General features: G+C 43.3%; 56 protein-coding genes and 2 pseudogenes (1 of these 58 running past the window's edge). 29 read left to right on the top strand and 29 right to left on the bottom strand.

What is annotated here, in order from left to right; genetic code table 11:
* Positions 1 to 411 precede the first annotated feature (411 nt).
* Positions 412 to 1353 carry an N-acetylmuramoyl-L-alanine amidase gene (locus PUQ00_RS10420; protein WP_300415834.1) on the bottom strand — a complete coding sequence of 314 codons (942 nt, stop codon included), beginning with the start codon at positions 1351 to 1353 and terminating at the stop codon, positions 412 to 414.
* 622 nt (positions 1354 to 1975) lie between these two features.
* Here PUQ00_RS10420 and bchH point away from each other — a divergent pair.
* The 4 genes from bchH (at position 1976) to PUQ00_RS10440 (ending at position 7014) form a co-directional block, all read left to right on the top strand.
* A complete protein-coding gene (bchH, locus tag PUQ00_RS10425; protein WP_300415836.1) occupies positions 1976 to 5731 on the top strand; it encodes a magnesium chelatase subunit H in 3756 nt (1251 codons plus the stop codon).
* 134 nt (positions 5732 to 5865) lie between these two features.
* The gene (locus PUQ00_RS10430; protein ID WP_300415838.1) at positions 5866 to 6633 is read left to right on the top strand and encodes a hypothetical protein; all 768 of its coding nucleotides are present in this window, start codon (positions 5866 to 5868) and stop codon (positions 6631 to 6633) included.
* 28 nt (positions 6634 to 6661) lie between these two features.
* Complete coding sequence (locus tag PUQ00_RS10435) at positions 6662 to 6883, top strand: type II toxin-antitoxin system HicB family antitoxin (RefSeq protein ID WP_300415840.1); 222 nt, start codon at positions 6662 to 6664, stop codon at positions 6881 to 6883.
* Positions 6883 to 7014 (top strand): hypothetical protein, encoded by a 132-nt coding sequence (locus tag PUQ00_RS10440; RefSeq protein ID WP_300415842.1) that lies wholly within the window; start codon positions 6883 to 6885, stop codon positions 7012 to 7014. Before PUQ00_RS10435 ends, PUQ00_RS10440 begins: the two co-directional genes overlap by 1 nt.
* Positions 7015 to 7210: 196 nt before the next feature.
* Here the strand turns inward: PUQ00_RS10440 and PUQ00_RS10445 are convergent, their stop codons facing one another.
* From PUQ00_RS10445 to PUQ00_RS10465, 5 genes are all read right to left on the bottom strand, one after another.
* Positions 7211 to 7927, bottom strand: coding sequence for a molybdopterin-dependent oxidoreductase (locus PUQ00_RS10445; protein WP_300415844.1), 717 nt, complete (start codon positions 7925 to 7927; stop codon positions 7211 to 7213).
* A gap of 8 nt (positions 7928 to 7935) precedes the next feature.
* The gene (locus PUQ00_RS10450; protein WP_300415846.1) at positions 7936 to 8532 is read right to left on the bottom strand and encodes a cytochrome b/b6 domain-containing protein; all 597 of its coding nucleotides are present in this window, start codon (positions 8530 to 8532) and stop codon (positions 7936 to 7938) included.
* Between the two features lie 101 nt (positions 8533 to 8633).
* Positions 8634 to 9353: a cytochrome c biogenesis CcdA family protein gene (locus PUQ00_RS10455; protein ID WP_300415848.1), complete on the bottom strand. Its 720-nt coding sequence runs from the start codon at positions 9351 to 9353 to the stop codon at positions 8634 to 8636.
* A 356-nt stretch (positions 9354 to 9709) separates the two neighbouring features.
* Complete coding sequence (locus PUQ00_RS10460; RefSeq protein ID WP_300415850.1) at positions 9710 to 10321, bottom strand: thioredoxin family protein; 612 nt, start codon at positions 10319 to 10321, stop codon at positions 9710 to 9712.
* Between the two features lie 116 nt (positions 10322 to 10437).
* Positions 10438 to 10731, bottom strand: coding sequence for a hypothetical protein (locus tag PUQ00_RS10465; RefSeq protein ID WP_300415852.1), 294 nt, complete (start codon positions 10729 to 10731; stop codon positions 10438 to 10440).
* A 1022-nt stretch (positions 10732 to 11753) separates the two neighbouring features.
* Between PUQ00_RS10465 and PUQ00_RS10470 the strand changes: the two genes are divergently transcribed.
* Positions 11754 to 12854, top strand: a complete 1101-nt coding sequence (locus PUQ00_RS10470; protein ID WP_300415854.1) for a tetratricopeptide repeat protein — start codon at positions 11754 to 11756, stop codon at positions 12852 to 12854.
* Between the two features lie 884 nt (positions 12855 to 13738).
* Here PUQ00_RS10470 and PUQ00_RS10475 read toward each other — a convergent pair.
* Positions 13739 to 14437 carry a phosphoribosyltransferase family protein gene (locus PUQ00_RS10475; protein ID WP_300415856.1) on the bottom strand — a complete coding sequence of 233 codons (699 nt, stop codon included), beginning with the start codon at positions 14435 to 14437 and terminating at the stop codon, positions 13739 to 13741.
* 194 nt (positions 14438 to 14631) lie between these two features.
* On the opposite strand from PUQ00_RS10475, the gene PUQ00_RS10480 reads away from it, so the two are divergent.
* The 9 genes and pseudogenes from PUQ00_RS10480 to PUQ00_RS10510 all read left to right on the top strand — a co-directional run bounded on the left by PUQ00_RS10480 (position 14632) and on the right by PUQ00_RS10510 (position 19575).
* Positions 14632 to 15312, top strand: a complete 681-nt coding sequence (locus tag PUQ00_RS10480; protein WP_300415858.1) for a uracil-DNA glycosylase — start codon at positions 14632 to 14634, stop codon at positions 15310 to 15312.
* A gap of 79 nt (positions 15313 to 15391) precedes the next feature.
* Positions 15392 to 15910, top strand: a complete 519-nt coding sequence (locus tag PUQ00_RS10485; RefSeq protein ID WP_300415860.1) for a GNAT family N-acetyltransferase — start codon at positions 15392 to 15394, stop codon at positions 15908 to 15910.
* An 82-nt stretch (positions 15911 to 15992) separates the two neighbouring features.
* A pseudogene (locus PUQ00_RS32770) lies at positions 15993 to 16607 on the top strand (ATP-binding cassette domain-containing protein); the annotation flags it as partial.
* A gap of 70 nt (positions 16608 to 16677) precedes the next feature.
* Complete coding sequence (locus tag PUQ00_RS32775; RefSeq protein WP_366145952.1) at positions 16678 to 17064, top strand: ABC-2 family transporter protein; 387 nt, start codon at positions 16678 to 16680, stop codon at positions 17062 to 17064.
* A 1-nt stretch (position 17065) separates the two neighbouring features.
* Positions 17066 to 17863 (top strand): ABC-2 family transporter protein, encoded by a 798-nt coding sequence (locus PUQ00_RS10495; protein ID WP_300415864.1) that lies wholly within the window; start codon positions 17066 to 17068, stop codon positions 17861 to 17863.
* Between the two features lie 201 nt (positions 17864 to 18064).
* Entirely contained in the window at positions 18065 to 18679 is a 615-nt protein-coding gene (locus tag PUQ00_RS10500; RefSeq protein ID WP_300415866.1) for a phospholipase D-like domain-containing protein, read from the top strand.
* The gene (locus tag PUQ00_RS32780; RefSeq protein ID WP_366145953.1) at positions 18660 to 18854 is read left to right on the top strand and encodes a helicase-related protein; all 195 of its coding nucleotides are present in this window, start codon (positions 18660 to 18662) and stop codon (positions 18852 to 18854) included. The genes PUQ00_RS10500 and PUQ00_RS32780 overlap by 20 nt, the downstream gene beginning before the upstream one ends.
* A gap of 36 nt (positions 18855 to 18890) precedes the next feature.
* Positions 18891 to 19220 carry a DUF433 domain-containing protein gene (locus PUQ00_RS10505; protein ID WP_300415868.1) on the top strand — a complete coding sequence of 110 codons (330 nt, stop codon included), beginning with the start codon at positions 18891 to 18893 and terminating at the stop codon, positions 19218 to 19220.
* 4 nt (positions 19221 to 19224) lie between these two features.
* A complete protein-coding gene (locus tag PUQ00_RS10510; protein ID WP_300415870.1) occupies positions 19225 to 19575 on the top strand; it encodes a DUF5615 family PIN-like protein in 351 nt (116 codons plus the stop codon).
* 22 nt (positions 19576 to 19597) lie between these two features.
* Here the strand turns inward: PUQ00_RS10510 and PUQ00_RS10515 are convergent, their stop codons facing one another.
* The 3 genes from PUQ00_RS10515 to hetZ all read right to left on the bottom strand — a co-directional run bounded on the left by PUQ00_RS10515 (position 19598) and on the right by hetZ (position 24416).
* Positions 19598 to 21901 (bottom strand): DUF3488 and DUF4129 domain-containing transglutaminase family protein, encoded by a 2304-nt coding sequence (locus PUQ00_RS10515; protein ID WP_300415941.1) that lies wholly within the window; start codon positions 21899 to 21901, stop codon positions 19598 to 19600.
* A gap of 339 nt (positions 21902 to 22240) precedes the next feature.
* Positions 22241 to 23218, bottom strand: a complete 978-nt coding sequence (locus PUQ00_RS10520) for a PatU (protein ID WP_300415872.1) — start codon at positions 23216 to 23218, stop codon at positions 22241 to 22243.
* Positions 23211 to 24416 carry a heterocyst differentiation protein HetZ gene (gene hetZ / locus PUQ00_RS10525; protein ID WP_300415874.1) on the bottom strand — a complete coding sequence of 402 codons (1206 nt, stop codon included), beginning with the start codon at positions 24414 to 24416 and terminating at the stop codon, positions 23211 to 23213. The genes PUQ00_RS10520 and hetZ overlap by 8 nt, the downstream gene beginning before the upstream one ends.
* A 204-nt stretch (positions 24417 to 24620) precedes the next feature.
* On the opposite strand from hetZ, the gene PUQ00_RS10530 reads away from it, so the two are divergent.
* Positions 24621 to 25094: a hypothetical protein gene (locus tag PUQ00_RS10530; protein WP_300415876.1), complete on the top strand. Its 474-nt coding sequence runs from the start codon at positions 24621 to 24623 to the stop codon at positions 25092 to 25094.
* Between the two features lie 278 nt (positions 25095 to 25372).
* On the opposite strand, the gene sds is transcribed toward PUQ00_RS10530, so the two are convergent.
* The 4 genes from sds to PUQ00_RS10555 form a co-directional block, all read right to left on the bottom strand.
* On the bottom strand, positions 25373 to 26344 hold the full coding sequence (gene sds, locus PUQ00_RS10535; RefSeq protein ID WP_300415878.1) for a solanesyl diphosphate synthase: 972 nt from the start codon (positions 26342 to 26344) through the stop codon (positions 25373 to 25375).
* A 1365-nt stretch (positions 26345 to 27709) separates the two neighbouring features.
* Positions 27710 to 28576 (bottom strand): glutamate racemase, encoded by an 867-nt coding sequence (murI, locus tag PUQ00_RS10545; RefSeq protein WP_300415882.1) that lies wholly within the window; start codon positions 28574 to 28576, stop codon positions 27710 to 27712.
* A gap of 129 nt (positions 28577 to 28705) precedes the next feature.
* Positions 28706 to 30610, bottom strand: a complete 1905-nt coding sequence (locus PUQ00_RS10550; RefSeq protein WP_300415884.1) for an N-acetylmuramoyl-L-alanine amidase — start codon at positions 30608 to 30610, stop codon at positions 28706 to 28708.
* A 457-nt stretch (positions 30611 to 31067) separates the two neighbouring features.
* Positions 31068 to 32960 carry an N-acetylmuramoyl-L-alanine amidase gene (locus PUQ00_RS10555; RefSeq protein WP_300415886.1) on the bottom strand — a complete coding sequence of 631 codons (1893 nt, stop codon included), beginning with the start codon at positions 32958 to 32960 and terminating at the stop codon, positions 31068 to 31070.
* 920 nt (positions 32961 to 33880) lie between these two features.
* On the opposite strand from PUQ00_RS10555, the gene PUQ00_RS10560 reads away from it, so the two are divergent.
* On the top strand, positions 33881 to 34012 hold the full coding sequence (locus PUQ00_RS10560) for a histidine kinase (protein ID WP_300415888.1): 132 nt from the start codon (positions 33881 to 33883) through the stop codon (positions 34010 to 34012).
* On the opposite strand, the gene PUQ00_RS10565 is transcribed toward PUQ00_RS10560, so the two are convergent.
* From PUQ00_RS10565 to PUQ00_RS10575, 3 genes are all read right to left on the bottom strand, one after another.
* The gene (locus tag PUQ00_RS10565) at positions 34013 to 35491 is read right to left on the bottom strand and encodes a cation:proton antiporter (RefSeq protein ID WP_300415890.1); all 1479 of its coding nucleotides are present in this window, start codon (positions 35489 to 35491) and stop codon (positions 34013 to 34015) included.
* 83 nt (positions 35492 to 35574) lie between these two features.
* Positions 35575 to 35988: an EVE domain-containing protein gene (locus tag PUQ00_RS10570; protein ID WP_300415892.1), complete on the bottom strand. Its 414-nt coding sequence runs from the start codon at positions 35986 to 35988 to the stop codon at positions 35575 to 35577.
* A gap of 219 nt (positions 35989 to 36207) precedes the next feature.
* Positions 36208 to 36348, bottom strand: coding sequence for a hypothetical protein (locus tag PUQ00_RS10575; RefSeq protein WP_300415894.1), 141 nt, complete (start codon positions 36346 to 36348; stop codon positions 36208 to 36210).
* A 29-nt stretch (positions 36349 to 36377) separates the two neighbouring features.
* Here PUQ00_RS10575 and PUQ00_RS10580 point away from each other — a divergent pair, with 29 nt between their 5' ends.
* A complete protein-coding gene (locus PUQ00_RS10580; protein WP_300415896.1) occupies positions 36378 to 37118 on the top strand; it encodes an SIMPL domain-containing protein in 741 nt (246 codons plus the stop codon).
* Positions 37119 to 37281: 163 nt separating this feature from the next.
* On the opposite strand, the gene PUQ00_RS10585 is transcribed toward PUQ00_RS10580, so the two are convergent.
* Positions 37282 to 37644, bottom strand: a complete 363-nt coding sequence (locus PUQ00_RS10585; protein WP_300415898.1) for a single-stranded DNA-binding protein — start codon at positions 37642 to 37644, stop codon at positions 37282 to 37284.
* A gap of 373 nt (positions 37645 to 38017) precedes the next feature.
* On the opposite strand from PUQ00_RS10585, the gene PUQ00_RS10590 reads away from it, so the two are divergent.
* The 3 genes from PUQ00_RS10590 (at position 38018) to mreD (ending at position 40587) form a co-directional block, all read left to right on the top strand.
* The gene (locus PUQ00_RS10590; protein WP_300415943.1) at positions 38018 to 39025 is read left to right on the top strand and encodes a rod shape-determining protein; all 1008 of its coding nucleotides are present in this window, start codon (positions 38018 to 38020) and stop codon (positions 39023 to 39025) included.
* 102 nt (positions 39026 to 39127) lie between these two features.
* Positions 39128 to 39922, top strand: a complete 795-nt coding sequence (mreC, locus tag PUQ00_RS10595; protein WP_300415900.1) for a rod shape-determining protein MreC — start codon at positions 39128 to 39130, stop codon at positions 39920 to 39922.
* A gap of 26 nt (positions 39923 to 39948) precedes the next feature.
* Positions 39949 to 40587, top strand: coding sequence for a rod shape-determining protein MreD (gene mreD, locus PUQ00_RS10600; protein ID WP_300415902.1), 639 nt, complete (start codon positions 39949 to 39951; stop codon positions 40585 to 40587).
* Between the two features lie 433 nt (positions 40588 to 41020).
* On the opposite strand, the gene msrB is transcribed toward mreD, so the two are convergent.
* Positions 41021 to 41515, bottom strand: coding sequence for a peptide-methionine (R)-S-oxide reductase MsrB (gene msrB / locus PUQ00_RS10605; protein WP_300415903.1), 495 nt, complete (start codon positions 41513 to 41515; stop codon positions 41021 to 41023).
* Positions 41516 to 41970: 455 nt separating this feature from the next.
* Here msrB and PUQ00_RS10610 point away from each other — a divergent pair, with 455 nt between their 5' ends.
* From PUQ00_RS10610 to ssuE, 4 genes are all read left to right on the top strand, one after another.
* Entirely contained in the window at positions 41971 to 42219 is a 249-nt protein-coding gene (locus PUQ00_RS10610) for a hypothetical protein (RefSeq protein WP_300415904.1), read from the top strand.
* A gap of 81 nt (positions 42220 to 42300) precedes the next feature.
* Positions 42301 to 43461, top strand: a complete 1161-nt coding sequence (gene ssuD, locus PUQ00_RS10615; RefSeq protein WP_300415906.1) for an FMNH2-dependent alkanesulfonate monooxygenase — start codon at positions 42301 to 42303, stop codon at positions 43459 to 43461.
* Between the two features lie 27 nt (positions 43462 to 43488).
* Complete coding sequence (locus tag PUQ00_RS10620) at positions 43489 to 44127, top strand: carbonic anhydrase (RefSeq protein WP_300415907.1); 639 nt, start codon at positions 43489 to 43491, stop codon at positions 44125 to 44127.
* The gene (ssuE, locus tag PUQ00_RS10625; protein ID WP_292793726.1) at positions 44124 to 44690 is read left to right on the top strand and encodes an NADPH-dependent FMN reductase; all 567 of its coding nucleotides are present in this window, start codon (positions 44124 to 44126) and stop codon (positions 44688 to 44690) included. Before PUQ00_RS10620 ends, ssuE begins: the two co-directional genes overlap by 4 nt.
* A 432-nt stretch (positions 44691 to 45122) precedes the next feature.
* Here ssuE and PUQ00_RS10630 read toward each other — a convergent pair whose 3' ends face one another.
* From PUQ00_RS10630 to PUQ00_RS10655, 6 genes are all read right to left on the bottom strand, one after another.
* Positions 45123 to 46346: an LL-diaminopimelate aminotransferase gene (locus PUQ00_RS10630; protein WP_300415911.1), complete on the bottom strand. Its 1224-nt coding sequence runs from the start codon at positions 46344 to 46346 to the stop codon at positions 45123 to 45125.
* A 104-nt stretch (positions 46347 to 46450) separates the two neighbouring features.
* Entirely contained in the window at positions 46451 to 46786 is a 336-nt protein-coding gene (locus PUQ00_RS10635; RefSeq protein WP_300415913.1) for a thioredoxin family protein, read from the bottom strand.
* A 281-nt stretch (positions 46787 to 47067) separates the two neighbouring features.
* On the bottom strand, positions 47068 to 47844 hold the full coding sequence (locus tag PUQ00_RS10640; protein WP_300415914.1) for a PspA/IM30 family protein: 777 nt from the start codon (positions 47842 to 47844) through the stop codon (positions 47068 to 47070).
* A 162-nt stretch (positions 47845 to 48006) separates the two neighbouring features.
* On the bottom strand, positions 48007 to 48762 hold the full coding sequence (locus PUQ00_RS10645; protein WP_300415916.1) for a PspA/IM30 family protein: 756 nt from the start codon (positions 48760 to 48762) through the stop codon (positions 48007 to 48009).
* A 276-nt stretch (positions 48763 to 49038) separates the two neighbouring features.
* Positions 49039 to 50373 carry a hypothetical protein gene (locus tag PUQ00_RS10650; RefSeq protein WP_300415918.1) on the bottom strand — a complete coding sequence of 445 codons (1335 nt, stop codon included), beginning with the start codon at positions 50371 to 50373 and terminating at the stop codon, positions 49039 to 49041.
* The gene (locus tag PUQ00_RS10655) at positions 50330 to 50584 is read right to left on the bottom strand and encodes a hypothetical protein (protein ID WP_300415919.1); all 255 of its coding nucleotides are present in this window, start codon (positions 50582 to 50584) and stop codon (positions 50330 to 50332) included. The genes PUQ00_RS10650 and PUQ00_RS10655 overlap by 44 nt, the downstream gene beginning before the upstream one ends.
* Before the next feature lie 22 nt (positions 50585 to 50606).
* Here PUQ00_RS10655 and PUQ00_RS10660 point away from each other — a divergent pair, with 22 nt between their 5' ends.
* The gene (locus tag PUQ00_RS10660) at positions 50607 to 51146 is read left to right on the top strand and encodes a DciA family protein (RefSeq protein WP_300415921.1); all 540 of its coding nucleotides are present in this window, start codon (positions 50607 to 50609) and stop codon (positions 51144 to 51146) included.
* A gap of 470 nt (positions 51147 to 51616) precedes the next feature.
* Entirely contained in the window at positions 51617 to 51931 is a 315-nt protein-coding gene (locus PUQ00_RS10665) for a hypothetical protein (protein WP_300415923.1), read from the top strand.
* A 127-nt stretch (positions 51932 to 52058) separates the two neighbouring features.
* On the opposite strand, the gene menB is transcribed toward PUQ00_RS10665, so the two are convergent.
* Positions 52059 to 52892, bottom strand: coding sequence for a 1,4-dihydroxy-2-naphthoyl-CoA synthase (gene menB / locus PUQ00_RS10670; RefSeq protein WP_300415925.1), 834 nt, complete (start codon positions 52890 to 52892; stop codon positions 52059 to 52061).
* Between the two features lie 115 nt (positions 52893 to 53007).
* On the opposite strand from menB, the pseudogene PUQ00_RS10675 reads away from it, so the two are divergent.
* The 3 genes and pseudogenes from PUQ00_RS10675 to PUQ00_RS10680 all read left to right on the top strand — a co-directional run bounded on the left by PUQ00_RS10675 (position 53008) and on the right by PUQ00_RS10680 (position 55235).
* Positions 53008 to 53923: pseudogene (locus tag PUQ00_RS10675) on the top strand (DUF2887 domain-containing protein).
* A gap of 271 nt (positions 53924 to 54194) precedes the next feature.
* The gene (locus PUQ00_RS32785) at positions 54195 to 54269 is read left to right on the top strand and encodes a hypothetical protein (RefSeq protein ID WP_366145954.1); all 75 of its coding nucleotides are present in this window, start codon (positions 54195 to 54197) and stop codon (positions 54267 to 54269) included.
* 18 nt (positions 54270 to 54287) lie between these two features.
* Positions 54288 to 55235, top strand: coding sequence for a hypothetical protein (locus PUQ00_RS10680; protein WP_300415927.1), 948 nt, complete (start codon positions 54288 to 54290; stop codon positions 55233 to 55235).
* On the opposite strand, the gene PUQ00_RS10685 is transcribed toward PUQ00_RS10680, so the two are convergent.
* The 3 genes from PUQ00_RS10685 to menD form a co-directional block, all read right to left on the bottom strand.
* Positions 55210 to 56523 carry a site-specific DNA-methyltransferase gene (locus tag PUQ00_RS10685; protein WP_300415929.1) on the bottom strand — a complete coding sequence of 438 codons (1314 nt, stop codon included), beginning with the start codon at positions 56521 to 56523 and terminating at the stop codon, positions 55210 to 55212. The genes PUQ00_RS10680 and PUQ00_RS10685 overlap by 26 nt on opposite strands.
* A 5-nt stretch (positions 56524 to 56528) precedes the next feature.
* Positions 56529 to 56765 (bottom strand): helix-turn-helix domain-containing protein, encoded by a 237-nt coding sequence (locus PUQ00_RS10690; RefSeq protein ID WP_300415931.1) that lies wholly within the window; start codon positions 56763 to 56765, stop codon positions 56529 to 56531.
* Between the two features lie 162 nt (positions 56766 to 56927).
* On the bottom strand, positions 56928 to 57671 hold the final stretch of the coding sequence (gene menD, locus PUQ00_RS10695) for a 2-succinyl-5-enolpyruvyl-6-hydroxy-3-cyclohexene-1-carboxylic-acid synthase (RefSeq protein ID WP_300415933.1). The gene runs 999 nt beyond the window's last position; the window shows 744 of its 1743 coding nt (coding positions 1000-1743); the start codon falls outside the window, past its right edge — the gene reads right to left on this strand; its stop codon occupies positions 56928 to 56930.

Raw genomic sequence — 57671 nt, forward strand, 5'->3', positions numbered from 1 at the left:
TTAAATACACTGGTATTGTAACACAAAGTCATGCTCAATATGGAGCGCCTAACTCGTGACTTATAGTCATGAGTGTGCGGCTTGTAGAAATCAAAAGTGACTGTTTTTAGTCAAGCCTTCAAATACAACAAATTCGTTAAATAATTGAGAATTATTCGCCCAAAATCAACACAACTTAATCAAAATGTTAATTTTTATTAGATAAGAAATTTATCTAACCAGAATTCAGCATGAATTCTGTGGGAGTGGTGAATAGTGTAGCGTCTCGTAGAGAGCGTCTGAATAAACGGTATTGTATTTAAGATGCCCACCAAATCGTAGATTTGGTGGGCATCTTAAACCAGAGGATGCAGAAATTTACATCTGCGATCGCTATAGTTTTATAATCCAGATGAGCAATTCTCTATCAGTCTAAGCAATTAATTTTTGCCAACTAGCAGGCCCGAAAATGCCATCAGCATTTAAACCATTTTGCTTTTGAAAGTTCTTAATTGCAACCTCTGTTTGCGGCCCGTAGACACCATCAGGCTCAATACCTACACGGTATTGCAAGTATCTGACAACTGCACCACCAGCATGGTTTGGTCTGATAATTCGTTTTGCCAAAATTAGATTTATGGCATTCCATGTAGCATCATCAGTAATTCCAGTCGGCTGAACCCCAACAATAGTCTGAAATTTTCCTACGGCAGATTTTGTGTTAGCCCCAGTGAAGCCATCTTCTACCAGCGCCGTACCATTTTTATCAGTTATTTTGAGTCGATTTAATGCCTTTTGCAGTCTAAGAATAGTTGTATCTACATTCTCCTCTTCATCTGGCACGGGTTTAACAGGAACACTTGACACTTTACCAGTTAAGCCTTTGACGATCGCATTAGCCATTGCTTCTGGATTATAAAGATTCATATCTTTGACCGAATCGATAAAGCAACCTTCAACCAGAATCGCTGGCATATCTGTATGTTTCAGAACATATAAGTGGGAACCACTCTTAACGCCGCGATTAAAAAATCCTAACTTGACGATTTCATCTAGTACAGGTTTAGCGATTTTTGTCCCCGTATCGCTAGTCGAATATACTTCTGTGCCATTAGCTTGTCCGTTAAAGCAGTTAAAATGAATCGAGACGTAAACATCTACTTTACTTGAATTAGCTGTAGAACATCTTTTTGAAAGCGATTCAGTTACTGTACGAGCACTACTTGGTCTACATACTACGACTTCATTTCCCAAAGCTCTTAACTTGGCTATAACTCTATTACCGACATCTAGAGTTAAATTATCCTCAAATTTAATCCCGCTTGCTCCTGTATCTGGTGGACAATTGTGCCCGCTATCAATTCCAAATTTCATGATTTCATCCTCAATTTACTTATTTTTATACTAGTTCAAATCTCTTCTAATGATAGATACAAAGTTTTGTTAATAAAACTTTTGAAGTACTTGTTAGCAATGTCCGCATTCTTTTAAGCATTACTACGCTTGTAGACCAAATAAGTTTTTGTGCAAACCTGAACAGCAAATTTTGTCTGGTAAAATCCACTAATTCAAAGGTATATTGTCACTAAAAACACAACTATTATAATTTATCAAAATCGGGAATAACCCATTAATTTTTGCAATAAATTGAAATGCAGCAATTGCCTCCATTATTTAGATAATAACGCTGATAAATGTACTTAGTGCACTGTAACGAAAGTTTACCAATCTTAAACAAGAGGCTTAAGCTCCAAGTCTTATTAACAAAGTTTGGGCGTTTAATTCCCCAGCCTCTACAGGCAGCAACTTCTGTGGCGGGGTCTGAATCACCGTTGCAAAACTTAATTACGAATTACGAATTATTTAATTGAGATGGTAGCTGAATTTACGCCCTACCTCAACGAACTACTGACTGGAATCTGTGGGTAGATATTTAACAATCAACCTGTGAGCCAGTTTAAAATTTAAGTAAAGAAATATTTCGTAGCTTACAGGCATGAAACGCATCGTCTTGGTTGCTGGGTTTGAATCGTTCAACGCTGACTTGTATAGAAAAGCAGCTTTTTTGGCTAACTCTCGCTGTCCACAGTTGGATATTCGGGTATTTAGCGATCGCGATATTACCAGCATTCGCACCGAGGTAGAAGCAGCACTTGATGACGCGGATGTATTTTTCGGTAGCCTGCTATTTGATTATGACCAGGTTGTGTGGTTGCGCGGTCGCATTGCCCAAATTCCCATCCGCCTGGTGTTTGAGTCAGCCTTGGAATTGATGAGTTTAACCAAGTTGGGTGACTTTGCCATTGGCGACAATCCCAAAGGAATGCCCAAACCAGTTAAATTCATCCTTGACAAATTTAGCAACGGACGAGAAGAAGACAAACTCGCTGGTTACATCAGCTTCTTAAAAATTGGCCCCAAATTACTGAAATACGTGCCAGTGCAAAAAGTCCAAGACTTACGCAACTGGTTAATTATCTATGGTTACTGGAATGCTGGCGGTTCAGAAAACGTCGCTTCATTATTCTGGACACTGGCAGAAAAATACTTGGGTTTAAAAGTCGGCGACATTCCCCCGCTAATCGAAACCCCCAACATCGGATTACTCCACCCCGACTATCAAGGGTTTTTTGAATCGCCCCGCGAGTATCTGGAATGGTATAAAACCTATTGTGGAGACGCGATGAATCGCGTCTCCACAAAACCGATTATCGGAATTTTACTCTACCGAAAACACGTTATCACCAAACAACCCTACATTCCCCAACTAATTCGCAGTTTTGAATCTGCCGGGTTAACTCCTTTGCCCATTTTCATCAACGGCGTGGAAGGACATGTGGCGGTACGAGATTGGATGACAACCGACTATGAAATTCAACAACGACAACTAGATAATATTGAGACTCCCTCACTATCTAGTGAAGCAGTAAAAGTGAATGCGATCGTTTCTACAATTGGCTTTCCTCTGGTGGGTGGCCCGGCTGGTTCAATGGAAGCTGGGCGTCAGGTGGAAGTTGCAAAGCGCATCCTTACTGCCAAGAACGTACCTTATATTGTTGCTGCACCACTATTAATTCAAGATATTTCTTCGTGGACGCGCCAAGGTATCGGTGGATTGCAAAGTGTCGTGTTGTACGCGTTACCAGAATTAGATGGTGCTATTGATACCGTTCCCCTCGGTGGTTTGGTGGGGGAAAATATTTATCTAGTTCCCGAACGGGTACAAAGATTAATTGGTAGGGTGAAAAGTTGGGTAGCTTTGCGACAAAAACCGGCATCGGAACGCAAGATTGCGATCATTTTATATGGGTTTCCTCCCGGTTATGGGGCTGTGGGCACAGCTGCATTATTAAATGTGCCGCGTAGTCTTTTGAAGTTTCTCCACGCACTTAAAGAACAAGGTTACACCGTCGGAGATTTGCCGGAAGATGGGGAAGAATTGATTCGCTGGGTAAAAGAAGCGGATGAAACTTTTGATGATACAAAAAATATCCCCGCGTCCGTTAACGTCCGTACTCTAGAAAAATGGTTGGGATATCTGCAAACCTCCCGTATCCAAAAACAATGGAAATCTCTCACCAAGACTGGAATTAAAACCTATGGCGACGAATTCCAGATTGGTGGTGTGCAATTAGGAAATGTCTGGATAGGTGTACAACCACCTTTAGGTATACAAGGCGACCCGATGCGCTTAATGTTTGAACGAGATTTAACGCCCCATCCGCAATATGTTGCTTATTATAAATGGCTGCAAAATGAGTTTCAAGCTGATGCTTTAGTTCATTTTGGGATGCATGGAACGGTGGAATGGTTGCCTGGTTCTCCTTTGGGTAATACGGGTTATTCTTGGTCAGATATTTTGTTAGGAAATTTGCCTAATCTATATATATATGCGGCGAATAATCCTTCGGAATCGATGTTGGCAAAACGTCGCGGTTATGGTGTGTTAATTTCTCATAATGTACCGCCTTATGGTCGTGCAGGTTTATATAAGGAATTGGTAGCATTGCGAGATTTGATTTCGGAGTATCGTGAAGATCCACAAAAGAATTATGTCTTGAAGGAAGCGATTTGTAAAAAAATTGTGGACTCTGGGTTGGATGCAGATTGTCCGTTTGAGGATGCTAAAAGGTTGGGGATTGCGTTTACTCCCGAAAATATTCGGATGTTTAGCACTCATGCTTTTGATGATTATTTGGTGGAGTTGTATGGATATTTGCAAGTTGTAGAAAATCGGTTGTTTTCTTCTGGGTTGCATACTTTGGGGGAAGCACCGAATGAGGAGGAGTTGGGGTCGTATTTGGAGGCTTATTTTGGGGACGAACCGCAGAGGCAAGGCAGTGCGTTGGGGAGCCAGTCCGTTGCGGGGGTTCCCCCCGTTGAAGGAACTGGCATCGGGTTCCCCGACTTGAAGCAACTGCCGCGTGGAGAACACAGAGAGGAGGAAAGGTTAATAAGGGATTTGTTGATGCAATCTACGGATGAGTTAACAAATTTGTTAAGGGGGTTGAATGGGGAATATATTCCGCCTGCGCCTGGTGGGGATTTGTTGCGGGATGGTGCTGGTGTTTTGCCGACTGGGAGGAATATTCATGCATTAGACCCTTATCGGATGCCTTCACCTGCGGCTTATGAACGGGGACGAGAAATTGCTCAAAAAATTATCGCCCAGCATTTGGATGAATATGGGAAATATCCTGAAACTGTGGCGGTGATGCTTTGGGGATTGGATGCGATTAAAACTAAGGGCGAATCTCTGGGGATTCTGTTGGAATTGGTGGGGGCTGAACCTGTTAAGGAAGGTACTGGTAGAGTTGTTCGTTATGAATTGAAGCCATTGGCGGAAGTTGGACATCCCCGCATTGATGTGTTGGGTAATTTGTCTGGGATTTTCCGGGATAGTTTTGTAAATATTATCGAATTGTTGGATGATTTATTTCAACGGGCGGCTGATGCTGATGAACCGGAAGATCAGAATTTTATTAGAAGACACGCTTTAGCTTTAAAAGCCGAAGGTGTAGAAAATGTATCGGCGAGATTGTTTTCTAATCCGGCGGGTGATTTTGGTTCTTTGGTGAATGATACAGTGGTTGATGGTAACTGGGAATCTGGCGAGGAGTTAGGCAATACTTGGCAAAGTCGCAATGTATTCAGCTACGGGAGAGAAGATAAAGGTCAAGCTAGACCGGAAGTGTTGAACACGTTGTTAAAAACTAGCGATCGCATTGTTCAAGAAATCGATTCGGTAGAATATGGTTTAACCGATATTCAAGAATATTACGCTAATACCGGCGGTTTGAAAAGGGCAGCAGAAAAACAACGCGGTAAGAAGGTTTCAACCAGCTTTGTGGAAAGCTTCTCGAAAGATACTACACCCCGCAATTTAGATGATTTGCTGCGAATGGAGTATCGCACTAAGTTGGTAAATCCCAAATGGGCGCAAGCGATGGCGAATCAAGGTTCTGGTGGTGCGTTTGAAATTTCCCAACGGATGACGGCGTTAATTGGTTGGGGTGGCACTGCCGATTTTACTGATGATTGGGTTTATGACCAAGCGGCTGATACTTATGCCTTAGACGCAGAGATGGCGGAGAAATTACGTAAGGCAAATCCTGAAGCTTTTCGCAATATTTTAGGGAGAATGTTGGAGGCGCATGGACGCGGTTTCTGGCAAGCTGATGATGATAAGTTAGATAAGTTACGCCAGTTGTATGAGTTGACAGATGAAGAATTAGAAGGGGTCGTTGTTTAATCCAGTATAAATACTGAATGAATATGGAAACTGTCTAACTAAGATAAGTAAACACATTTACATGCAGAATACCTCCCTTAAAAATCTGCTGTTTTTGTGTATTTTTGTATGACAACCAAATATTATTCATAATTATGGTTATTGAAAATCCTCTGAACATATCGACACATCTTGAAGATGTCTGGCGAGAACTATGGTACTTTTTGGGTTCCCATGAATCTTGGATAAATGATCCAGCCAAGTGCAAGGATATACAGCGGAGGCTTTCCTACTTCAACCAGACTCATTCAGACAACTCAGACCATATTTGTGATATTATCCAAGCTTTATCAAAAGGATTTTATCTGATTAAATCTGGCTTAGAATGGGAGGAGCCTGCTATTGGTCATAACTGCGAAGACAAACCCAATGATACACATAAAGCACGTGGTATTCAGTGGCAACTTGTAATGACTTGGGGTGGATTTGAAACTATTATAAAAACATTGTTGCTGACAAAAGGTAATGGAGGTTTGAATACAAAAAGTATTAAAGATTTCACTGTTCAATGCGACTTAGCAAATAACTATAATCCATTAAATCCACCGAAGTCAACAAGGGTGAATCTTGAAAGATGGCTTAATAAAGATCCATCGATTGAAGGAACGAGCGCACTTACAGATTTTCTCAGTCTTGGAAAGGGAGATCAAGAAATCATCGAACATTGGATAGTTAAATCTCAACCTGTTTCTAACTGGGTTGAGGCTGTAAGACTTGCTAAAGCACTGCGGAATGCAACTGCTCATGGCGCTTTTTCAGCAACTAAAGTTAAGGAATGGGGACTCCAAAAGCCACTCCTAACTTTATCAGATAACCTAGCAGAAATTGTTGTAGCTGGAATGCAAAAGCTAATACAGTTATAGATTTGAAGTGAGGCATTTGGGTTTGGGTATGGAAAACTCTTTTACTGCTGTATTTGAAAAGACAGATGATTGGTATATCGGTTACGTCCAACAGTTACCAGGTGCTAATGTCCAAGAGAGAACGCTGGAAGAAGCGAGAAAAAGTCTACGGGAAGCGATAGAGTTAATTCTAATATCAAATCGGGAACTCGCAGAGCAACAACTCTCCGGTAAAGATGTCGTCCGTGAACAGATTACTGTCAATTTATAGTGAAAAGACGTGAATTGATTCGCCATTTGGAAGAGAACATCTATTTGTTTCTTCGGGAGGGTGGAAGGTATACGATTTATTACACAATGTCATTGCGATCGCAGCAAAGCGAAATGAAGCGATCGCAATAACTGTAAATATTTTTGTTTATCTACTTACAGCAGTTTTCATGTATTTGAACCACATCTGTCGTAGGGGTACAGCAATGCTGTGCCCCTACCCGCGTGGTCTATTTACCTGATAAATAGCTGTAATGAGTCTTTGATACTCTTATTGGAAGTCTCTTAGCAAATTCGGGGTTCAAAGAATAAGTCACACATCGCGGGACTATAGCCCTGCAAACCACTCATAGCCTTGATCCTCCCAATAGCCTTTAATCGGTAACAAATTACTAACGAATGTAATTTGAGTTACCCACTTGCTTTGCTTGTATCCCAGTTTAACTGGAGATGCTAGGCGCATGGGCGCACCATTATCAACTGATAATGGTTGTCCATTCTTTTGATAAGCCATGAGAGTTTGGGGATGTACAGCAGAGGCAAGATCCCAGCTTTCATAGTAGCCATCAGCAGATTTAAAGTAGACATAGCGGACGTTTGACTTCGGCTGTACCAGCGCTACTAAGTCTCGCAATCGCACGCCTCCCCATTGAACGATCGCCGCCCAGCCTTCAACACAGACATGGCGAATTACTATTGAAGTCAAAGGAAGTTTTTGAATATCTGCCATGCTCAATTGCATCGCGTTACTAACCTCACCATCAATCGTCAGGCGAAACTGCGCCGGATCAATTTGCGGGGTGAAATCAAAGGTATTAATCAACAATTTGTCTGCTTCTATGGCACTGACAGGAAATTCCGGTACAGGTTTCTGAGATAGCAGGAGTGCTTCAAGACGTTGGTTTAGTGGCTCAGATATTTGCCGCACGTTATCTGAGAACAAATTTGTCCCACAGCCACCTAAAAGAAAGCCTACTCCTGAAAGTCCAGATACTTGCAGTAACTGGCGACGGGATAGGGTGCGTTTGGGAAGAATCAGACTCATAAGTACCTCTACACGAACATAGACTTAATTAGACGGATGCTTCCTACCTTCAGGGCAAGTAAGGAATGAGCAATTGTAAACAGTATGACAGTGGGAACAGTAATAAAGTGAACAGTGCGTAGAGTTTGCCAATTACCAAACAGCCCCGAAAGCCAATGCAGTTGAGCAGGTTTGTACATCGCCAGACCACTGAAGATTGCTAGCAACAGCACTGGTATGATCGCAGTATAAACTAGCCGATGCCATGCGTAGTTCTTGCGCTTGGGGTTCTGGCTGACTTGCAATGCTTTTAAGTCACTGCGATCAGCAAATCGACGCTGCCAACGACGAGTTACAAAGATATAAATTCCATACCAAAGTAAGTTCAGGGAAAACAGCCACATTGCAGCAAAATGCCAGTTTCTACCACCCCCTAGCCAACCTCCCAGCAACATAAAGTCAGGAAAATGCCAACCTGCACGCCCTCCAAATACCGGATTAGCATTATAGATTTGCAGTCCGCTACCGATCATCAAGATGAGACTGATGATATTAATCCAATGAAAGGTTTTTGATAGAAAAGTCTGACTTGGTGTTGAGCGGACTTTGCGTTTTGATGAAGTCATACCAATTTTGGATTTTGGATTTTGGATTTTAGATTTTTATATTTTTCCCAGTTAGAGTTTCGGATTTGGTCTTATAATCCAAAATCTAAAATTGGCACGTCTCACAGAGATCGAGTGGGAAAGAACGGAGCCAGCCAAAGTTGTATCTGGACATCCCAACCGAGAAGAATAGCAATTGCTGTGGATATGATCGCTACGCCACCAATTCGCTGCAACGCTGCACTATGAGAGCGGAGATTGAGAATTCGTTGGCTGAGTAATCGTCCACCGTAGGCGATCGCTAACAAAGGCAAACCTGCTCCGATTCCATAAGCAACCAGTAGCCAAAATGCACCTACGACTTGATGATTAACTGCTGCTAGGACTAAAATTCCCCCCAAAACTGGCCCAGCACAGGGAGTCCACAAAAGCCCCAACTGAGTACCTAGCCAAAACTCTCCCATGAGTCCGATTCGTGGACTATTTTTAGCCCACTTCCCAACTGGAATATAAGTAAATATTCGGTAACTCCAGGTGGGGAAAATTGCCAGTAATCCCAAAAATAAAAGCAGTGCGATCGCACCATTCCGTAATAAATTAGCCAAGCCTGTAAACCAGCTTGCTGTTACACCTAGTAAACTACCTGCCAGTGCAAAACCAGCGATTAATCCCCCTAACAGTGCTACTGGCCCGTAAGTATGCGATTGGAGCGTAGACGCGGAGCGGCTTGTCGTCAGACATCGGCCCAATAGCACAGGCAAAATCGGTAAAACACACGGGGAAAGCACATTCAGAACTCCCCCCAATAACGCCAGACTGATTGATAAAGTAGAAGTCGTCACACAATGCAAGGATTTTAGTAGGACTTACGCAAAATATCTCTCAAACTCTGATTTCCACCGTTCGCGCAGCGTCTCCCCTTGGGAGAAGTTCAGAGACGCTCGCGGACTCGCTTTGCGTGACGCTAACGGCGGAAGCCGCCGCTCCGACTTCTCTCTGTGCCCTCAGTGCCTCTGCGGTTCGTTATTCCGTAACTTCCTATTTAGATTGACCCCATGCCTTAAAACATTGGCTCTGGTTAAAGATTTGGGATTTTTCCATAGTTAAAACACAGAGGGCTGCTGAAACCTTTTTAGATTTGAGAGTTTTGAATCTTTTAATCCAAAATCCAAAATCTAAAATTCGGTCATAATTCTTTCTACCTCAATAGCTGGCGGATAGTTTGCTCTATTTTTTCATATGACCCTTCACCAATATGGTCATATTGCAACAAGCCCTGACGGTCAGCCAAAAACATATGAGGCCAATACTGATTGTCGTAAGCGTTCCAAGTTTTATATTCGTTATCAACCGGAACCGGATAAGTAATTTTGTGTTGTCTTAATGCTTTTTTTATGTTGTTTGCATCTCGCTCAAAGGCAAATTCTGGTGTGTGGATGCCAATCACCTTGAGTCCCTGTGACTCATACTGCCGATGCCATCTAGTGATGTAGGGCAGAGTACGCTGGCAGTTAATACAAGCAAAAGTCCAAAACTGGATCAGAACAACATTGCCTTTGAGGTCAGCGATCGACAAAGGTGTAGAATTAAGCCACTGACTAATACCCTGAAACTCTGGCAAACTGTTGCCTACTGGAGGTTTCACTGCAATAGTTTCCGAGCCTTGCGTATTGTTACGATTTGCAGTAGAGATAGAAGGGGCATTCACTTTTCTGAACTTGGGAAAAGCTGTTGTGGCTGCACCGATTCCGACAACCCCTAACCCAAGGTAAAAAAGTAACTGACGTCGGCGGAGTAGGTTGTAATTCATCAGAATTTCTCCTGTTGAGGTCAAAGCGCCAAAGTATAGGGATTGGAATCAAGATTTTCGTGGAACCAGTCCCTAGTACTCAGTACTAGAAAAGTGAGATGCAAAGCTAGTTGTGGCTAGGGCTTGCTGGAAGCGGGCGATTTCATAGCATCGCCAGCTTTATCTTTACCCATAGCATCTTTGCCCATAGCACCGCCGGCTTTGTCTTTACCTATAGCACCACCCGCTTTGTCTTTACCCATAGCATCGCCGGCTTTGTCTTTACCCATAGCATCGCCGGCTTTGTCTTTATTCATAGCAGGAGAGGCTTCAGGAGCAATTTGATTGTTGGTTTCAGGAGTGCTAGAGCAAGCAGTGAGACTGGTAGTTAAAATCAGACCAGCAATTAAAGAAAGTGTTTTCCAGTTCATAGTCTTCTTTCGTTCTTAGGAGAGTTCTTTTTGTATTGATTGATCAGAGGAAACTAAACTACAGGCAGATTCATCAAGGCTATTGGCGTAAAGAAGATGCCTTCTTCTAGAAGACTTCATCAAACTTTTACTACTGCGTAGCTTGCCGCCGTAGGCATCGCACTGAAGCGATCGCATCTACGTTGCAATGAAATAACGCCTTTGGTTCTAATACAACTTTGAATAATATTAGTAAAGGCGATTGTATTACTCCTGATCTTTGAGTTATCCCGAATATCCAAACTATCTCTGTTAGGACTGAAGCCTTTCTGAAACTAAGCCATGATTTTCATAAATTTATCCCTTGAGAAATTTTAGTTGATTCTCAGCATTTTCTCAGGCAATTATGGGAGTTTAGAGCTACCACCTAATTTAGGTATTCTCTCAGCGAAACCTGATTCTGAAGTGAATGAACGCAACTTAACATAATCAGGAATGCGTTTCTAACCCTGCCAATTAATAGGCCACTAACCCTCATTCGCGACAAGTTAAGGCAAAGTTAGTTTTGTCAACAGTAATTAAGCGATAAATAAACTCGGATATTATTAAATAAGATTCTTGCTCTCTCTACGAACCCACAGAGAGGTATAGGGTGAGGTTTTACAAGGCTTTTTACACTCATTGAGATGCTCCCAATGACTAGAAATAAAAACGTACAGAGCACCTCTGTTACAAAGTTCTGATGCCTGCGGCGGGCTGTGCCAACGGATAGCGCCACGGAGAGCGAGTCCGCGAGCGTCGGAAACCTCCGCTCAGACTTGGCGCTAAATTTATTTATGGTTACTGAGCTTGTCGAAGTATGGGGTTCTTACTTTTAACTTTTGAATGAGTGACTTTTGACTTCCCCGAACGCGAGTGCGTCTCCAAGAGTTGGGGCTGACTAACCCCTGCTAAATCTACGCTGTGGTAAACCAGCCTGATGAGAGATACATTCTGGTTTTGGGAACACTAGATTTACCACTAGACTTAACGGGAAGGAGTTGATGTCTAAAGGCGGTTGCTATAACATCTCGAAAAATACAGTTCCCCTGCAATTACCCATAACATTTTTAAAACCAGTGAAGCGTAATACAATTACCCATGAATTTGACTCTGGTTCCCAAGCAGAAATACTATCTCCACAGGAAAGTGACGAGCATTTATCAGAAGCGTCCAAGCTACTACAGCAAGGAATTCAACAGCAGCAAGCTGGTGAATTAATCGTGGCTATCAAGTCTTTACAACAATCCTTGGGGCTGTTTCAGGCAGTTGGGGATTTGCAAAAACAAGCACAAGTACTTTCTTTTTTAGGATTGGTAACTTACAGCGCTGGAGATTACAAAGGTACTATCTCCTACTGCCAACAGTGTATGTCTTTGAGCGAAGAAACCTCAAATTTAGCATTGCAGATGCAAGCACTTTCCCATTTAGGCAATGCATACCGTCACCTAAATAACCATCAAAAAGCAATTGAGTTTCTGGAAAAATGTTTGAAAATAACGCAGCAACTGCAAGACAAACGCAGTCAAGTAGCAGCACTGAATAATTTGGGATTGGTGTATAAAGCTTCGGGCAACTTTACACAGGCAATTGAGTACCAGCATCAAAGCCTAGAAATTGTGCGGAAACTCAAAGATAATTGGGGCGAGGAACAGGTACTCAAGAATTTGGGTAATGCTTGGTATGCTTTGAACAATTACCCAAAAGCGATCGCCTATTATGAGCAGTGTGTAGTAATATCACGCTCCTTAAAAAATGTTCGTAGTACTTCTCAGGTGCTAAAAAATCTCGGAAATGCTTGTTATGCTTTAGGTGATTATGCTAAAGCCATTAAGTATTATGAAGATCGATTGCAATTAGCCAAAGAAACTCAAGACAAGCGTAGCGAGGAACAATCTTTAGGTAGTTTAGGAGTTGCTTGTGAAGCTTTGGGTGACTATAACAAAGCAATTACATATTATGAAGAACGTTTGCAGTTAGCTAGGAATATCAAAGACCATCGCAGTGAAGAACAAGCTCTTGCCAGTCTGAAAGTCGCTTGCTACGCCTTGGGTGATTATGCCAAAGCTATGCAATACCAGCAGGAAACATCTCCAAATAGTTAAAAAGCAAGACAGGGAAACAATTCCAGAACTAGCCCTTTCAAGGTGACTCATGAAGAGTGCTGAGTTCCGTTAGCGGATAACTCAGGTTTAGCGCGTGCTGGGTGCTGAGTTAAAAGACCGCCTACAAGAGGCATTGCTTTTACCCTATTCCCTAGTCAGATTTTCTTTATCGAAACAGAATAAAGGTGTCAGTGGTCAGAATACAGGAAAGGTATTTTGACCGAAAAAGCGGATGAATAGACTCTTTTTAGACCCCACCAAATCTACGATTTGGTGGTCAACTTTCGTAGTGGCGGGTCGAAATCCCCAACTGATAGCGAGTCTTCTCCAGGACTTACGCACCGTCGCTTGTGCCAGTTGCGTAAGTCCTGAGAGAAACTTAATCCATGCACTTATCGAATTTTTCAAAATGATATAGCTACAATAGCTGTAGTGGTTGATTCGCCAAAAAAAAGTAAGTATCTTTTAAAAGCATTGACAAATGCTCAAGATTATGCTATAATTAAAAGCACGATAGGAAAAAGGCTCGATTAAGGATTATATCAAGCCTTTTTCCTATGGTTGAAACAGATATTAATAATACAAAAGTTTTTACTAGATTGAATAAGAAAACCTAATCAATAAAACCAGCGTATACATACGGTGGAATAAACGCTTTGGCGTTGTAACTCTCAAACTGAAGATCCGAAAAGAAAAATTTAGGTATCTGTTAAACTAAGTCGTCTTAGCGACGTGAACAGGCTCTGATGAGTTTGGCGATCACAGTTATTCTGAAAAAGAAAAAGCGGACGGATTTAACAATTGACAACTATTTGTAATAACTAGGCTGTGGCTAATCTGTGTAGAGAAGTTTATCGGGACGATTAACAATTCAAAATTCAAAATTACTCGCACAGGTCAATTCCCTCCATTGTCTTTTGTTGCTGAAGATATACGAGAACTTCTAATGTATCTACTTGGGGAAATTGGGCGTAAAAATTACTCACACTCCAAAAGGGTTCTGGTGTTTCCAAGACAATTGTGCGATCGCCCCACTGTTCTAACCAGGGTAGCAATTTTGGTGGCGCTACTGGAGTACATAGCCAAACTGCTGCTGGAGAAAGCATTTTGAGAGCAGTTGCCGCTACCGCTATTGTCATACCTGTAGCAATGCCATCATCAACTAAGATCAGTGTGGCATCCTTTGGATTCACCTGCGGACAAGCAGAAATTAATTGAGCCTCAAGAGACTTAGCTTGATTAATCGCTTTATTTAAAGCTACTTCCCGCCTCTGGGCATCATGTTTAGAGCGAAAGAGCTTTTGATCAGTCCAAAGAACATTCCCGGAAGTCGTGACTGCACCAATTGCTAACTCTGGGTTTTCTGGATGGCTAATCTTTTTCGCCACAACAATTGTCAACGGACAATCCAAAAGACGTGCTATTGGTGCTGCTACTGGTACACCCCCTCTTGGCAAAGCATAAACAATTGGTACAGGCTTTACCCCAGAATCAACAGCTTGCTGAGTCAAAACATCATGAATCACTCGCGCCAATTCCTCACCCGCATGGGTGCGATCGGCGAAAAATGGGGTATGTGACATGGTTTCCCCCAGCATCTTAGGACGGCACTGCTTTTATGATGACTGAATTTTGTCTCAAATTAACTGATACAATAAGATTTGTATAAATAATAAGTATTCAGCAAAAGTCTATTTATTCTGATAAATCTCCAACCAGAGCAGTATTTAACTCAGATAAGACAGCTGGTGCTGATGATGCCAAAATCTTGATTTTCATGAGCAGCGAAACCCAACTCAGCCTCTTCGACGACTCAACCTTTAACCAACGAGAACTGATTCCTACAGACGCGAAAATTGCGATCGCTCCGGGAACTTATTCCAGCATAACGGAGTTGGCACAGGATTGCGATCACTGTCACCGTTGTCCATTGGGAGACACTCGGACTCATGCTGTTGTCGGACGCGGAAATCTCAAAGCCCCAATTATGGTTATAGGGGAAGCGCCTGGTCAAAATGAAGATGAAACTGGTTTACCATTTGTCGGCAGATCAGGGCAATTGCTAGAGAAAATTTTGGCATCTGTGAATCTGACTACTGAGCATGATGTATACATTGCCAATATCAACAAATGCCGCCCACCAGATAATAGAGTTCCTACTCCTGTGGAAGTGGCGGCTTGTCTACCCTACTTACTAGAACAAATTCGCCTTGTTGACCCGAAAATCATTCTGTTAACAGGTGCAACTGCTGTTAAAAGTATCACTGGCGATAAGCGGGGGATTACGAAAATTCGCGGACAGTGGTTGGAGTGGGAAGAGCGTTTATGTATGCCAATTTTTCATCCTTCCTACTTGCTGCGTAACCCTTCTAAGGAAAGAGGTGCGCCGAAATGGTTGATGTGGCAGGATATTCAGGCAGTGCGTGCCAAGTTAGACGAAATCCAAAATAACAGCTAATTTGGTCAACTTGCTTAAAATATCTAGCCAGGCATTGAGGTCGTCGAAAGAATAGTATGTCACCTCCATTGATATGTATGTGGAAGTTTTATCAGCTTCAATAGACGACAAACCACTCATCCAGCAGATGATGGAGCTTTACCAATATGACTTTTCAGAGTTTGAAAACAAGCATCTTAATGAGCATGGTTACTTTGGCTATCCATACCTAGATTACTACTGGGTTGAAAGCGAGAGTGCTTCGCACACGCTTCGCGATCGCTACCCCTTCATTGTGCGCGTTGGGGGAAAGCTTGCCGGATTCGTTTTGGTGAATCAGTACACTTACATTCCAGGCAGTCAGTATTCAATCGCAGAATTCTTTATCTTACGAAGGTACAGACAACAAGGGATTGGTAAAAATGTCGCCTTTCAAATCTTTGATAGATTTTGCGGGAAATGGGAGATCCATGAGATAACCACAAATGTAGTTGCTCGAAAATTCTGGAGTCGTGTGATTGCAGAGTACACAGCCGGAAAATTTACAGAAACGGTAATGGAGGTTGACGATTGGCGAGGAACGATACACTGTTTTGACAATACTGATAGGGTGCAATAGTGATGTGAGCAATTTATTTATTATGCTGTCGATTATTGTATTATAATTGTAGTACAAAATCACCTGAAGGGGTTCATCGGTGATGTCAGCCGTAGAACTGGAAAATTTATCCAAGAGGTTCACTCTGAGTAGGGGTTGGGGACGCAACCGCACTCACAAAGAGATTGTCGCCGTAGATGGCATTAGTCTGAGCGTTCGAGATGGTCAAGCAATCGCCTTTATCGGCCCCAATGGGGCGGGGAAGTCCACTACAATCAAGATGTTGACAGGCATACTACAGCCCACATCTGGCACAGCACAGTTACTAGGATTAAACCCTTGGCGAAATCGGCGCGAACTGGCTTATCAGATTGGGGTAGTGTTTGGACAGCGATCGCAGTTATGGTATCACCTACCTCCCCGCGATACCTTAGAGTTACTGGCGCGAATCTATAATCTTAATCGGCAAGAATACATCAAACGTCGTGACCAACTCGTTGAGCGTTTTGACCTTAGCCCGTTCTGGAATACTCCAGTACGTAAATTGTCTTTAGGTCAGCGAATGCGAGCAGAAGTAGCAGCCAGCTTACTCCATGCACCTAAAGTACTATTCCTCGACGAACCCACAATTGGACTGGATGTAATTGCTCGTCAGAAATTACGCGACCTCATCCGCGAGTGGAACCGCAATGAGGGGGTAACGGTGTTTCTCACCAGCCACGATGCCGGCGACATTGAACAAGTAGCGCAACGAGTAGTGGTAATTAATCACGGGCATGTGGTACTTGATGACAAAGTTTCGGCAATGCGCCGCCAATACCTTGGCTCTACCACTGGCATTTGTACTAGATTTTTTGGCAACCTTCTTAGTGGGCTTAGGAGCTTTTTGGCTGGAAAACACCACCGGGCTAATGCTCATTTACTCACGGTTGATGATGATTTTGGGTGGGATGCTGATTCCCTTGGAACTGCTACCAGAAGCCTGGCAGCCAATACTACAAGCTCTACCCTTTGCCAGTATTTTGTATGGCCCGGCGCGTTTATTTGTGCATCCCGACCTAGCTTTTGCCAGTCAATTGTTAGTGCGGCAGGGAGTTGCCATCGCTGTGCTGGCTCTGTTGGTGGCCCTTGTGTACCGCACGGCAGTTAAACGTATCCACGCGCATGGAGGTTGATATGTTCTGGCGTTTACTTTCCTACCTACAATTAGCTGGCGCTTGTATTCGCCTGAATCTGAACGCTCACTTAGAATATCGCGGCGCGTTCCTGACGCAAGTCGTGGCAATGGTACTTAATAACCTTGTGTGGGTGACATTTTGGGGACTGTTTTTCACACGCTTTCCAGTGCTACGCGGGTGGACGGTGCAGGATGTAGTTACTCTCTGGGCGATCGCCGCAACAGGGTTTGGTTTAGCTCATACTATTTGCGGTAACGCTTTGCAACTGACAAGTTTAATTGTCCAAGGACAGTTGGATGTGTGGATGTTGTACCCTCGTGCGCTTTTACCGCACCTACTGCTAGGGCGGATGAATGCGACATCTTGGGGAGATATGCTATTTGGGTATGGGGTTTATTTGTTTTTTGTCAAGCCTGATGCAGTGCATTTGGCGTTGTTCACTGGGTTGACAGTTTCAGTGGCGACGTTGTTCGTAGGCTTTAATATTTTGACAGGTAGCCTCAGCTTTTATTTGGGCAATTCCGAAGGACTGACACAACAGTGGCGAAATGCCATGCTTACCTTCAGTACCTATCCAGCGAGTTTGTTTGAGGGAACGGTGAAGCTACTGCTATACACGTTGATTCCGGCTGGATTTGTGACTTATTTGCCGATTGAGGCATTGCGATCGCTATCTTTGACTCATGCTGTTTTAGCTGTGGCTGGATCAACTACCGTGCTGTTGATTGGTGCAGGTGTGTTTTACTACGGTTTGCGTCTCTACTCCTCAGGAAATTTGATGCAGATGCGAGGTTGAGTTTATGTTGGCGACTTTTATACCAAATGCGTTATTCCAGTGCTAGACCGCGAAAATACGGTTGGATAAATAGTTAGCCTGCTGGATGTTAGTCCAGGTTGAGGTAAGTTTGAGTTGCACGCGCAATCGCTAAATTATAGTACACATGTATCAATAAAATAGATAATAGAAAGGTATTGCTGAAATTAGTAACATTCCCTCATGCCTCGCAAGTCAAAATCAAAGTTAGCTTTTGTTTTACAGTCTAATCCTGATGGTCAACCTATTGCAGGTGTCGGCTCTGGTGTAGGATTAGAGTTTATCAAAGCCTATTTTCCAGAAGCTCAAAATATAATTCGTATTGCTAGTGCTTACTTTAGCCTGGTTGGATACAAGTTGGGTCGTAAATATGTGGCATCAAAGGTGCAATTTCAAATCCTAGTGGGTTGGGAAGAAGGAAAGCATGTCAAAGCCACTGTCATTGATGAGATTACGGCAGATTTGGGGCAGTGTGATACAGATCTCTGGAGAACAGTTTTTGAATTAGTTGAACGCATGAAGTCCGGACGCTTCATTATTCGAGATGCCCGCAAAATGCAAGTGCCTTTTCACTGTAAATTTTACATCTGTGATTCAAAGCTAATATGGCATGGTTCATCAAACTACAGTCGTAGAGGACTTTGCCAATCAGCAGAGCAAGTGAGCGTTAGCCACGATTCTGAGCGGATCTGTTTGTTCACAAATTGGTATGATGATGTTGCTCAAAATGCCCAAGATTTACTGGCTGAACTGATCAAAAAGTTAGAGGATTGGCTTAATTTCGCCACGCTCTCATAATTACAAGGCCAACCGAGAGTATGATGTACTAATTTGTACTGATGCAGATGGTTTGGGTGTTAATTTACAAGATGCTGATACAGTTGTTAATTATGATCCACCTGAAGGAGCCGATGAGCTATTTCAAAGGGCAGGTAGAGTGTTGAGAATGACCGCAATCATAATCATTAGTTAAGTTACCATTACGTCAAGCAGTCAGGGAAATTAGCCCATGAGCCTCGTCTTAGAACGTGAGAGACCCCCTCTTCGAGAAGATGAAACCGGAGCAATTCGAGTTGGCAATTCAAGGGTTTTGCTAGAGTTCGTAATCCGAGCTTTTCAGGATGGCGCATCCCCTGAGTCTATTGTCCAGAGGTACTCGACGCTATCATTGTCCGATGTTTACAGCACTATTGGTTACTATCTTCGACATCAAAACACTGTAGAAACATACCTTAATCACAGAGAACAGTTAGCTGAATCTGTAGAGCAACGTTTGTCTCGTGTTCAACCTGATTTGAGTCTCATTCGTTCTCGCTTGTTGGCTCAACAACAATCTTAAAGTTATGTTGAGCTTGTTAAGCGATGAAAACTTTAATGGCGATATAGTTCGAGGGTTATTTCTGCGTCAACCCAATCTTGATTTACTTCGGGTGCAAGACGTTGATTTACGGGAAGTAGACGATCCAGCGATTCTAGATTGGGCAGCAACCAATGAGCGCATTATTTTAACCCATGACCGTGCAACAATGCCAGACTTTGTTTACGAGCGATTGGTAATGGGAAAGCCGATGTCAGGATTATTTGTAGTTAATGACCGGATGCCCATTAGACAGGCAATTGATGAATTACTACTCCTTGTTGATTGTAGTGAGCAAGCAGAATGGAAGGGAGTTGTACTCTATCTACCTTTGTGAGTAATTTATAGGAAGTCTTAAGTTACTTAGGAGCTTTTTTCAAACCTTGCCATCTTTCTCGCAGTCGCTTCAAGTTAGGCGTATGACCACCGTAACGCCAACTAACATAGGCTTGACTAATCTCATCAATTACCTCAGCCGTTGCTGGGGCATGATGCTGGTATGATCCTCTGGCATACTCTAAAGGTGTTTGTGCTGGATGTTTGCCTAAACCTTTTTGGGTTGTCCATTGCAGCATTTGTTGATAAAGGCTTTCCATTGCTGGCAATTTCTTTAACCATCGACGGTTGCGCCACTCTCGCCACTGACCCCAACCCAGCCAACCAAAGAAAGCTGCTGTGGTTGCCAAGATTAAGCCAGTCAATACGCCAAACCAACCTTGAGAGAATAAAGCTAAAAACCAAGCGATCGCTCTAATCACCCAACTCAATATTGTCCCAAATACATTATTCAACAAACCTGTCACTGGAGAGGGCAACCATCCAGCAACCCAGTGCCACAACTGGCGCAACACACTAAAAGTCTGAGTATCTTCAACAGATGGCGGAATCAGGGGATGATTGGGAATGGGGTCAAAGGCAAACCAACCAGATTTAGGAAAATACACTTCCGTCATCGCGTATGCGTCAGTATTACGGACAACATACAGCCCTGTAAATGGATTAAATTCTCCGGCACTAAACCCCGCGACTAACCGCGCTGGGATGCCAATAGAACGCAGCATCACCGTGAGAACTGTCGAGAAGTGGTCTGGATAGCCTCCTTTTTGCTTGAACAAAAAAGTTTCTACCAAGTCTTCTTTTTCACTCAAATAAGGCAATTCTAAGGGATTGTGGGGAACAGAATAGTGTTGCTTTAGGTATTGAGCTAAGTAGAGAGCCTTTTCATAGGGTGAATCCAGGCTTTTAGAAAACTTGGTGACTCCTTCTTGATTGTAGTTAGCGAGAATTTCTTCGGTACGTTGCCTGACTTTTTCGGCAATTTCGGGAGGGATTTGCAGATAATACTTTTTAATGTATTGGGGATAATTAGTAGAAGCTTTACCTAACAAAGTGCGATCGCGGTATGGTACTGCGGAAATTACTGTGTAGGTGAGACCTTCTGATAATTCTACAGGCGATCGCAATCCGTCTTCTTTATCAACAGCGATCAGTGGTGTGGGAAAGTAAACCTCCTTCGGATAAGTCATCGCTGGAATTAGGTTAGGCAAATCCGACACCACTGTATAAGTTTGTACTACATCTTGGCTTTTACCAACGATCACAGATGGGTAAAGAAAAATTTGGTAAGACCAAGGCGATCGCCTAACAGTCGTAACATCTTCATTCCGGGAAACCTCCCATCCCTTACCTGTATAACGGTCAAATCCTAGCACTCGCCAAAAACCCTCAACTTGTGATCGCACCCGCATTACAACCTTGGGTTTCATCTCGCCCCGCAGGTTTTGGTTAATTTGGCTATTAAAACCGTAATAAAAGTTATTATCTACTTTACCTGGTTCACCAGTTTGATTTTGTCCCGTACCACCGCTACCACTGCCTTGATTATTACCTTTACCTTGGCGGACATAACCGGGATTAATGATACTACGTCCGGTGAAATTTCCTTTTACTTGAATAGTAGAACTTACAGCAAACGTTCGTAATTGATAGCCAGGAAATCTGGGTAAAATAGCAAAAATTGCCAGCCCCAGACCGACAATTAGCAAAAAATTCAGAATTAAAAATTTAAAATTAAGAGTTGAATAATTCTTCTGATCGGATTTTTCCTTTTGAGTTTTTAATGGCTGCAAACCCAAGCGGGAGCGATAATCTAATACTAAAGTTGGTAGAGCGATCGCTAAAAATAACAACAGCACAGGTGCAAATGCTAAAGTCTGACTTAGGGTTCCCGCCACACCCAATAAAATTAGTCCGATAACAATCGAATAGCCCAAATCTTTGCGGCGGGGTGTATCAAAGCTGTGTAACACCTGTAGTTGAATCAATAACTCTGCCAAACTCAACCGCGTATCATTCAACTCTCCCACTAACCGCCCAAAGAAAGCACCTAGTGCTACTAACATTCCGATGGCGATGCAGAACTTAACTGCAACATTAGCATCGCGGCGACGATAATAACTCCAAATCGCACCCACTGCACTCAGCGGGAACGCCCAAAAACTGAATGAAGTCTCGGCGGCAATATCCGTCGCCACAATTCCCAAAATAACCAACGCTAGCACCAGCACCCGCAAGGAAATTGAATCTTCCACTTCCATTAAAGGCCACCTCTGCGGATTTCGCCGCCAGAAATTACCTACAGAGAGAGGCCAAAACCGATTCATCCTGGATAAGTTAAACATTTGAGTCTAAGCGAAGCAATAATGTAGATGCAACACACACAATCCGGGGGACATAATTGCCTACCCTACTACTGTGTCAAATAAAAAATGAGCGATCAAGAAAGACATGGAGAGGGAAGAAGACGCGGGGACACGGAGAAATTATCAAATAGTCTCTCCGTGTCTCCATATTCTTGCGTCCCTGTGTCTTTGTAATAACTGCTTCTCGTAGACGCCCTAATGACCCCTTGTTGAAAAATAAGATAAACTTCAAAACCAGGAAAATCCTCTTAATATATATCGGCGTTAATCGACGTAGTGCGCTAGCGGTGGTTATTTAAACTAAATCGTGGGACTAATCACAAACAACAACGACTGTTCGTCTATTTCAGGAAACTCAACTTCTAGGGTATAAGTTGGGTTAAGTTGCTCGCAGCCTAACTCTACACTTAAGTATCCGGGACTCGAAGATGTTGCCATTGCTAAGGTGCCACTTCCCCGCAGCGTCAAAGTTCCTTTAACAGGTAACTCAGCCTGAATAAGTAACCTCGTAAGTTTACCTAGAGACTGGTACTCTACTTTGATGTTCAAAGTACCAACACTGGTTAGCCATTGTCTTTCTACCACCGGACTGGTTGCTGAAAGTGGTAGAGTCAAATTTTCCAGCAGTTGTTTAGCTGCTAGCAACGACAAAGCCATCTGTTGACGCGGTTGTAAATCTGAGTAATCGCTCTGAATAGTGGGCATTGTCTCCAGAGTATTTACAGATCGATAGGTGCTTCTTAGCACCAATCCCGCTATATCATTTAGCGCTTGAGACTCGTTGGGAAAAAAGTTCTCCACCACCTGAACTAATTTTGCCCCCAGAGGCACTGAAGATGTCACCAACGCCTGACACTGTTCTAGCAATTGCCGGAAAACTTTCTCCGGTAAAGGACGCGGCAGGTTCAACTTCGACTGTTGTACCATCCATCCCCAGGTAGGCACGAGTGTCATTGACGGCTCATCAACAAAATCAGGATAGTCGATTAATTGTGTTTCCCAAGGAAACAACGGTGGGTGGTCTTGGACTTGGATTTGTAGCCGACGCTTAAGGACAGCTTGAAAACGATCTTGCACAGTAGGAATTTCTCCCAGTTGAAAGGTCTGGGGCGTTCCTCCCAATTTTGGCTGACTGCTTTTTGAAGCAGTGGCTTCCTTGAGGAGGTCTTTTACCCCGTCATTTTCCTCACATTCTAGCGATCGCTCGTTATTTTTGACATTATCTGTCAATAACCAATCGAGACACTCGTGTTGTAAGGATTCTGAGTCACTATTCATGAGTAGATGCACCTGATCCGGATACTAATGAGTTACGAATTTCCCAAGCTTGCTCAAGAATCTTAAACCATCGTTTTTGAAGTTGTGCCATTGACAGCCCTAAAGTTTTTGCTATTTTTTCATCAGGTTGTCCTTGTTGCTTCAACTCTAATAAAGATCGTTGTTTATTGTCCAGTTGTGCTGTGTATGTTTGCCATTGCTGGGGAGTTAAGCCCAAATTGGTGTGCAAGGAAGCTTCCAGCCATTCGTGAACTAATTCCCAACGGTGTAACAAGGCAAACCGAATCAAATGATACTTAAAGCGCTGCTGCAAATAATCTCTCTGACGAGGGGTTAAACCTAAAATCGACTCAATTTCCTGTGCTGATAGATCCTGGAGGCGGAGGGAAAAGTAATCAGCGCAGTCAGATTGTTGCCGTTGTTCAAGATAATTCATTAATTCTGTCACGACAACGGAGCGCAAAGTGTCTTCTTCGGGTTCAGGTTCGGCTTGCGTTGCCATTGTGGAGCGCAATTGATGCACAGCTGGCTCTTCCCAAGAACCATCGGCTTCATTGTTGCTACCTTCTGCGGCTTGTTCTATATCTACGCTGGTTTCCGGGGGCTGCTGTTGGGAAAAAGTTTGTGCGCGCAGGATAATTAGCTGCTGCTGACGGCCTGGTAAGGGAATGCGTCGCTTGCCGTAGCGCTCGGTAAATGCCATATACTCGGACAATTCCAAAAGCGTCTGAGGGCGATAAGTAGCACCGAGTTGATTTTCTCGCCGGAAAGCGTTCAATGCCTCCAGATAAAAACTCTGGAGGAAATCTTCAATTATAGTCAGCCGCCCTTGATAGCTTAATTGCTTCTGAGGGGGATTAATGTATCGATAAATAATTGCACTCAGAGTACTGTGTAATTCTACCCTGCCCCGATTTGAACCCAACTGATAATACCTGAGACACTGTTGCAGCCGATGCCGAGCCAGGGTCATTGCCGAGCTTTCTACAGACCCAGAAGCTTGGATACGTTTGCTTTCATGACAAATGCGGTAGACTTCGGTGGTAATACGTCTTGCGACATCGTGGCAATTCTGTTCCGAAGCTTTAGTTGACTGCTGAAACTCCCTGGATAGGAGTTGAAAGATCACCTCCACGCCTGTAGAATTTTCTCCCAGAATAGTTGCAGATGGAATAGTTGCGGTTGCGGCTGAATTCATAGTCTCGGTTTTGAAAAGACCCTAAGTATTTAAATACAACCTGTACGACTGTGGGTATTGGCTTTTTTGGTTTTACGTATAAGCTAAACGCAGACCAATCCTACATTTAGGATGTGGCTGATTTTATTATTCCCAACTTTCATGGGATTGTTCACACTTTGATAGATGTTATTGCCATTACCCAGGAGCCGTATACAAGTCATTATGGATTTAGAAGCACAAATTCAATTGCTGATTGACAATGCACCCCGCGATGGGATGACACCACATCTTGTTGAAGCAATTGCTCCTACCCTTAGAGCGATCGCTCAAAAATTACGTTACTCCCAATACTATATTCTCCAAAATTCAGAGGAAAGATGGGTTTTAACTATATTGAGCAATCGTACTAATCCAGGATTAGAAAAGCGTGTTATTTACGCTTTCCCTACCATACAGGATGTCTCTCTAATTCCCCCTGCTGGGCTTGACCCTCAAATGCTAGCTAAAATTGTTCCTGTTACCCATATTTTGTTCCAAATGGTGGCATTAGAACCCGTAGATAGTATCGTTTTTTTGGAAACGCCGGGTAAGACCACTCATACCGTTGAAGTTCGGCGGTCTGAAATAGAAAAACTCATGCAGCAACAGTTGCGACAACCGCGATCGCCTAAACAGATACCCCCTGATATTGCATAGAAAAAATTTGGATGTGGGGTTTTTTAGATACAATCCCACATCCAAATTTTTAAATCTCAAATTCCTTTAAAAAAGTTTTCTAAATTAGGTAGAAAAGAAATTTTTTCTTTCCCTTACACCACACAACGATCTCAACTCTCGGTTAAACCTAAAATTGCTTAAAAAACAGTTATCAGTGAACATTTTTCATTTTTCAAGTTTTAGTTTCCTAGTGAACCAGAGTCGGAAGGCGTAACACACTCTACACCTAAATCCCCACTTTCTAACTAATAACTGATTTAATAGAGGCGACTCAGTGTGTACTCAGCGATGTTAATCAATGCCTGGTGGGATTCTGAGGGTGGGAGAACTGCAAGATGCTCAATTGCTAACTTAGCATGGTCAGCAGCTAAGTCTCGCGCCTGCTGTATACCTTGACTATCTTGAATTATTTCCAGTGCTTGCTCTAAATCGCCTTCTTGAGCAAATTCTCGTTCAATCAGCACTTCCAAAGCTGGTTTTTGGGCTAAAGCAAATAAAACGGGTGCAGTCAAATTACCACTTTTGAGATCCGACCCCACTGGTTTACCCAAGGCATCTGTTGTACTGGTGAAATCTAGAATGTCATCAACAATTTGAAATGCTATACCAAAATGACGCCCGTAGCTATACATATGCTCAACAGTTTCTCGTGAGACTTCACTGAGTAACCCAGCAGCTTTAGAACTGTTGGCAATTAACGAAGCTGTTTTGTAATAACTCTTCTGGAGGTAAGTTTCAATAGAGATGCTAGCCTCAAAACGATTTAGTCCCTGCTGGATCTCCCCAGTAGCCAGATCCATAATCACTTCTGAGAGCAGTTTCACCACCTCCAAATTGTCCAAGTTTGCTAAATACCAGGAAGATTGGGCAAAGAGAAAATCTCCTGCTAATATGGCAATGCGGTTGCCGAACAAACTGTGAACGGTGGGAACGCCTCGCCGCACGTCTGATTCATCTACCACATCGTCATGTACCAAGCTTGCTGTGTGAATCATTTCTGTAATCTCAGCTAGGCGGCGATGACGCGGTGTAATCTCTTGGTCTAACATTGTTGCCCGCGATATTAGCAGGACAATTGCTGGTCTGATACGCTTTCCCCCGGCTCCGAATAAATGTTCGGCTGCTGCAAACAAAATGGGGTGGCGATTTCCAACTAGCTGTTTTAGGTTATCTGCTAGTAGTCGCAGGTCTGCTTCCACAGGGGTAAACAGGGAGGTGGCTGGGGTCATGGATGGGCGGACTCTGACTTAGGTTACGAAAGTTTACATATCCTACACTCATTTTAAGATAACCCTGTGCCAGCGCAAAGTTTTCATAAAGTAATCCCATATTTATGAGCCTATGTATGATAACTAAGGCTGATAGTGATTATGTCAATAAGCAATTATACTTATTTTTTTGAGACTCAGGTTTTAAACTAATTTAAAATATGAATTCTCAGTATATAGAAATAAATATAAGCTTAAATTATGTTAAATAGTTTCCCTGTGCACGTTTTTTACCATAGGTCAAAACATAATTTAAGCAATATTACTTATTGACGAAATGGATACGATTTAAATCTATCGCTAATGGGTAAGACTAAGTTTCTCCAAGACTAAAGTGCAGCTATTCAAAAAATTTCAAATTTAGTAGCCGAGTCAGCTCAAAATTCAGGGTCATTGTGTTACGCTAAAATATAGTAATTTTAAATTTTTCAGATATTCACACCCAAAAGTAAGTCACCTACTAGTTGATTTTAGTTGCTTGGTGATGGAAGTCTAAAATAAGTGGTCGTAGCTTAGATTAAGGGAATAATTCCTTTGATTTTTCCTACGATATGCAAAACTCCGGGTTTGGAGCTATGCGATATCCCTATGGGAAGCCGCTACACGTCTTCAGCGCACGTTGAGCGTAAGCATTGCTCTTGTCACAACAGTTTGAGCAAAAAATAAAGCAGATCAAGTAGACCGGTGAGAATGGTAGTTTTAGATTGCCAAACGGCAAGCTAAGTGCTGTGGGATCTATGGTCTGCAAGAAGTCGCATTAGATAATAAATTGTTTGTCCGTAGATAACTTTATCTCTATAGGTAATTTTACCATAGGAAACTCTAGTCATCAAGAATGCACTTGGTTGGCTGAGGTTCTACTTACTTTTATGGAATTTTATATTTGTTTGAAAAGGTGCTGGTAGAACAATGATTTACGGAAGTATGTCTATGATGATTTTTATTTTAGCGTCTGGATATTTGTTCACAGTGTACCTGTTATTAGCACTGGCGAAGCGAACGGGCGCAAAGACTGTTCCTACAAGTTTCGTTTCATCTGGTGAAGGAAAACACAAGCAGAAGATAAAAGTGACTCAAGCAGTTAATAGTCAATAGTCATTTGTCCTTCGTCATTTGTTTTGACTAAAGGACTAAGGACTAAGGACTAAGTACAGCATTTCCGAAAATCGTAGCTTTTTTAAACGCACAGGGACGCTGAGGGAAGCGCAGAGGGGAGGCAGCGCGTTGCGGGGGTTCCCCCCGTTGTAGCGACTGCCGTCGCGCTGAGTTTTGCCAATTTTAATTTGCTATGAACTTATGAAATTCTGTACTAAGGACTAATTAGTTTTATTGGAGTTGGGAAATAGCGATATCAGTGAAGGAAACCTCTTCAACCATTGGGGTATAGCCTAGCCACTGCAATCCTGACTGGGAAAACTGTTGCGGACAACCGCTCACAGCGAAGCGGGTTGGTAGTGGTGAGTGAGTATTTCTTAAGCCTAGTAAGTCTAGCTCTTGGGCACAAGCTGCCACAACATGAACAGCTGGATCAATCAACTGGACTTGAGAGGGCAGGAGCGATCGCAATACTGGTGTGAGGTGGGGATAATGGGTACAGCCGTGTACTAAGGTGTCAATTTCGTTCTCTAATAAAGGCTCTAGGTAGGCTCGTGCTACTTCGGCAGTGTAAGGGTCGTGAATGCGGTTTTGCTCGATGAGTGGCACAAACTCTGGACATCCAACTTGCCAAACTTGGACATTAGGATTAATTTCGAGTATAGCGTGCTTATAAGCATTACTCTTAGCCGTAGCTGGAGTGGCAATCACCCCAATGCGCTTTCCTTGCTGTACTGCTGCCCTTGCCCCTGGTAAGATAATGTCAAGGATTGGTAGAGAAAATTCCTCACTTACTGTCTCCAGCGCTAATGCCGAACTGGTGTTGCAAGCCATAACAACCATTTTCACACCCTGCTTTTCCATCCAGGTGAGGATTTCACGCATAAATTGGATAATTTCTGCTTGTGAGCGGATGCCATATGGAACTCGAGCTGTATCCCCAAAGTAAATAATAGATTCATTGGGGAGTTGTCGATAGAGTTGTCGCAGTACCGTTAGACCACCCACACCACTATCAAAGATGCCAATTGGGGCACGTTGGGGTTCTTGATCTGAAAACCCCTCAAGATTTCCTTCAAAAATGGAAGATGAATACACAGGCAGATATTGGTTTAGGTTTTTGGATTTTAAATACAGAATCTAGCAGAGAATTCGCTAATTTACTACTAAATTCTGTACTGAAAAGAGTTCTAAACACCACCTTTTGAATGAGTAATTTGTACTATATTAGCGGTGTAAGTATTTGAGGATACCATGAGCGATCGCTTCTGCCATGCGATTTTGATACTCTCGTGTTCCTAATCTAGGATTATCCTCGTAACCAGTCATATAGCCTGTTTCCACTAAAATCGAGGGCATAGAGCTTTTCCTGAGAACGTAGAATCGGGCTTTGCGGGTTCCCCGGTTTTTGATCGTACCGATGTCCTGGAGGATGGTATTGCGAACTACTTCAGCCAGAGCATAACCACTGTCGTAATAATATACTTCTAACCCATTGACATCAGGGCGATTATCAACTGAATTAGCGTGAATGCTGACAAACAAAGTCGCATTAACTCGTTTAGCAATGTCTACCCGTCCCTGAAGTTCTACGAAAAAGTCAGCATCCCGCGTTAGTACCGCTTGTATACCATTTTGCTCTAAAATTGCTGCTACCCTTTTACCAATAGGCAGGATTACATCCTTTTCTAAAAGTCCGCCCAGACCAGGAGCACCTGAATCTTTTCCACCATGTCCTGGGTCAATAACTACTAACAATTTCCCCCTGGGAACCGAGGGGTGTGTTCGTGGCTGGGAAATTGGACGGGGATTATCTGTAGGATTTGGGAATTGTCCTGAGTTTACTGATGGCAGGGGAGGTAAAGCAATGGGGGGTGAGATACTACTGCTACTAGAGCGTTGTAATTCTAAAGCCAAAAGCTGGTCGCCAACCTGGTTGAGTTCCCCAATTTGCACACCAGATGCCGGTTGAACCAAGACCACGACAGTATTGGATTCTTGTGGTTGCAAGCGTACCCGCAAGATAGGGCTATTAGCATTAAAAGCAGGGCCTATGACTCTGGGAGCTAATTTAGCATTGTTAATAGTGATACGGAACAAACCAGAGGTTCTATCCCAGCCTCCTGTAGCAGATAAAGTTTGGTCGGCTCTAATCAGCAGTTGTGTGCCATTATTAGCCAGTTCCACAGACTCAATAGTAGCAAGTGAGCTGTTAGCAGGTTGTATAGGGCGGGGAATATTACCTCCAGGCAACTGGGCAACGCCACGATTGGGTAGAATCACAAAACCACCAAGACTGCTAGTGGTTGCTCGCCAATTTGAACTATTTTCGTCTACCTGTAAAGTCAGGCGAACAACAGATGGGCTTGTTTGCAGTTGGGTGAACTGGATACGGTTGACACCATAGCGATTAATCACCAAATCTCGCTGCTCTAGATTTGGTGATAAAGTTGCGCCAGCTATGTCGATGTTGATTGTCTTCTGATCGTTGCTACGATTTACCTGAATCTGAGGATTACCACCACTTGTACTGATGAAAAAACCATCGCCTGTTACCCGTAAGTTCTCAATTTGAGTAACTCTGGCTAAAAGCATTCTATTGTTAGGTGGATTTACAATCCCGGTTCTCACCACATTGTAAATATTCCTTGGGGATAATATTGGTGTAGATGTTCTCGGTGAAGTTTCTCTGGCTATAACTTCTCCTTGCTGCCCCTCAGTATTTTTTGAGGGTACACCTTCGGCTTCTGGCGTAGGTAATTGCACTGTCCAGCGTTCGCCAGTTGTGCTAACAAATTGCACTCGTTTGGGGTCAAGAGTATAACCAGGAGTAAGTTCAACGACTATGCGCGTTGTTTGTTCGTCAAACTGCCCAATACGGATAGAACGAATTTCACCGCCTACCTGTTGTGTTAGCTGCGGACGCCCAAATGTGGTTCCTGGCAAATCAATTACCAAACGAGTCGGGTTAAAAATTAATTGTGCTTGGGGTTGAACATTCCCTAAAGTATTAATTTCCAGCCGGTTTTGATTGGTATCAAAACGCCAAGATTCGAGTTTCGCTGCCATTGCCGGCGACGATAGCATGAAGATAGTTCCAATAGTACTGGATAGTAACCAGCGTAATTTCACAGTCCTTTCTCCTGATTCACATTCATGGAAGCCGTCAACATCTGAACATATTGGCAAATCCTCACACCATCACCGTACACATTTGAGTTTTTTGCTGTTATTAAGACACAGCTAATGGCGTAGAATATAGCACGCTCCTCTGATTTTGCCATGCCACTAGCACATATAAATTTGACTGCTAATTTTAGATTTTAGATCCCCGATTACAGAAAATCCGATGTTAGGTTCATGCTAGACTAACGTCCCGCTACGCTAACACCCCTTGTGAGTGACACAAATCCCTAATTTAAAATCCCAAATCTAAAATCCTAAGTTTGTTGACTTGCAAGGTATCAGATGACAATAACAAGGAAGCTACTCTTGCCCCGCAGCAAAAATACTTAAATTGTTTTACTACTAAATTGGATAAAAATGGTAAAGACTAGATGTATTTACTCAATAATTTCGACTAAATTACTTATCTTCTCTTTAGATACTGAAGGACGCCACGAGCGATCGCCTCTGCCATTTGATTTTGGTAAGCTGAGGTTCTTAGCCTAGCCATATCCTCTCGACCAGTCATATAACCCGTTTCCACCAGAATGGAGGGCATAGAACTTTTTCTGAGGACATAAAATCTGGCTCGTCGCACTCCCCTGTCTTTGAGAGTACTAATACTTTGGAGAATGCTACTGCGGACAATGCGAGCTAGATCCAGACCACTGTCATAATAATAGACTTCCAAACCATTAACATCGGGACGACTGGCACCTGCTGAATTAGCGTGGATGCTAACAAACACATCAGCATTAGCTCGCTCTGCTAATTGCACTCGTCCCGGAAGGGTAACAAAATAGTCAGAATCCCGCGTCAGAATTACTTGTATACCATTTTGCTGCAAAATCTGAGCAAGTCTCCTACCAATAGGCAAGATAACATCCTTTTCGCGTGCCCCCCCAATGCCAAGTGCTCCTGAGTCTTTACCGCCATGTCCGGGGTCAATAATCACTACCACTCGTCCATTGGTAACTCCGCGCTGTGGTTGTAATCGGGGTTGGGGATTAGGATTATTTAGATCTGGGAATGGCCCCCGGTTTGGCGGTGGTAGCCCAGGTAAAGCAAAGGGGGGTCTTCCAGGGAGGGCGACAACTCGCCGAGAGTCTTGTATGGTTAGAGACAAAAGCCGGTCGCCGATTTGCTTGGGTTGCCCAATTTGTATTCCGGCTGCTAGTTGAACTAAGACAACGACAGTATTGGGTTTTTGGGGTTGCAGACGTACCCGGAGAATCGGACTATTGGCAGCAAAGGTGGGGCCTGTGACTTTCTTAGCTAGGTTAGCATTGGGAATTGTGACCCGGAACACACCAGAGGCTCTATCCCAGGTTCCCGTAGCAGATAAAGGTTGGTCGCCTCTAATTAGCAGTTGTGTGCCATTATCAGCCAGTTGCACCGACTCAATTGTTGCTGGCGCGTTGTTGGCAGATGGTCTGCTGGAAAAAGAAATGGGTTCTGACTGATTGTCCGATAGGTTGTTTGAATTACTACTTCCAGGCAATCTGACAAGGCGACTAGGTAAAACTACCAAACCACTACCATTACTATTAGTTACACGCCAGTCTGGGCTATTTTTATCTACCCGTAAAGTCAGGCGAACACCAGGAGGTTGGGTTTGCGATGAGGCAAATTCAACGCGGCTAACACCATATTTGTTAACGGGTATATTATTCTGTTGCGCCAGACGTGGTGATAAAGATGCGTCAGAGATGTCCATGAAGATGGAAGCGCGATCGCGGCTCCGAATTACCTGAATCGGAGGATTACCACCACTAATGCGAATGAACAACCCATCGCCTGTTACTTGTAAGTTCTCAAGTTGAGTCGCCCCTCGTGTAGTAGTGGCAACCCTTGAAATCCGAGGTTGAGGCTGAGAGTTTGGGTTAACTACACTGTAAGCACTTCTGGGAGGTGAGGCAACTTTATCGACTTCCGGCTTAGGTAATTGCACCGTCCAGCGATCGCCAGTTGTACCAACAAATTGGACTTGTTTGGGGTTTAAAGTATAACCAGGAGTCAGTTCGATAACTATACGTGTTCTGTCTGTATCAAACTGCCCAACACGGATCGAGCGAATTCCACCGCCTACCTGTTGAGTTAGTTGCGGACGCCCAAATGTAGTTCCTGGCAAATCAATTACCAGCCGAGTCGGGTTGAAAATTAGTTGTGCCTGGGGTTGAACTGTTCCCACAGTATTAATTTCCAGCCTGTTTTGATTGGCATCAAAGCGCCAAGATTCAAGTCTCGCGGCCATTGCTGGCGACGATAGCATGAAGATAGTTCCAATAGTGCTGGCTAGTAACCAGTGTAATTTCACAGTCCTTTCTCCTAATTCACGTTCATGGGAGCCACCATATCTCAACTTATTGGTAAATCATCACACCGTCACCACCTCAACTTGACCTCTGATGCCTTTTTTGATTTTTAAGCTGTTATTACACCACTTTTCAAGTAATTGAACTACACCACTCCCCACTCCCGTCTCAGTCGTAGTTTAAATACTTGAAAACTGCCGTAAGTACACACTTAAATTAACGTGAGTTCGACAAGTTTTATTTGACCTCTCCCCCAGCCCCTCTCCGACGCGGAAAGGGGAGCAAAAAGCTGAATTTTTCGTTGCTCCTCCCTTTCCGTTTTGGAAAGGGAGGCTGTCCGGGAGAGGTTCATCGAACTCACGTTAAATTAGTTACAGGTTTCATATTGGGTCTAAATCCCCATGCGAAATCTCCACCTGTAGAGGTAGGGGACTCTGACTCCCAATAAAGCTAGAAAACTGATAACTGATAGGCATTCACTGATAAGTGTTTATTCTTTGTTGCCATTGATGCACTGAGTAAATTATTCCCATTACTGTCAGATGATCTAGCAAAATCTATGGGTGTTACTCCCAATTACCTGGAAAATATTCAGATAAAGGCTCACAAGCCGAGGACTGACAACTGAGACGGAAATAAGTAACATTCTGAATGCTGGTAGAAATTAGAAACAAACGATCATTCTACAATCACACGGGACGGAGATTTGGGAACAGAAGTTTCCATTAGACCTATCCACAAATAAACCTCAAAATAGCTGAAACCCTTACATAGCTGACTTTTTAGCTTATATAAAACAGGAACCTCTAAAACCCTCTCCAGAGCTAGGTTTCAGCCAAATAAAGTTCTCATTTCCGGATAAGTCTATTGCACAATCGCAACATCTCAAGGCACTTGAGATAACCTTTGGGAGATGAGGGAAATGAGGGAGATGGGGGAGATGGGGGAGATGGGAGAGATGAGGGAGATGAGGGACATGAGGGAGATGAGGGAAATAACCAATGCCCAATGCCCAATGCCCCATGCCCAATGCCCCATGCCCCATGCCCAATAATTAACGATCGCCAGAATCTGGGGTTACTTCCAAATTGCCACTCTCATTTGATGCTGGCATCTTGGACGCAGGTGGTTCAATTACCAACGATGTCCCAGAAGAACCGTCTAAAATTAGTTGCTCTGAGCCTCCGCCCACAGTTTTTGGGTCTGGAAATACAAATCGTAACAAAGGAGGAGCTAAAAAGGTTGTCAAGATAACCATCATGATAATTGCTGCCCCTAATGGTTTCGAGAGAGCGCCACTGGCAGCGCCGACACCAGCAAACACTAACCCAACCTCGCCTCTGGGAATCATCCCTACACCGATCGCTAAACGGTTGATTCCCGGTTGACCAAACACGCTTAAACCTGTGATTACTTTACCGAGAATGGCTACTGTGATCAGGAAAGTTGCCATAATTAGACCTTCACGATTGTCGGGAATTGCTGGGTTTAACACTCCCAAATCAGTTTTTGCCCCAACAGTCACAAAGAAAATTGGTACTAACATATCGGCAATGGGACAGACTTGCTTTTGCAGTTCTTTACGCTTATCTGTCTCTTCTAAGACTAAACCCGCCGCAAAAGCTCCCAGGATTGCTTCTAAGTGGATGACGGCGGCCAGGTATGCCATAGCAAAGGCAAAGATGAATGCTGGTATTACCAGTCCACCGCGTGTTTTGAGTTGATCAGCGATCGCTACAAAGGACTTATTGAAAACATTGCCTAGTAAGATTGCTCCCAAGATAAAACCAGTGGCGCTGATAATCAAATAAATGACTTTGCTTACATCCACCACGCCATCTTTAGCTAGACTGGCAACTACCGCTAAAACGATGATTCCCAATACGTCGTCAATTACGGCAGCACCCAAAATAATCTGCCCTTCTTTAGAATTGAGTCGCCCCAATTCTGACAGGACTTTGGAAGTCATTCCAATACTAGTGGCAGTTAAAGCCGCCCCGGCAAAAATTGCAGGTACAGCATCGATACCAAATAAAGTCATCAGTCCCACAGTCCCAGCAGCAAAGGGTACTGTTACCCCCACTACTGCGACGACGGTAGCTTGGATACCAACTGCCATTAAGTCTTTTAAATTCGACTCCAAACCGATTTCAAACAGCAGGATGATCACACCCAATTCTGCCAAAACGGAAACGACCTCCGACTGCGCTGCAAACACGGCTGGAGTGGCTTCAGGGGTTAAACCAGCAGTGATTTGAAGGAAGGAGATGATCAAAGAGCTAGAACTGTCTGTGCTGCCTTCTGGAAACACCAAAAGATGGAAAACAGAGATGCCAACTACCACACCACCAACAAGTTCTCCTAAGACAGGCGGCAAACCCACTTGGTTTGATAACTCTCCACCAACTTTGCTAGCGAGGTAAATGACTACTAAGCTTAGTAGCACTGCTGCGACTACCATTGAACTGTCTGCGGCTTGTGTTGCGCTGGCCAGCAGAGGAAAAGTGAAGCTGATTGGATCTAACAAATGCATGGGTTCTGTGAAAATCCTTCTCTTTGATTCTGACGCGTTTCTGAAAAACATCCTATGAAGATGCAATTGGCAGCTTTTAAACTTTACTTTGTACCATTTGTCAACTCAATCAAACGCTGCCAGTAGACTTCCCAAACCGGGACTACAGACAGTCTTGGAAGTCGCAGCAAGTCAAAGTCTGTGAATTTATTGTCCTGTTTGATTTGGGCTAGGGTGACGCATTGGTGTACTCTTCGTAATGCCCGCACATCTACAACTGCCCGTTTACTGTCATTAAGTGCTGGATCAATATAGGGTTGACCAATTATCTCTGCTAAACCAATGACTTGCCGTTCTTTGCCTGTGTGATAAATTAACGCCAAATCACCAAGAAGCATGGTACGTATATGTTTGAGCGCTAGGGAATTGTTGACTCCATCCCAAACTGTACTGCCGTCCCGTTCTAAATCGAAGTAAGAATAATTTTCGGGTTCAGTTTTCAGCAGCCAATACGCCATCACAAAATCTCCAAAAAGGCTAGTGGTCTATCAAGGAAACTTTGACAAGTAAATAAATTGTTCAATTTCTCTTCTTCCTTCTCTGCGAGACGCTACGCGAACGCGTTCTTTGCGTCCTTCTCTCAAGGGGAAACGCTAACGCGGTTCGTTCCTTTACTTTCAAACTTCGCTTGACAGACTACTAGTGTAATTTTTTAAGTTTCCAAAAATGTAACCATTTCAGCTTTTGACGATCGCAGTGTCAAAGTAAGAACATACAAATCGGATAAGTGCGATCGCACTTAAGTTGTGAAAAACTTGTGGTAGCCGTTGACTCTCAACGGCCACCAAAAGATTATTACATACCCTTGTTAAAAACATCTGTGGATACTTTGAGGAGTGCAAATCTTATGACTAGAGCCACTTTACCCGGTTCTCAGTTTCCCAATGGAAACTTGTGGAAAATACTGCCTTTAGCTGTGCTTTTATGTGCAACTTTTGTACTACCTGCGTTGGCACAAGAAAAAGAGAAATTGTGGCGAACCCTTAGTGTCAGTGGTCGCGGAGTGGAAACAACTCCTGCAACCCTGGCACAAGTCAGTTTAGGAGTAGAGATTCAGGGGAAAACAGCCCAGGAAGTACAGCAAGAAGCCGCCCGGAGGTCATCTGCTGTAGTTGCGTTCTTAAAGAGCCAAAATGTCGAAAAATTACAAACTACTGGTATCAGTCTCAACCCAGTTTACAGCTACACCAATAATGTGCAGAGGATTACAGGCTATGCTGCCAATAACACCGTCAGTTTTCGCATTCCTACCGAGCAATCCGGTACATTATTGGATGATGCAGTGAAAGCGGGTGCAACACAAATTAACGGCATTAGTTTTGTTGCGAATGATGAAGCGATCGCTAGGGCGCAAAAACAAGCATTAAAAGAAGCCACCCAAGATGCCCAGCAGCAAGCTGATGCTGTTTTCAGTGCCTTGGGTTTAAAATCCAAAGAAATAGTGAGCATTCAAGTTAATAATGCGAGTCCACCTCGACCACCCATGTTTTTACGGGCTGAGGCTGCCAAGTCAGCTGATGCTTCCACCCCTGTTATTGGTGGTGAACAGCAAGTAGAAGCATCGGTGACGTTGCAAATTAGTTATTAGTCATTTGTCATTAGTCCTCTCTTACAAAGTTCTGAGCGCCGGAAGCCGGCGCTCAGACTTTGCGCTTTGTCATTTGTGAGGGCAAAGGACTAATAATCAATGCCCAATGCCCAATGCCCAATGCCCAATGCCCAATGCCCAATGCCCAATGCCCAATACCCAATTAAAAATGTTCTGAAGACATATCACCTGCACCGCCCTCTCCATCTCGTTTAGAGCCTAATAAATCTAATTGATCTACTCTAATAATTGGTGTAGAACGGTTTGCTCCTGTTTGGCGATCGCTCCATGTGTCAAACTTCAAGGAGCCTTTGATGCCAATTAGGCTTCCCTTGCGGACATAATTACCTGCTACCTCTGCCGTCTTATCCCATAATTCCAGCGTGAACCAGTCAGGTTCATCACTGTTGCGCGATCGTCTTTTTACAGCTAGTGTCAATCTACACTTAACACTACCAGATTCAAAATATTTTATATCAGGGTCGCTACCTACACGACCAACAAGGGTGACAATATTAATACTCATGTGCATTACCTTTCAGTACAGGTGTACTCATTAATTCTGATTTTAATCATAGCGAATTATGAAACACTTGAAAATAATGTGTTAAACAGTTAACAATATAGTTGAATTGAAAAATTATACATACTACTTGGAGAAACACATAAAAGTATACAGATATACTTAGTTAACCAGAGAATATCAAAAAATAGAAAGCCTGATACCTAGTAAATATACCTGGCAATCATCTAAAAATGTAGTCTAGTTTACTCAACTCAGGATACAAACTTCATCAAATCGAGCACGATTAACTCTTACCGTTGTAGTCAAGAAGTATCGCACATAGGGGGCTTAGAGACGCGTGGGTATTTTTAGGAACTTTCGCACATCATGGGATATGGGTATCGACCTCGGTACCGCTAACACTCTGGTTTATGTATCTGGTAAAGGTATTGTACTGCAAGAACCTTCTGTAGTTGCGATCGATGTCAACGAAAAGGTCGCGCTAGCAGTGGGAGAAGAAGCCAAAAAAATGCTCGGTCGCACACCCGGAAATGTGATTGCCCTCCGCCCCTTGCGTGATGGTGTAATTGCTGATTTCGATATAGCCGAGCTGATGCTGAAAAGCTTTATTCAGCGTGTAAATGAAGGCAGATCCCTAATCTTACCCCGGATTGTCATTGGTATTCCCAGTGGTGTCACAGGAGTAGAAAGGCGAGCTGTGATGGATGCAGCTCATCAAGCAGGGGCAAGAAAAGTATATTTAATCGATGAACCGATAGCTGCGGCAATTGGTGCAGGACTACCTGTTGCTGAACCGACTGGCAACATGATCATTGATATTGGTGGTGGCACAACAGAAGTTGCGGTGCTAAGTCTTCAGGGTACAGTAATCAGCGAATCAGTACGCATTGCTGGAGATGAACTGACTGAAGCGATCATTCAGTATATTAAGAAAGTTCATAACTTAGTCATTGGTGAACGTACTGCCGAAGACATCAAGATTCGGCTTGGTTCTGCCTATCCGACTAATGATGATAATGACGCCATGATGGAAGTCCGAGGCTTACACCTGCTTTCTGGTCTACCGCGAACTGTCACAATCAAAGCCCCAGAAATTCGTGAAAGCATGTTGGAACCACTATCAGTAATTATAGAAGCCGTGAAGCGGACACTGGAACGCACACCTCCAGAACTGGCAGCAGACATTATTGACAGAGGTATTATGTTAGCTGGTGGCGGTGCTTTGCTCAAAGGCATAGATACCCTGATTAGCCATGAAACAGGGATTATTACTCACATTGCTGCCGATCCTTTGTGCTGTGTTGTGCTGGGAACAGGTCGTGTGTTAGAAAACTTCAAACAGTTGGAACGAGTTGTCACCGAAAGCTCTCGCAATATGTAGCAAAAAAAAATATCATATTTGAGTTCTATTTAAGTTCTATTTGGGTTCTATATAAATAGAATCCAAGTAGAACTTAATTCGTATAAATATACATAGGTATATATGGTTACAATACGGCGTTGGTGGGATCGTAAAGGGTTACAAATCGGGTTGTTAGCTCTAGTAATTGGTAGTGCTTGGATATTGCGACAGACTCAAGGTGAGCTGGTGTTTGAAACATACCAGGCAATTACCCGTCCGTTAGAGATGTTGCAGCCAGGGCCAACTCCAGAAGAAGGTATTAGAGATGCCCGGATATTGGAATTGCAAACTCGGATAGTAGATTTGGAAACTCAAAAGACAAAGCTACAAGATTTATTAGGCTATGTGGAAAAAGAGCCACTGGCATCACGGCCAATTCCAGCACGGGTGATAGGACGTAGTGCTGACCAGTGGTGGCAACAAGTTACGCTGAATCGCGGGGCAAATGTGGGGATTGGTGAAGGCTTCATAGTCAAGGCAGATGGCGGATTGGTGGGTCTGGTGGAGAGTGTAACTCCCAATACTAGCCGCGTCTTATTAATCAGTGACCTCAATAGTCAAGTGGGTGTATCAGTTAGCCGCACGGCAGCTAAAGGCGTTTTACGAGGAGATTCTTCAGCAGAAGCTGTGCTGGAGTTTTATGAAAAAGTCCCAAATGTCAAAGTAGGAGATTTAATTTCCACATCTACTTATAGTCAGAAATTTCCCTCTGGCTTGGCAGTAGGACGAATTAAATCGCTAGATTTAAAGAAACTTCCGGGATCAGTGGCGAAAATTGAGCTTTTTCCGCCAATCCGCTCTCTCGATTGGGTAGCTGTTTATCCAAAGCCAGAAAACCAAGAGTCGGAAAATCAAGTGCTGCAAAAGTCTAAGTAAATTCTCTCTTGAAAATCTATAGAAAAATGAAGATTCCTGCATTTGGTAACAGCAGGCAGAGAAAGCCAGAATCGTCAGAGCGAAAATCGAAATTCCAAATCCAGCCGCTTTCTCGTTGGCATCCGGGTATACGTCAGTTGTTGGGTTGGATTGTGACGGTTGGATCTGTACTGTTATGTTTATTATTATTGCCAACCCGCTTCCCAGGTATGGAATTATTGGGAATTGGCCCTAATTGGCTGTTAATTTGGGTGGTAGCTTGGAGTGTGAAGCGCCCAGTGTTTTTTGGAGCATTCGCAGGTATAGTTGTGGGACTACTTCAAGATTCAATGACATCACCTAACCCTACTCATGCTCTCAGTTTAGGTATAGTGGGGATTTTAACTAGTCTGCTCCAGAAACAGCGTTTTATCGAAGAAGATTTCATTTCGATTGCTGTAATTGTCTTTGTTATGGCAGTTTTGGCAGAAACTATTTTTGGCTTGCAATTAACTTTGATTGGCGACGATCGCAAACTAACAGATATTTGGACATATTACCAACGTGTCGCCCTAGCTTCTGCCATTCTTAGTAGTCTGTGGGCACCTGTAGTCTATTATCCCCTAAATCGTTGGTGGCAGAGGATGAAATCATTAGAGCAATTAGCAAAGGGAGTTAGGAGTTAAGAAGGGGATAGGTTACAGGTGAGATTCAAGAAAATTATCCTGTGTATCCTAAATCTTTATGGAATTTGGGCAACCTCTGGCAATATAGATTTAAGCGACAGTGAATTAAACAACACCCTATGATGGTAGTTGGTAGCATTCCTGTCTGATGCTTTCTTTTTTGCCTTAAAAAAAATCAGGTAAGTCATCTCCTGATTACCTGACGGCAGAATGTGGAAGCTTTCACTGATTAACTTAGTTGGAGAACGCTGATGTCTAAGGAAAGAAAAAGTAATAAAGAAGCTAAAAAACCTAAAAAAGATCCCAAAGACAAAAAGGAGAAACAAGAGCCAAGCAAATAGGATGATTTAGGTTAGTCGGTGCGATATCTACGACGGGCTGTGACACTCGTGACGCTAAATGACTCGCTACCGCTATCGGTGACGCAACTGAATCAAGCAGGAACAAACTCCAGCGAAACACCGTTCATGCAGTAGCGCTTACCAGTGGGTGCAGGCCCGTCATCAAAAACATGACCCAGATGACCACCACAGCGACTACAATGTACTTCAGTTCTGGTCATAAACAACGACTTATCTACAGTTAGAGCGATCGCACCTTCAATTGGATTAAAAAAGCTGGGCCAACCAGTACCACTGTTAAATTTTGTATCAGATGTAAACAGTGGCTGTTCACACGCGGCACAAAAATAAGTACCATTCTCGTATTCTTTATCCAGTGGGCTGGTGTGAGGGCGTTCAGTCCCATGCTTACGCAACACATTAAACTGTTCTGGCGTTAAAATCGTGCGCCACTCTGATTCTGGTTTAGTAATTTCAAATCCACTCTGAGAAGTTGTCATAGCTTTTGACTCCCAATTGATATACCTTGATAACAATGCTGTGCCGACTATTACTGCACTAGCCTGTAAAAAATAGCGTTTGTCCATATATCTATTATTTTCTATTTTCCCCTTAACTGGCCAATCAACTCCAGTACGGGATTCACTACATCCATGAGTATAATCAGCGATCGCTCTGAATTAGCCCTGATAATCTCATTAAAATTAGCTAAGAAATAACAAAATACTGCACGGGAATCAGATCAACTTGACCTGATTTTGGACAGTACACCTGGATGTGTGTTACAGGTCGTGCATAGATGTAGGGGAAGTAGGGGAGCCATAGGTATCAACTTAAGCTGAAAGCCACTCTATAACGAGCTTTTAGAGATTGTCTCGTTCCCAGCCTCGGACTGGGAATGCCTATTAGAGGCTCCGCCTCAAGACTAGCGGCAGAGCCGCAATGAGCAGCATTTCCAGCCTCTGGCTGGAAACGAGGTTTGAAAAGGGTTTTGGCTTAAGTTGACACCAATGCAGGGAAACAGGGGGACAATTGATGCCCAATGCCCAATACTTCTCTACGAGAGGCTACGCCAACGGCTTCTCTACGAGACGCTACGCGAACGCTCAGTACAAGTGCCCAATGCCCAATGCCCAATGCCCAATGCCCAATGCCCAATGCCCAATGCCCAATACCCAATACCCAATACCCAATACCCAATTTTTCCGATCGCCAGCTGATTGAACACGGCTCAATATACATTGGACTGATAGAAATACCGGAATTTTCTGAAAACTTCTTGCTTGATTAAGTAAAATGTGTGGTAGTTTAAGAACTATAAATAAAATACGGTATTTCTATCGGCTTATCGTAGTTTAAAAGGACAGGATTCATGCAGCTACTATGGTTCATCCCAACCCACGGCGACGGACGTTACCTTGCAACTGCTACAGGCGGGCGGGCAGTAAGCTTTCCTTATCTGCGGCAGATAGCCCAAGCGGTAGATGACCTTGGTTATACAGGGGCATTGCTGCCTACGGGACGTTCTTGCGAAGATGCTTGGATTGTAGCGTCAACGCTGGTATCACTGACGCGACAGATGCGTTTTTTGGTGGCGATTCGTCCTGGTTTGGTATCACCTGGGGTAGCAGCGCGGATGGCAGCGACCTTTGATCGCCTCTCTGGAGGACGCTTGCTAATTAATGTTGTTACCGGGGGCGATCCTGTGGAGTTGGCGGGAGATGGCTTGCATTTAAGTCACGATCAGCGCTATGAATTAACAGATGAATTTTTGACAGTGTGGCGAGCGATCGCTAGTGGTGAACAAGCTAATCTTCAGGGCGACTATCTCAACATTCAGGATGGGAAACTGCTGTTTCCACCCGTCCAGAAGCCATATCCGCCCTTGTGGTTTGGCGGTTCTTCTGGTGTTGCTCAAAAAATTGCTGCCAAGCATGTAGATGTCTATCTAACTTGGGGCGAACCACCGGCGCAAGTAGCCGAGAAGATTGCATCAGTTCGCAGACTTGCTTTATCAGAAGGGCGAACTTTGCGATTTGGGATTCGCTTACATGTGATTGTGCGCGAAACCGAGAGTCAAGCTTGGGATGCGGCGAATGACTTAATTCGGTATGTGGATGACGAAGCGATCGCAAAAGCCCAAAAAGCTTATGCCCGGATGGATTCAGAAGGACAACGCCGTATGACCCAATTACATCACGGTAATCGTGAGGCATTAGAGATAAGCCCGAACCTGTGGGCGGGAGTTGGTTTGGTGCGGGGTGGTGCGGGAACGGCCTTAGTAGGCGATCCTCAAACCGTAGCTGCCAGGATGTTGGAATACGCTTCTTTAGGTATTGAGTCCTTTATCCTTTCTGGCTATCCCCACCTAGAGGAAGCTTATCGAGTTGCAGAACTTCTATTTCCCCATTTGCCCTTAGAGAATCTGCCCGCAGTGGAAAAACAACATGTCTTAAGTCCATTTAGCGAGATTGTGGCAAATGAAGATTTCCCTAAGCAACAGCATCAACAAAGAGCAACGTCCATATCCTAGTAATTAAGAACTAGTAGATTACCAGCCATGTTGCACCAACAAATTGACCAAAAAATCTCAGAAAAAGAAGCGTGGGCATTGCGTCGTCAGTTGAGGATACCTAACAATAAACGCTTGTGGGTGCTAGCTTGCATGGACGAACGTTTACCTGTGGAGAAAGCATTAGGAATTGGTGAAGGAGATGCTCATATTTTCCGTAATGCGGGTGGGTTAGTTACAGATGATGCTATTCGGTCAGCGATGTTAACTACACAGTTTTTTGGTACCAAAGAAATCATCGTTATTAATCATACCGAATGTGGCATGATGACAGCATCAGGAGATTTTCTCAGTGAGGTATTGCGAAATCAAGGTATTGACGTGGATCAAGTTAGTGTAGATCCTGCTTTGCCAGAGTTGAAGCTACCAAAAGGCGTTTTTTCCAAGTGGATCAAAACGTTTACCGATGTGGATGAAATCTGCACACAGCAAGTGGAATTGCTGCGTAATTCTGCTTTAATTCCCCAAGATGTAGTTATTCATGGCTACATCTGGGAAGTAGAGAGTATGAGTTTGCGCCATCCCTACAAACGTCTGAGTGAGAAGGTTAACACAGCATCAGCTATGAAGACCAAAACCACGAAACATACTCAACCCGTTTTAGAAATTGGGAGTTTAATTGAATGACTCATATTCTAGCGATCGCTGGTAGTCCAACCCACCCATCTAGAACCTATGGTGTTGTCGAATACACTGCCAAGCTTTTACAACAAGAAGGCTTGCATGTAGACATTATTTCAGTTCGGGATTTGCCTGCTGAAGATTTAATTTTTGGACGATACGACAGCCCTGCTTTAGAACAGCCAAAAGCTTTATTAGCAAAGGCAGATGGTGTGATTATTGCCACCCCAATTTACAAAGCTGCTTATACAGGAGTGCTCAAAACATTTCTAGATTTGCTGCCACAAAAATCATTGACAGGTAAACCCGTATTACCAATTGCTCTTGGTGGGACGATCGCTCACTTATTGGCAATTGAATATGCCCTGAAACCTGTGTTATCTGAATTAGGAGCGCGGCATATCCTAGCGACTATTTATGCGGTAGACAAACAAATTCAACGACAAGCTGATAACAGCGTTCTGTTAGATGAGGAAATTGAGCAAAGACTCAAAGATGTTCTCAAGGAATTTGTTAAAGCTGTAGAATATGATGCCGCAGCGCCTCAAGAATTGGTTCATGCCAATTAAATAATCAAGTTTATACCTCCGTTTGCTCGTAGCAGAAGGGTAATTTTTACCCATCTGCTACCTTTTTCTAAAAGTTAATTAGAGCAACATAAATTTATTGTCAATTACGGATTAAGAGTCGAAGACTTCTTTTCGAGACAATCTTTCAAAGCTTCTTCTAGACTCGCTTTTACCTTAAGTTGACACCACAATGCACACATGTGCGCCCTTAGAATACCAATTCAGTAATCCTGGAAGAAGCTCTCCCCCAACTCCTCTTTGTTGGCGTCAGCCTGGCGTTAGGTAAGCCCAGAGGGGAGTTTGGCTCCTACTTCCCTGGTAGGGAAGGGGGCTGGGGGTTAAGTTTTTGATTACTGAATCGATGCTCAAGCACGTGTTTCATTCCTAGACTTTGACACCAAAAATCTTTGGTATTCACTTTGAGAAGAATGTTCAATCAAGGAACTGAGCCATTCTTTCCACAGCAGTTTCTAATAAAAGTGGCTCATGCACCAAGGCAAAACGGACATACCCTTCTCCAGATTTGCCAAAGCCAGCACCAGGGGAAGCAGCTACACCAGTTTGTTTGACTAACTGAGTACAAAAATCTATGGAGTTTTGACTCCAAGGTGAGGGCAATTTTGCCCAGATGTACATTGTGGCTTGGGGAGTGGGAACGTTCCAGCCAATGCGGTGTAAAGCGTTGATGAAAGCATCACGCCGCCCCTGGAAAGTAGCGACAGCAGATTTTACCCCAGATTGGGGGCCAGTCAGGGCAGCGATCGCACCATTCAAAATCCCTCGATACTGATTAAAATCAACTGCGGCTTTTACCTGGCGTAAGGCGTTAATTAACTGGGCATTACCGATGGCGTAGCCGATGCGGAAGCCGCCCATATTGTAGGACTTGGAAAGGGTGAAAAATTCAATCGAGACGCTTTTCTCTGGATCAGCTTGCAGAATTGAAGGAACTAGCGATTTTGGATTTTGGATTTTGGATTTTGGATTGGGAGAAGAATCTGTCCACTCCCCACTCTCCCCAAATACCAAATCTACGTAGGGGAAATCGTGAACCAGGGCGAGATTGTGTTCTTGACAGAAGGCGACAGCTTCTTGGAAGAAAGATAAAGGAGCGATCGCAGCTGTGGGATTGTGAGGATAACTTAATACCATCATCCGCGACTGGGCTAAGACAGGGGCAGGAATATCAGCAAACACTGGTAAAAAACCGTTTTCTGCCCGTAGTGGCATCGAGTAGATTTGACCACTGGCTAGGTAGACTCCCCCAGCGTGAGAGGGATAACCTGGATCGAGCAACAGGGCGAAATCTCCTGGATTGAGTATTGCTAGGGGTAAATGGGCTGTGCCTTCTTGAGAACCAATCAGAGGTAGTATCTCAGTTTCGGGATCGACTTTGATGCCAAATTTTTGTTCGTACCAGTTGGCTGCGGCTTGGCGAAATCCAAGGGTACCGTTAAACAACAGATAGCCGTGGGTACTGCGATCGCCAAGAGACTGGGCGATCGCCTCAATGACATGGGCCTCGGCTGGTAAATCAGAAGACCCTAACGACAAATCAATTACCTGGCGTCCAGCTGCCAAAGCGACTGCCTTGGCTCTGTCCATATCAGCAAATACATTAGATTGCAGGGGTTGTAAACGTTTTGCAAATTGCATATTAGTCAGGAGTCAACGGTCAAAGGTCAATGATCAAGGGTCAAGAGTCAATGGTCAAAAACTCTTGGACTGTAGACTTTGAACTTTGGACTCTTGACTTTTAACTAATTACTATTTAAGTGGGTATCGAGGAGAGCGAGTAATTTATCTTTACCGATGACTCCCTCGGTGGATATCAAAACTTCCTGACCTTGAAATAGTCTGAGGGCGGGAACACCTTCCACTTGGTACTGCTTAACAGTGAGTGGGTTGGGGTCAATTTCCATTTTAACGACTTTGAGGCGATCGCTATATTCGATGGCAGCTTGCGCGATTGCGGGCGACATCAATTGACAAGGCCCACACCAGTCAGCCCAAAAGTAAACTAATACAGGCTGCTTGGCTTTTAACACTTCGGTTTCAAACTCAGCATCAGTTATGGTGATTACAGCCTTACTCATTGCAGTCTCCATCAGGTGGCGATCAAAGTTGGCACACACAATACTTTATCCCAAACTAGTCAATATTCCATAATCAATAATTCCCAGTTATTAGGACTCGTGAACTACCCACACTACGTTAAGGTGGTCTCTTTCAATCCAAAATCCAAAATCGTTCGACTGAGCGCAGCCTTCGCGTAGCGTTCCGCAGGAAAGTCCAAAATCCAAAATTGGTAGACTAATGACGTAAAATCCCACAGCCAGCAGGTGTGGGACTAGTTCAAAAAAGTTTCCTGCTAATTTTACAGTTGATCCAATTGCTTGCGTAGGGAATCCAACTCGGCATCAACCACCTCATTAGACTTAGGAGTAGTGGGTTGTTGTTGTGGTGGCAGTTGGGGTTGATTTTGGGGAGTAGCGGGTGGTAATATTTGCGCTTTCAAAGCTGCCAATTCATCATCAACATCGCTACCACCTTCCAACCGAGCAAATTGAGTTTCTAAATCTGCTCCTGCTAACTCTCCTAGTGCCTGGGCCCGGGATTCTTGGATCAAGACTTTTTCTTCCATCCGCTCGAAGGCAGACATTGCACTGCTGGTATTCATCCCACTTACCATGCTTTGGAGTTGCTCTTGGGCTTTGGCAGTGGTGATCCGAGCTTTGAGCATTTCTTTCTTAGTTTTAGCTTCAGAAATCTTGCTTTCCAGCTGGATTAAGTTGCGCTTGAGGGTTTCAACTTGAGTGCTTTGTGTATCCAAACTACCTTTGAGGGCTGCGCTGGTATCAGTATAAGTTTTCTTGCGCTCTAGAGCTTGTCGTGCTAAGTTCTCATCACCTTTTTGCAGCGCCAGTTGGGCATTGCGTTGCCACTTATTGATTTCATTTTGGGCATCATTATACTGTTTTTCACTGCGTTTTTGGCTGGCGATCGCTTGGGCTACTCCCTGACGCAGCTGCACCAAGTCTTCCTGCATTTCCAGGATGGCTTGTTCGAGCATTTTTTCGGGGTCTTCGGCTTTGTTAACCAGGTCGTTGAGGTTAGAACTAACTACTCGCTTAATGCGATCAAATAATCCCATAACTTTGTTTTTCCTTGTCTGGTTTACGCTTTTTGTTGGACAGTTAGCTTTTTTACTTTTTAATAGCTACCTATTTAAATGTAATCTTTCCGCTTGGAATCAGTACCTCCTAACAACTCTTAATTGTTAAGATAGCTCCAAACTGAGGTAATTAGCCGAACTTCAAGAGTCCTGAGTTTTGGGTAACTGCTGTTGAGGAGGCTGCCCTGTGTTCTGGTTCTCCTCAGTGAGGAGACTGTTGTGCTGTGTGTTTTCTGTCTGGTTTAAAACCTGCACCTTCATCGCTGCCAATTCGGCATCCACATTATTAGTAGATTCCAAAGAAGTAAATCGTGTTTCCAAGTCGTCGCTACTGAGTTGAGCAATTGCTTCCGATTTAGCCTCTATCTGCAAAACTTTTTCTTCCATCCGCTCAAAGGCACTCAGACTGCTGGTAGCAGAAACTGTGCCCAGCATTTCCTGGAGGCGATAAGAGGCTTCCGCAGAACGGGCGCGAGCAATATACATATCTTTTTTAGTTTTCGCCTCGGCAATTTTTAACTCTAGCGATCGCATATCCTTTTTTAGCCTAGCGACTATATCGTTTTGCTGCTCTATCTGGGAAAAGAGGGCTGTAGAGGTTTCTTTATAAGCTTGGCGCTTAGTCAAAGCTTCGCGTGCTAGAGGTTCGCTGCCTTGTTGCAGCGCCAATTGAGCGCGGCGATACCATTCTTCTGTTTGAGACTGAGCAGCCCCCGCCTGTCGTTCGGTGCGTTTTTGGGTAGCGATCGCTTGCGCGACACCTTGCCGTAACCGCACCAGATTTTCCTGCATCTCTAGGACAGTTTGCTCCAGAATCTTTTCTGGATCTTCTGCACCACGGATCAAACTATTGAGATTAGCGCGAATCACCCGCAGGATACGCTTGATTAATTCCATGTCCGCTCTCCATTCACGAAACTCAGTAATGAGTGCTGAGTGCTGAGTTTTGAGTTTTGAGTGCCTAGTTAAAGTCCTGAGAATAAAAATTTTTGTCGTCGGGTAGTTTTGGAGTGCTGAATGCCCAGTTAAAGTCCTGAGTATAAGATTTTTTGTCGTCGGGTCTTAAACAAGCAAGATTTTGTCTCTATTACTCGGCACTCTTGACTCTTAACTCACAACTCAGCACTCATTGACCCACGACTCTTATCTCATGGTATCGTAGAATTTTGCAACTCATGGCTGCTGAACTCGTGCGTTAATTCCCCTTGCCTGTAACAGTTGCATCTGTTGTTTTACTTGCGCTTTAGTCTTAAAAGCACCCAGATAAATCAATTCTTTGTTAAGTGATAAATAAGCATCGGGAACTACTTGTCGTGCTGAGGCTAAAACCGCGCCTTTATTGTCTATCACTACATGATAAAACCCATCTGTTCCTGGTTTGATTTCTGCATTCGGTTTTGGTGAGGTTGCGATTGGGTTGGGTGAGGTTTTTGCCGGTGAAGTGGAAGGCAAATTCAAAAGAGGCAAGGGCTGTACCGTCGGTACTGGTGCTAAGGCGATCGGATTTGTCGGTTTTAGAGCTGTGTTGGGGACAGGCAATGCCGCTTGAGGATTAGCTCTTTTTTGGGGAACGACTGGATTAGGCACTACTGCCAGAGTTGGTTGGACTTTGGGTTGTAAGCCAACTACATCATTGGGGTCTTTCACCTCAGGAAACTCTTGGGCAGCTAGATTGGGATACTTTGGTATAGAACTGCTTGGTGGCTGGATTTGAGGTTGGACATTACTCGCAACTTGCTCAGTATTTTCTAGCGCGGGAGACGAGTTCCCGTTAAACAACTTGCCTAAATTCCATTGTGAGAAGCTTTTAGGATTGAACACTACATAACCCAACGTAAGACTCGCTACCAATAGCAGCAACATGGAGCCGATACCCAAAGGTGATAGTAGACTGTCGTTATAATTGCTTGGCTTCTTAGTTTCTGGTTGTTCTTCTGTCACACTTCGCAGCAGTGCTTCACTAGATTCCAAATAGTCATCTGGCTGCAAAAGATTTTCATCTTTAGTATCTTTAACGACTACTGGCACAATGCTGCTAGAAAAGTTAGCTGGAGGTGGTGAAAATTTAGTTTGTGTTTTAGCAGAATCTGAGATGGAGGGTAGATTCAGATTATTTAGTTCTTCAGTATTTGCCGTAGCTGGCGCTGGGTTCATTTGAGGATTCACAACTACAGATCCGGGTGGTACGTCAATTTTTGCCATAGCTGGCGTTTCCTGATGATTCACGGGTACAGAGACAGACGGCACGTTGATTTTAATTTCCGTTACTAATGACTCAGTTGTGCCCGATGTTGTAGGAATGGCAGTCAAAGGTTGGGGTTGACTGCTCATATAACTTGAAACACGGGGATAGTTCGATGACATCAAACCAGTTCGCGTGCGTCGGTATCGAGCTAACTCTTGATCTAGCGGCACTTCTAAACTCGCTAGTGCTGCTGCAAGTGCTGGTTTTAAGCCAGGTGTTTTAGACGATTGAGTACCGGAATCGTTCAGGGAGTTTTGAGTCATTGTCTCTGTGCCTCAAACGTAAACTGCTGGAATTAACTTTAGATATATTTGTGACAATAGTAACGGAAATTATAAAGACTGGGCATTGGGCATGGGGCATTGGGCATGGGGCATTGGGCATTGGGCATTGGTTATTCTCCTCATCTCCCTCATCTCCCTCATCTCCCTCATCTCCCTCATCTCCCTCATCTCCCCAATCCCCACTCCCCACTCCCTACTCAGCACTTTTAACTATGTCGTTGAAATCAATTAATCATATTTTAGGCGTTGTGGAAAAGCAGGCTAAATGGCAGGAGCAACCATTTCAACGCCTACTCAAGCTTTGGGCAGAAGTTGTTGGCCCAGTAGTTGCTGCACATACTCGACCATTGTCGATTCAGCGCGATGTTTTGTCGGTAGCAACTTCCAGTGCTGCCTGGGCGCAAAACTTGACTTTTGGTCGCACATCTATGCTTTTAAAGTTGAATAAAAAGCTGCCAACACCTTTGGTTGATATTCGCTTCTCTACAGCTGGCTGGCAGAATCCATCTGTAGAGACAAAACAGCAACAAACGGTTTCGCCCCATGAACATCCCAGTTACCTTGGTGATGAGATTAGCCGCCCTGATGTTACACCTACCACGGATGTAAATGCTGCTTTTGGGCATTGGACTAAGGTGATGCGATCGCGATCGCATGGCTTACCCCTTTGTCCTCAGTGTCAATCTCCCACCCCACCCGGCGAACTCCATCGCTGGGCAGTCTGTTCTGTCTGTGCTGCTAAACAGTTTTGAAGGAGTCAGTTCTGACCTAAATTAAAAGCAAAATATTTTAGCGATTATTCGTTGAACAAAATTCATAATACTGAAGTAACTTGCTGCTGTCACATCAAATAGTTCTGAATTCTTGAGAAGAAAGATATTTTACTACGAGAATATGCCGAAGTTGGTATTTAAAGCAGACTCTTTACCTTAAATTCTCTCCCTTAAACTATCCTTAAGGAGGAAGTTAAAAGGCTGGATAAATCAAAAGCTTTAGTTTTAGTCTTGATCCCTAATCATTTTTAGCCCAAATCTATATTTAACCACTCTCAAAATTATTTAAATATATAACAAGAATATAAAAACATCCTAAAGTTTATTTTTCCTTGGGATCGCTGAAACCTAGACAAAATAATACCTTTTTGGCTCTTATCCGTATTTATATATAGAAGCAGAATAGAAGGGTGAAATAGAGCCTGAAACAAAACTAAAGATGAATCAATATGAAACCTGTTAAATTTTTAGCATCTGCTTGTAAATATTGCCGTCATTACCAGCCAGAGGGTCGCCGTGGCGGAATGTGCCAGCAGTTGGGAGCACCAGTTCAAGCAACTTGGAAGGCTTGCTCTTTGGCGCTCCCACCTTTTGCACCTACTTGGGAAACCTTGGAAGATGCTTGGAGTTTGCCAGATGCAGCCCCAGTTTTAACATCTTCTCACTCCTTAGCCTCAGATTTAGATAATGCTACTCTTGCCTCTGTAGAGGAAATAACTGCATCTATATCTGAACAGGTAAAGACTAAAGCAGTGGTTATTTAATTATTCATTATTACTGGACTGAGTTTGTAGTCTGCTTAAAATAAGATTTGTTTTTAAGATTTTTAGTGCTGTAAAAGTTTATATCTACAAAAATCGCACCTCACTAAAGGGTGCGATTTTTGCAATTCTAAGGCAACCAAGGAAAAGAGCGAAAATCTGGTGGACGCTTTTCGAGAAAGGCTTGTTTGCCCTCAGCTCCCTCTTCTGTCATGTAATAAAGCAGGGTGGCGTTGCCAGCAAGTTCTTGTAAACCAGCTTGTCCGTCACAATCAGCGTTGAACGCGGCTTTGAGACACCGAATTGCGATCGGACTTTTTTCTAAAATCTCCTGCGCCCATTGAATACCTTCCGCTTCTAGTTGTTCTACTGGGACGACGCAATTAATTAAGCCCATTTCTAGAGCTTGTTGGGCATCATATTGGCGGCAGAGAAACCAAATTTCTCTAGCTTTTTTTTGCCCCACAATGCGGGCGAGATAGCTGGCTCCAAAACCACCGTCGAAACTGCCGACTTTGGGGCCAGTCTGTCCGAAAATGGCGTTATCGGCGGCAATGGTGAGGTCACAAATCAAGTGTAGGACATGTCCACCACCGATCGCATATCCAGCTACTAGGGCAATCACCACTTTCGGCATGGAACGAATCAGGCGTTGTAAGTCCAGCACATTTAAACGGGGAATGCCTGTTTCGTCTACATAACCCCCATGTCCCCGCACACTTTGATCACCACCAGAACAGAAGGCATATTTGCCATCAGTGTGTGGCCCATAACCTGTAAATAGGACAACACCAATAGTAGTATCTTCACGAGCATCACAGAAAGCATCGTACAGTTCAAAGACAGTTTTAGGACGAAAGGCATTGCGTTTGTGGGGACGGTTGATGGTGATTTTTGCGATGCCATCATTTTTTTGATACAGGATATCTTCGTAGCTTTTGGCAGTTTGCCAGTTAATTTGCATTGGTATGGAGTGCGCTGTTGTGCTTGAGAATTTTATCGCGGTCTGAGAGCGATCGCTAAAATTGTTGTCTCAAGCCTTTACAATCTGGTAATTGTCTGGGTGTTGAGGAATAAAAATGAGACGTGACACCATCTTCTACAAATTATTTAAGCAATTTCCCGGTTTGCTATTTGAATTAGTAGATGAACCACCCGCAGAAGCGGAAAACTACCAGTTTGAATCAGTTGAGGTGAAAGAAACGGCATTTCGGATTGATGGCGTGTTTTTACCTCCCCCTAATGCAGTTTCCAAAACCGTCTTTTTTGCAGAAGTGCAGTTTCAGAAGGACGAAGACTTATATCACCGCTTCTTTAGCGAATTGTTTTTATTTCTCTACCGCCACTCTATCCGTTACGATGACTGGTTTGGAGTCATAATTTTTGGTTCTCGCAGCCTGGAACCTTCTTCCTCTTCGATTCACCGCGCTTTGTTAGAAAGTGGTCAAGTTAGGCGGGTTTATCTGGATGAGTTGGGGGATTTGCGACAACAACCTTTGGGATTGGGTTTGATGTTGCTGACAAATGTTACTTCTGAAACCGAAGCAGTGGAAGGGGCGCGGTTTTTGCTGGAGCAAGCACGGCAACAATCGGAGCAAGCGATAATTGATTTGGTGAGGCAGCGCGGTCTTGGGGGTTTCCCCCATGAGCGACTGCCGAACCCGAAGGGTGACGACGATTATCGTCTACAAGTTTTCTACCCTAAGTCGAGAGGAGATTGCAGCGATGTTGGGACTGAATTTTGAAGAACCACGGGCTATTGTAGAAGCGAAGGAAGAAGGGCGAGAGGAAGGAAAGGTCGAAGGAAAGGTTGAAGGAGAAAGAGCGATCGTTTTACGACTATTAAATCGGCGCGTGGGTAATATTCCTCATCCGCTTCTGTCCCAGATTCAAGGGTTATCGGTGGAACAGTTGGAAGCTTTAGGTGATGCTTTGTTGGATTTCTCTACTCTTGCTGATTTGTCAGGATGGTTACAAGGTGAAGTAAGGGAGTAAGTTTCACCCAGAGACGCAAAGAAGAAGGGCGATCGCACTCCGTAAAATAGACTTATCCACAAATAAACCTCAAAATAGCTGAAACCCTTACATAGCTGGCTTTTTAGCTTATATAAAACAGGAACCTCTAAAACCCTCTCCAGAGCTAGGTTTCAGCCAAATAAAGTTCTCATTTCCGGATAAGTCTAATAATGATGGCTACAAATAAAGTTTCCCGAACTGAAGAAGCATTTGCAGACACGCGGGTATATGAGAAGCGGTGGAAGAAGGAGTGCGATCGCTCGTCCTCCGACTGTTAAAACGACTATTTGGTAAAATTGCTAAGGAAGTTTTAGCCAAAATTTAGACATTATCGCTGGAACAGTTGGAAGCTTTAGCCTTGGCATTTTTTATAGAGTTATGTGTTTTATACTTAAAAAGTTGTATCGATTATGGCGATGGAGATTGTCTTTTGATTTCATTCAGTAGCTACAAAGTAACTGCATCTAAGTGGATTACCATATTTGATTCACCATTTTACCCAGATTCTTTAGATGAAGCTAAAATGCTCTACGAGAAAGTTTTGGAGCGTTTCATAGAATTGGTATACGAAGCAACAAGCTCTGCAAATTTACTCGAAATTATTACAAAAGAGCCTGATCCTTTACGTATTCAACTTCTTAGAGTATTTCGGAGGTATGTATCACCAGATACGACAGTAGAAATGACCAAGAAAAAACGTAATATTCCCAGTATAATTAACGACTTTCGTGAGAGATTTCGTAGCTTAGAAGAGGTTAGAAAAAATTTGCAAAATCGTCCTGTACCCGATGAAACTCTGATGGCTCTTCTTTTAGAACAGAGTAAACGCGGGCAAAAAGGCTATGACTTAACAGAAGCGTTTTTCTTATGGTTTGACAGAGTATTTGGTAAAAACTATATAATTCAGGGGCCAGTTCGTGCTGGAAAAGATGTAATGCTTGATAAGGTTTTGGATAATTGGGAAGCTCAAACTCCAGCAGATATTTTTATATCTCGATTAGATGGAACCCCATTGGTAGTTGGATTTGCTCGTTATGACTCTGATAGAGGAGGTTCTCAAGAAGATGATCGAACTGGTGGGAATCGAGATAAAGCAACTGATATTCTAAAGTATGCTGATACTTATAAAGTGGCTTTAAAAGTATTTTATTTGAATGATGGCCCAGGATTACTACTAGGATCTATGTGGAATGATTACGCTCGTCTAGAAAGCTATGGGACTGGCAAAATAATGGTATGCACCCTGAAAATGCTTGATGAGAGATTTACACAACATTGGCTTGAAAGTTGAGTTTGCTATCCCAATCCTCTATTACAGTATCAGAGATAAACTCCAATTCTGGTGTTTCTTCAATATATAAATCTAGACCACTTCGTAAAATTCTATTTATACCTATTAAGGATTTTTGTTCACATTTAGCAGAACTATTTCCGTTAATGAAGTCACCCATTACTTCTGTTCCTTTAACTAAACGCTGAACTATTGTAGCTATAGCAAGTTGTGAATTATCAATAGCTATCCATTTTCTACCTAACTCTTCAGCTATAGCAGCAGTAGTTCCACTTCCAGCGAATGCATCTAAAACAATATCTCCCTCATTAGACGATGCTAGAATTATTTGTTTGATCATATCTGGATTTTTTTCTGTTGGATAACCAGTAATTTTAATATTTTGATTGTGAGCATCCTTGAAATCAAGCCAAATATCTTGGACTGAAATACCCTGACTATTGTCTAAATAAACTTTTCTTCTTGGGTTCCCTGTTGGTGACCAGTAAATCTCTCCGCGTGCATCCATTTGGTCTAAAGTCTCTGGAGTATATTGCCAGTGTTTACCTGGAGGAGGTAGTATTCCTCTCCAAGGTTGACCTGTTGCACCTTTTCTTATACCTGGTGCATGAACAGGAACTTTCTTATAAACTCTTCCAGTCTCCTTTTCAACATATTGATACTCTTTCTTTGCAGTAGTTTCAGTCCAAGGATTAAAAGGCTGATTCCATATATAATTATCTGTTTTTGTGTAAAATAAAATATAGTCAGCAGTGTTTCCGTACTGTTTACGCGTATAGTTTTTTGGGTTACATTTTTTCCTGGTAATCCAATTGCGAAAGTTTTTAGAACCAAAAATTTCGTCCATTATAATTTTGACAGCACAAGCCATCTTGTCATCTAAATGTATATAAATAGAACCTTCATCGGATAAAATCTCTCTTAGTAAAATTAGTCTTTGACGTAAAAACTCTAAGTATTCCGCACCTTCCATTAGGTCGTGGTAAGCATGGTCTCTTTGACGAGATTCAAAACTATTTCCTGTCGCATAGGGTGGATCAATATAAATTAAACTAACTTTACCAGCGACAGTATCATCGTTCAAAAAGAAACTAAGAACTCTTAAGTTTTCTCCATATATTAGTCTGTTTCTTGGATGTTCATCTACACTTATCATCCGGTGTAATTTGGCTACCGGAATTCTTAATATATCTTCTCTAGGAATTTTGCCTTCATATTCCAAACGAAAAGGTATTACATTTTGTTTTTTACTCTTACGACTATTTCTACTAGGTATTCCTGTTGCCATTTGAGTTAATATTTATCTTCTATTTGTTTTCTACTTTTATCCCTTTGCAGGAACTCATCTAAGTCTTTTTTTCTGATACGCCAAATTCTTGGCCCCACTTTTGTCGCTTTAAGATTATTTGATGATATCCATCTTTGTACAGTTCTTTGGTGAACACGAAGAAGTTTAGCCACTTCAATAGTTGTCAAAAATGAAATATCTTCTTCACTCTGATGATTGTTATGTTCAGCATCTTGTCGCATTTGTCGTTAAATTCGCTAGAGTCGTTATTGTACTACTAATTATAATACTTTGCAAGGGTGAGCAGCGTCACTACTTGAAAGGCTTGTGGGAAAGTACTTTTAAATTTGATGCCACAAATGCTATGTTTTTATACTGCTATTCAGCTACACCTAATGAGATAGTTAAATTACAATATCTGCGGCAAACTTCCTTAAATTCTCCTGTCGCCACTTAGCATCAGCTTTCCGATTTGTCCGCAACTCCAAAACCCGAATTCCCTGAGTTGGAAGCGGGTTTAATCTTTGCTGCAACTGCTGCCAAGAAGTAATCAATTCATGCTGCACATTATAAGTAGCACACAACTGAGCAAAATCAATATCCTGGGGAGTGCCAAAAAACTCTTCAAATGGTGGGTCAAACTTGGCAATGGGTAACATTTCAAAAATACCACCACCGTTGTTATTAATTAACACAATCGTGAGATGTCCGACAAATTTATTGCGGATTAAAAAACCATTGGTGTCATGCAACAGAGCTAAATCTCCCGTTAACATCACACTACTTTGCTGGCGATGGGCAATTCCTAAAGCTGTGGATAATGTGCCATCGATGCCATTTGCACCCCGGTTAAAGTACGATCGCACTCCTAAATTATTCGGTTTCCAGAAATATTCCACATCCCGCACAGGCATACTATTGGCAATAAACAGAGGCGTTTCTGGCGGTAAAATCTGAGAAATTAACCAAGCTGCTTTACTCTCAATTATTTCATCTATTTTACCCATCGTCTGGTCAACAACTAACCTGACCTTAGCTTCCGCATCACACCATTTCTTTCCATAGTCTGACGAGAAAGATAAATTTCTCTCCTCTGCCTTTATGTCTTCTACAGATATCCGTAAATGCGTCGTTCTGCCATGCAAAGG

Origin of the sequence: Nostoc sp. S13 (assembly GCF_029379315.1) — a bacterium.
Lineage (GTDB): Bacteria > Cyanobacteriota > Cyanobacteriia > Cyanobacteriales > Nostocaceae > Nostoc.

Excerpts from the sequence above, each read along its gene's own strand:
- PUQ00_RS10420 (WP_300415834.1), bottom strand. The coding sequence starts at position 1,353 with ATGAAATTTGGAATTGATAGCGGGCACAATTGTCCACCAGATACAGGA.
- bchH (WP_300415836.1), top strand. The coding sequence starts at position 1,976 with ATGAAACGCATCGTCTTGGTTGCTGGGTTTGAATCGTTCAACGCTGAC.
- PUQ00_RS10430 (WP_300415838.1), top strand. The coding sequence starts at position 5,866 with ATGGTTATTGAAAATCCTCTGAACATATCGACACATCTTGAAGATGTC.
- PUQ00_RS10435 (WP_300415840.1), top strand. The coding sequence starts at position 6,662 with ATGGAAAACTCTTTTACTGCTGTATTTGAAAAGACAGATGATTGGTAT.
- PUQ00_RS10445 (WP_300415844.1), bottom strand. The coding sequence starts at position 7,927 with ATGAGTCTGATTCTTCCCAAACGCACCCTATCCCGTCGCCAGTTACTG.
- PUQ00_RS10450 (WP_300415846.1), bottom strand. The coding sequence starts at position 8,532 with ATGACTTCATCAAAACGCAAAGTCCGCTCAACACCAAGTCAGACTTTT.
- PUQ00_RS10460 (WP_300415850.1), bottom strand. The coding sequence starts at position 10,321 with ATGAATTACAACCTACTCCGCCGACGTCAGTTACTTTTTTACCTTGGG.
- PUQ00_RS10465 (WP_300415852.1), bottom strand. The coding sequence starts at position 10,731 with ATGAACTGGAAAACACTTTCTTTAATTGCTGGTCTGATTTTAACTACC.
- PUQ00_RS10470 (WP_300415854.1), top strand. The coding sequence starts at position 11,754 with ATGTCTAAAGGCGGTTGCTATAACATCTCGAAAAATACAGTTCCCCTG.
- PUQ00_RS10475 (WP_300415856.1), bottom strand. The coding sequence starts at position 14,437 with ATGTCACATACCCCATTTTTCGCCGATCGCACCCATGCGGGTGAGGAA.
- PUQ00_RS10480 (WP_300415858.1), top strand. The coding sequence starts at position 14,632 with ATGAGCAGCGAAACCCAACTCAGCCTCTTCGACGACTCAACCTTTAAC.
- PUQ00_RS32775 (WP_366145952.1), top strand. The coding sequence starts at position 16,678 with ATGACAAAGTTTCGGCAATGCGCCGCCAATACCTTGGCTCTACCACTG.
- PUQ00_RS10495 (WP_300415864.1), top strand. The coding sequence starts at position 17,066 with ATGTTCTGGCGTTTACTTTCCTACCTACAATTAGCTGGCGCTTGTATT.
- PUQ00_RS10500 (WP_300415866.1), top strand. The coding sequence starts at position 18,065 with ATGCCTCGCAAGTCAAAATCAAAGTTAGCTTTTGTTTTACAGTCTAAT.
- PUQ00_RS10505 (WP_300415868.1), top strand. The coding sequence starts at position 18,891 with ATGAGCCTCGTCTTAGAACGTGAGAGACCCCCTCTTCGAGAAGATGAA.
- PUQ00_RS10510 (WP_300415870.1), top strand. The coding sequence starts at position 19,225 with ATGTTGAGCTTGTTAAGCGATGAAAACTTTAATGGCGATATAGTTCGA.
- PUQ00_RS10515 (WP_300415941.1), bottom strand. The coding sequence starts at position 21,901 with ATGAATCGGTTTTGGCCTCTCTCTGTAGGTAATTTCTGGCGGCGAAAT.
- PUQ00_RS10520 (WP_300415872.1), bottom strand. The coding sequence starts at position 23,218 with ATGAATAGTGACTCAGAATCCTTACAACACGAGTGTCTCGATTGGTTA.
- hetZ (WP_300415874.1), bottom strand. The coding sequence starts at position 24,416 with ATGAATTCAGCCGCAACCGCAACTATTCCATCTGCAACTATTCTGGGA.
- PUQ00_RS10530 (WP_300415876.1), top strand. The coding sequence starts at position 24,621 with ATGGATTTAGAAGCACAAATTCAATTGCTGATTGACAATGCACCCCGC.
- sds (WP_300415878.1), bottom strand. The coding sequence starts at position 26,344 with ATGACCCCAGCCACCTCCCTGTTTACCCCTGTGGAAGCAGACCTGCGA.
- PUQ00_RS10560 (WP_300415888.1), top strand. The coding sequence starts at position 33,881 with ATGAGGGAGATGGGGGAGATGGGGGAGATGGGAGAGATGAGGGAGATG.
- PUQ00_RS10565 (WP_300415890.1), bottom strand. The coding sequence starts at position 35,491 with ATGCATTTGTTAGATCCAATCAGCTTCACTTTTCCTCTGCTGGCCAGC.
- PUQ00_RS10570 (WP_300415892.1), bottom strand. The coding sequence starts at position 35,988 with ATGGCGTATTGGCTGCTGAAAACTGAACCCGAAAATTATTCTTACTTC.
- PUQ00_RS10575 (WP_300415894.1), bottom strand. The coding sequence starts at position 36,348 with ATGTTTTTAACAAGGGTATGTAATAATCTTTTGGTGGCCGTTGAGAGT.
- PUQ00_RS10580 (WP_300415896.1), top strand. The coding sequence starts at position 36,378 with ATGACTAGAGCCACTTTACCCGGTTCTCAGTTTCCCAATGGAAACTTG.
- PUQ00_RS10585 (WP_300415898.1), bottom strand. The coding sequence starts at position 37,644 with ATGAGTATTAATATTGTCACCCTTGTTGGTCGTGTAGGTAGCGACCCT.
- PUQ00_RS10590 (WP_300415943.1), top strand. The coding sequence starts at position 38,018 with ATGGGTATCGACCTCGGTACCGCTAACACTCTGGTTTATGTATCTGGT.
- mreC (WP_300415900.1), top strand. The coding sequence starts at position 39,128 with ATGGTTACAATACGGCGTTGGTGGGATCGTAAAGGGTTACAAATCGGG.
- mreD (WP_300415902.1), top strand. The coding sequence starts at position 39,949 with ATGAAGATTCCTGCATTTGGTAACAGCAGGCAGAGAAAGCCAGAATCG.
- msrB (WP_300415903.1), bottom strand. The coding sequence starts at position 41,515 with ATGGACAAACGCTATTTTTTACAGGCTAGTGCAGTAATAGTCGGCACA.
- PUQ00_RS10610 (WP_300415904.1), top strand. The coding sequence starts at position 41,971 with ATGCCCAATACTTCTCTACGAGAGGCTACGCCAACGGCTTCTCTACGA.
- ssuD (WP_300415906.1), top strand. The coding sequence starts at position 42,301 with ATGCAGCTACTATGGTTCATCCCAACCCACGGCGACGGACGTTACCTT.
- PUQ00_RS10620 (WP_300415907.1), top strand. The coding sequence starts at position 43,489 with ATGTTGCACCAACAAATTGACCAAAAAATCTCAGAAAAAGAAGCGTGG.
- ssuE (WP_292793726.1), top strand. The coding sequence starts at position 44,124 with ATGACTCATATTCTAGCGATCGCTGGTAGTCCAACCCACCCATCTAGA.
- PUQ00_RS10630 (WP_300415911.1), bottom strand. The coding sequence starts at position 46,346 with ATGCAATTTGCAAAACGTTTACAACCCCTGCAATCTAATGTATTTGCT.
- PUQ00_RS10635 (WP_300415913.1), bottom strand. The coding sequence starts at position 46,786 with ATGAGTAAGGCTGTAATCACCATAACTGATGCTGAGTTTGAAACCGAA.
- PUQ00_RS10640 (WP_300415914.1), bottom strand. The coding sequence starts at position 47,844 with ATGGGATTATTTGATCGCATTAAGCGAGTAGTTAGTTCTAACCTCAAC.
- PUQ00_RS10645 (WP_300415916.1), bottom strand. The coding sequence starts at position 48,762 with ATGGAATTAATCAAGCGTATCCTGCGGGTGATTCGCGCTAATCTCAAT.
- PUQ00_RS10650 (WP_300415918.1), bottom strand. The coding sequence starts at position 50,373 with ATGACTCAAAACTCCCTGAACGATTCCGGTACTCAATCGTCTAAAACA.
- PUQ00_RS10660 (WP_300415921.1), top strand. The coding sequence starts at position 50,607 with ATGTCGTTGAAATCAATTAATCATATTTTAGGCGTTGTGGAAAAGCAG.
- PUQ00_RS10665 (WP_300415923.1), top strand. The coding sequence starts at position 51,617 with ATGAAACCTGTTAAATTTTTAGCATCTGCTTGTAAATATTGCCGTCAT.
- menB (WP_300415925.1), bottom strand. The coding sequence starts at position 52,892 with ATGCAAATTAACTGGCAAACTGCCAAAAGCTACGAAGATATCCTGTAT.
- PUQ00_RS10685 (WP_300415929.1), bottom strand. The coding sequence starts at position 56,523 with ATGGCAACAGGAATACCTAGTAGAAATAGTCGTAAGAGTAAAAAACAA.
- PUQ00_RS10690 (WP_300415931.1), bottom strand. The coding sequence starts at position 56,765 with ATGCGACAAGATGCTGAACATAACAATCATCAGAGTGAAGAAGATATT.